General features: G+C 39.3%; 50 protein-coding genes and 3 pseudogenes (2 of these 53 cut by a window edge). 48 read left to right on the top strand and 5 right to left on the bottom strand.

Translation table 11 applies throughout. The annotated features are described in order from the left end of the window. The 29 genes and pseudogenes from EHW89_RS05685 to EHW89_RS05545 form a co-directional block, all read left to right on the top strand. Nucleotides 1–69 carry the 3' end of a phage terminase small subunit P27 family gene (locus tag EHW89_RS05685; RefSeq protein ID WP_126467210.1) on the top strand. It extends 405 nt beyond the left edge of the window, so 69 of the gene's 474 nt are visible here — the last part of the coding sequence; the start codon falls outside the window, past its left edge; it ends in the stop codon at nucleotides 67–69. Then, complete coding sequence (locus tag EHW89_RS05680; protein WP_126467208.1) at nucleotides 66–1658, top strand: terminase large subunit; 1593 nt, start codon at nucleotides 66–68, stop codon at nucleotides 1656–1658. Before EHW89_RS05685 ends, EHW89_RS05680 begins: the two co-directional genes overlap by 4 nt. A 99-nt stretch (nucleotides 1659–1757) precedes the next feature. Then, nucleotides 1758–1889, top strand: a pseudogene (locus tag EHW89_RS09415) (antitoxin); the annotation flags it as partial. A 95-nt stretch (nucleotides 1890–1984) separates the two neighbouring features. Continuing rightward, nucleotides 1985–3247, top strand: coding sequence for a phage portal protein (locus EHW89_RS05675; RefSeq protein WP_126467206.1), 1263 nt, complete (start codon nucleotides 1985–1987; stop codon nucleotides 3245–3247). Beyond that, on the top strand, nucleotides 3240–3923 hold the full coding sequence (locus EHW89_RS05670) for a head maturation protease, ClpP-related (RefSeq protein ID WP_126467204.1): 684 nt from the start codon (nucleotides 3240–3242) through the stop codon (nucleotides 3921–3923). Before EHW89_RS05675 ends, EHW89_RS05670 begins: the two co-directional genes overlap by 8 nt. Before the next feature lie 13 nt (nucleotides 3924–3936). Then, nucleotides 3937–5118, top strand: a complete 1182-nt coding sequence (locus tag EHW89_RS05665; RefSeq protein WP_126467202.1) for a phage major capsid protein — start codon at nucleotides 3937–3939, stop codon at nucleotides 5116–5118. 8 nt (nucleotides 5119–5126) lie between these two features. Continuing rightward, entirely contained in the window at nucleotides 5127–5408 is a 282-nt protein-coding gene (locus tag EHW89_RS05660; protein ID WP_193552977.1) for a head-tail connector protein, read from the top strand. Next, complete coding sequence (locus EHW89_RS05655; protein WP_126467198.1) at nucleotides 5408–5752, top strand: head-tail adaptor protein; 345 nt, start codon at nucleotides 5408–5410, stop codon at nucleotides 5750–5752. The genes EHW89_RS05660 and EHW89_RS05655 overlap by 1 nt, the downstream gene beginning before the upstream one ends. Next, nucleotides 5739–6107, top strand: coding sequence for an HK97 gp10 family phage protein (locus EHW89_RS05650; protein ID WP_126467196.1), 369 nt, complete (start codon nucleotides 5739–5741; stop codon nucleotides 6105–6107). The genes EHW89_RS05655 and EHW89_RS05650 overlap by 14 nt, the downstream gene beginning before the upstream one ends. Next, nucleotides 6104–6421: a hypothetical protein gene (locus EHW89_RS05645; protein WP_037596739.1), complete on the top strand. Its 318-nt coding sequence runs from the start codon at nucleotides 6104–6106 to the stop codon at nucleotides 6419–6421. Before EHW89_RS05650 ends, EHW89_RS05645 begins: the two co-directional genes overlap by 4 nt. Nucleotides 6422–6435: 14 nt before the next feature. After that, complete coding sequence (locus tag EHW89_RS05640; protein WP_037596740.1) at nucleotides 6436–7014, top strand: major tail protein; 579 nt, start codon at nucleotides 6436–6438, stop codon at nucleotides 7012–7014. A 2-nt stretch (nucleotides 7015–7016) separates the two neighbouring features. Continuing rightward, nucleotides 7017–7436 carry a hypothetical protein gene (locus tag EHW89_RS05635; protein WP_126467194.1) on the top strand — a complete coding sequence of 140 codons (420 nt, stop codon included), beginning with the start codon at nucleotides 7017–7019 and terminating at the stop codon, nucleotides 7434–7436. A 186-nt stretch (nucleotides 7437–7622) separates the two neighbouring features. After that, a complete protein-coding gene (locus tag EHW89_RS05630) occupies nucleotides 7623–10706 on the top strand; it encodes a phage tail tape measure protein (RefSeq protein WP_126467192.1) in 3084 nt (1027 codons plus the stop codon). Further along, on the top strand, nucleotides 10703–11431 hold the full coding sequence (locus EHW89_RS05625) for a phage tail protein (protein ID WP_126467190.1): 729 nt from the start codon (nucleotides 10703–10705) through the stop codon (nucleotides 11429–11431). Before EHW89_RS05630 ends, EHW89_RS05625 begins: the two co-directional genes overlap by 4 nt. Continuing rightward, on the top strand, nucleotides 11431–14724 hold the full coding sequence (locus EHW89_RS05620) for a phage tail spike protein (RefSeq protein WP_126467188.1): 3294 nt from the start codon (nucleotides 11431–11433) through the stop codon (nucleotides 14722–14724). Before EHW89_RS05625 ends, EHW89_RS05620 begins: the two co-directional genes overlap by 1 nt. A 12-nt stretch (nucleotides 14725–14736) precedes the next feature. Continuing rightward, nucleotides 14737–14958: a hypothetical protein gene (locus EHW89_RS05615; RefSeq protein ID WP_037596754.1), complete on the top strand. Its 222-nt coding sequence runs from the start codon at nucleotides 14737–14739 to the stop codon at nucleotides 14956–14958. Next, nucleotides 14948–15289, top strand: a complete 342-nt coding sequence (locus EHW89_RS05610; protein WP_126467186.1) for a hypothetical protein — start codon at nucleotides 14948–14950, stop codon at nucleotides 15287–15289. Before EHW89_RS05615 ends, EHW89_RS05610 begins: the two co-directional genes overlap by 11 nt. Further along, entirely contained in the window at nucleotides 15286–15687 is a 402-nt protein-coding gene (locus EHW89_RS05605; RefSeq protein WP_126467184.1) for a phage holin family protein, read from the top strand. The genes EHW89_RS05610 and EHW89_RS05605 overlap by 4 nt, the downstream gene beginning before the upstream one ends. A gap of 1 nt (nucleotide 15688) precedes the next feature. Continuing rightward, complete coding sequence (locus tag EHW89_RS05600) at nucleotides 15689–16636, top strand: LysM peptidoglycan-binding domain-containing protein (RefSeq protein ID WP_126467182.1); 948 nt, start codon at nucleotides 15689–15691, stop codon at nucleotides 16634–16636. 143 nt (nucleotides 16637–16779) lie between these two features. Beyond that, nucleotides 16780–18003, top strand: coding sequence for a recombinase family protein (locus EHW89_RS05595; protein WP_126467180.1), 1224 nt, complete (start codon nucleotides 16780–16782; stop codon nucleotides 18001–18003). Then, nucleotides 17915–19258 (top strand): recombinase family protein, encoded by a 1344-nt coding sequence (locus tag EHW89_RS05590; protein WP_450097530.1) that lies wholly within the window; start codon nucleotides 17915–17917, stop codon nucleotides 19256–19258. Before EHW89_RS05595 ends, EHW89_RS05590 begins: the two co-directional genes overlap by 89 nt. 102 nt (nucleotides 19259–19360) lie before the next feature. Further along, entirely contained in the window at nucleotides 19361–20365 is a 1005-nt protein-coding gene (gene dprA / locus EHW89_RS05585) for a DNA-processing protein DprA (RefSeq protein ID WP_126467178.1), read from the top strand. Then, the gene (locus EHW89_RS09510) at nucleotides 20358–21593 is read left to right on the top strand and encodes a ComF family protein (protein WP_226997559.1); all 1236 of its coding nucleotides are present in this window, start codon (nucleotides 20358–20360) and stop codon (nucleotides 21591–21593) included. The genes dprA and EHW89_RS09510 overlap by 8 nt, the downstream gene beginning before the upstream one ends. Before the next feature lie 474 nt (nucleotides 21594–22067). Next, nucleotides 22068–23711 (top strand): protein kinase family protein, encoded by a 1644-nt coding sequence (locus EHW89_RS05570; protein WP_126467176.1) that lies wholly within the window; start codon nucleotides 22068–22070, stop codon nucleotides 23709–23711. A 431-nt stretch (nucleotides 23712–24142) separates the two neighbouring features. Continuing rightward, the gene (locus tag EHW89_RS05565) at nucleotides 24143–25213 is read left to right on the top strand and encodes a hypothetical protein (RefSeq protein WP_126467174.1); all 1071 of its coding nucleotides are present in this window, start codon (nucleotides 24143–24145) and stop codon (nucleotides 25211–25213) included. 21 nt (nucleotides 25214–25234) lie between these two features. Beyond that, on the top strand, nucleotides 25235–26530 hold the full coding sequence (locus tag EHW89_RS05560; RefSeq protein ID WP_126467172.1) for a hypothetical protein: 1296 nt from the start codon (nucleotides 25235–25237) through the stop codon (nucleotides 26528–26530). Between the two features lie 450 nt (nucleotides 26531–26980). Further along, the gene (locus EHW89_RS05555; protein WP_126468073.1) at nucleotides 26981–27418 is read left to right on the top strand and encodes a GNAT family N-acetyltransferase; all 438 of its coding nucleotides are present in this window, start codon (nucleotides 26981–26983) and stop codon (nucleotides 27416–27418) included. Between the two features lie 525 nt (nucleotides 27419–27943). Then, a pseudogene (locus tag EHW89_RS05550) lies at nucleotides 27944–28226 on the top strand (thioesterase); the annotation flags it as partial. A gap of 309 nt (nucleotides 28227–28535) precedes the next feature. Beyond that, nucleotides 28536–30227 carry a phospho-sugar mutase gene (locus EHW89_RS05545; RefSeq protein ID WP_022526208.1) on the top strand — a complete coding sequence of 564 codons (1692 nt, stop codon included), beginning with the start codon at nucleotides 28536–28538 and terminating at the stop codon, nucleotides 30225–30227. A 181-nt stretch (nucleotides 30228–30408) separates the two neighbouring features. On the opposite strand, the gene EHW89_RS05540 is transcribed toward EHW89_RS05545, so the two are convergent. Then, nucleotides 30409–31377, bottom strand: coding sequence for an NAD(P)/FAD-dependent oxidoreductase (locus EHW89_RS05540; protein WP_126467170.1), 969 nt, complete (start codon nucleotides 31375–31377; stop codon nucleotides 30409–30411). 126 nt (nucleotides 31378–31503) lie between these two features. On the opposite strand from EHW89_RS05540, the gene EHW89_RS05535 reads away from it, so the two are divergent. The 16 genes and pseudogenes from EHW89_RS05535 (at nucleotide 31504) to EHW89_RS05460 (ending at nucleotide 50701) form a co-directional block, all read left to right on the top strand. Further along, nucleotides 31504–34047, top strand: a complete 2544-nt coding sequence (locus tag EHW89_RS05535; RefSeq protein ID WP_126467168.1) for a M1 family metallopeptidase — start codon at nucleotides 31504–31506, stop codon at nucleotides 34045–34047. A gap of 159 nt (nucleotides 34048–34206) precedes the next feature. After that, nucleotides 34207–34950: a DeoR/GlpR family DNA-binding transcription regulator gene (locus EHW89_RS05530; RefSeq protein WP_049517618.1), complete on the top strand. Its 744-nt coding sequence runs from the start codon at nucleotides 34207–34209 to the stop codon at nucleotides 34948–34950. Continuing rightward, nucleotides 34947–35858: a 1-phosphofructokinase gene (gene pfkB / locus EHW89_RS05525; RefSeq protein ID WP_003043007.1), complete on the top strand. Its 912-nt coding sequence runs from the start codon at nucleotides 34947–34949 to the stop codon at nucleotides 35856–35858. Before EHW89_RS05530 ends, pfkB begins: the two co-directional genes overlap by 4 nt. After that, nucleotides 35855–37804, top strand: a complete 1950-nt coding sequence (locus EHW89_RS05520) for a PTS fructose transporter subunit IIABC (protein ID WP_126467166.1) — start codon at nucleotides 35855–35857, stop codon at nucleotides 37802–37804. Before pfkB ends, EHW89_RS05520 begins: the two co-directional genes overlap by 4 nt. 160 nt (nucleotides 37805–37964) lie before the next feature. Next, on the top strand, nucleotides 37965–38339 hold the full coding sequence (locus EHW89_RS05515) for a DUF1149 family protein (protein ID WP_003037894.1): 375 nt from the start codon (nucleotides 37965–37967) through the stop codon (nucleotides 38337–38339). A 3-nt stretch (nucleotides 38340–38342) separates the two neighbouring features. Continuing rightward, nucleotides 38343–39191: a DegV family protein gene (locus tag EHW89_RS05510; RefSeq protein WP_049507965.1), complete on the top strand. Its 849-nt coding sequence runs from the start codon at nucleotides 38343–38345 to the stop codon at nucleotides 39189–39191. A 10-nt stretch (nucleotides 39192–39201) separates the two neighbouring features. Further along, on the top strand, nucleotides 39202–39969 hold the full coding sequence (gene dapB / locus EHW89_RS05505) for a 4-hydroxy-tetrahydrodipicolinate reductase (RefSeq protein WP_022526201.1): 768 nt from the start codon (nucleotides 39202–39204) through the stop codon (nucleotides 39967–39969). Beyond that, complete coding sequence (locus tag EHW89_RS05500) at nucleotides 39966–41165, top strand: CCA tRNA nucleotidyltransferase (RefSeq protein WP_126467164.1); 1200 nt, start codon at nucleotides 39966–39968, stop codon at nucleotides 41163–41165. Before dapB ends, EHW89_RS05500 begins: the two co-directional genes overlap by 4 nt. Next, nucleotides 41162–43027 (top strand): ABC-F family ATP-binding cassette domain-containing protein, encoded by a 1866-nt coding sequence (locus EHW89_RS05495; protein ID WP_126467162.1) that lies wholly within the window; start codon nucleotides 41162–41164, stop codon nucleotides 43025–43027. The genes EHW89_RS05500 and EHW89_RS05495 overlap by 4 nt, the downstream gene beginning before the upstream one ends. Nucleotides 43028–43333: 306 nt before the next feature. After that, on the top strand, nucleotides 43334–44380 hold the full coding sequence (gene pheS / locus EHW89_RS05490) for a phenylalanine--tRNA ligase subunit alpha (RefSeq protein ID WP_049517549.1): 1047 nt from the start codon (nucleotides 43334–43336) through the stop codon (nucleotides 44378–44380). Nucleotides 44381–44385: 5 nt separating this feature from the next. After that, on the top strand, nucleotides 44386–44913 hold the full coding sequence (locus EHW89_RS05485; protein WP_126467160.1) for a GNAT family N-acetyltransferase: 528 nt from the start codon (nucleotides 44386–44388) through the stop codon (nucleotides 44911–44913). Between the two features lie 123 nt (nucleotides 44914–45036). After that, nucleotides 45037–47442: a phenylalanine--tRNA ligase subunit beta gene (pheT, locus tag EHW89_RS05480; protein WP_126467158.1), complete on the top strand. Its 2406-nt coding sequence runs from the start codon at nucleotides 45037–45039 to the stop codon at nucleotides 47440–47442. Between the two features lie 90 nt (nucleotides 47443–47532). Next, nucleotides 47533–48315, top strand: coding sequence for a nucleotidyltransferase domain-containing protein (locus EHW89_RS05475; protein WP_126467156.1), 783 nt, complete (start codon nucleotides 47533–47535; stop codon nucleotides 48313–48315). Between the two features lie 143 nt (nucleotides 48316–48458). Further along, a pseudogene (locus EHW89_RS05470) lies at nucleotides 48459–49021 on the top strand (TMEM175 family protein). 539 nt (nucleotides 49022–49560) lie between these two features. Then, nucleotides 49561–49980 (top strand): hypothetical protein, encoded by a 420-nt coding sequence (locus EHW89_RS09665; RefSeq protein WP_003024064.1) that lies wholly within the window; start codon nucleotides 49561–49563, stop codon nucleotides 49978–49980. Nucleotides 49981–50011: 31 nt separating this feature from the next. Beyond that, a complete protein-coding gene (locus EHW89_RS05460; protein WP_003037959.1) occupies nucleotides 50012–50701 on the top strand; it encodes a YjjG family noncanonical pyrimidine nucleotidase in 690 nt (229 codons plus the stop codon). Nucleotides 50702–50813: 112 nt separating this feature from the next. Here EHW89_RS05460 and EHW89_RS05455 read toward each other — a convergent pair whose 3' ends face one another. From EHW89_RS05455 to gorA, 4 genes are all read right to left on the bottom strand, one after another. Then, nucleotides 50814–51131, bottom strand: a complete 318-nt coding sequence (locus tag EHW89_RS05455; protein WP_226997558.1) for an MFS transporter — start codon at nucleotides 51129–51131, stop codon at nucleotides 50814–50816. A gap of 101 nt (nucleotides 51132–51232) precedes the next feature. Further along, entirely contained in the window at nucleotides 51233–51706 is a 474-nt protein-coding gene (locus EHW89_RS05450; protein WP_126467154.1) for a GNAT family N-acetyltransferase, read from the bottom strand. A gap of 153 nt (nucleotides 51707–51859) precedes the next feature. Further along, nucleotides 51860–52396: a biotin transporter BioY gene (locus tag EHW89_RS05445; RefSeq protein ID WP_126467153.1), complete on the bottom strand. Its 537-nt coding sequence runs from the start codon at nucleotides 52394–52396 to the stop codon at nucleotides 51860–51862. A 703-nt stretch (nucleotides 52397–53099) separates the two neighbouring features. Continuing rightward, the gene (gene gorA, locus EHW89_RS05440) at nucleotides 53100–54449 is read right to left on the bottom strand and encodes a glutathione-disulfide reductase (protein ID WP_003037880.1); all 1350 of its coding nucleotides are present in this window, start codon (nucleotides 54447–54449) and stop codon (nucleotides 53100–53102) included. Nucleotides 54450–54709: 260 nt separating this feature from the next. Here gorA and EHW89_RS05435 point away from each other — a divergent pair, with 260 nt between their 5' ends. The 3 genes in view from EHW89_RS05435 to EHW89_RS05425 are tightly spaced (each overlapping or abutting the next) and all read left to right on the top strand, a layout consistent with a single transcriptional unit that may run on beyond the window. After that, nucleotides 54710–55864, top strand: coding sequence for an efflux RND transporter periplasmic adaptor subunit (locus EHW89_RS05435; protein WP_126467151.1), 1155 nt, complete (start codon nucleotides 54710–54712; stop codon nucleotides 55862–55864). Beyond that, nucleotides 55848–56540 carry an ABC transporter ATP-binding protein gene (locus EHW89_RS05430; protein ID WP_126467149.1) on the top strand — a complete coding sequence of 231 codons (693 nt, stop codon included), beginning with the start codon at nucleotides 55848–55850 and terminating at the stop codon, nucleotides 56538–56540. Before EHW89_RS05435 ends, EHW89_RS05430 begins: the two co-directional genes overlap by 17 nt. Further along, nucleotides 56540–57671 carry the 5' portion of an ABC transporter permease gene (locus tag EHW89_RS05425; protein WP_126468071.1) on the top strand. 146 nt of this gene lie beyond the right edge of the window, so only the first 1132 of its 1278 coding nucleotides appear in the window; it begins with the start codon at nucleotides 56540–56542; its stop codon lies off the right edge, out of view. The genes EHW89_RS05430 and EHW89_RS05425 overlap by 1 nt, the downstream gene beginning before the upstream one ends.

Below are 57671 nucleotides of genomic sequence, written 5' to 3'. Positions count from 1 at the left end.
CTGGCTTCGATGGATTCCGAAGTGGGTTCAGGAGATGAAATGGAAGATTTACTAGGAGGGCGTTTATGACGTATCACTATATTCCTTCTCCCTTCATGCTTCCAACTTCTCGTTATGATGAGAAAAAGGCAGACCGGGCAGTAACCTTCATTCAGAATCTCTGCCACACCAAAGGACGATGGGCGGGACAGAAATTCTTACTGTTACCATGGCAGGAACAAATTGTACGTGACCTTTTTGGCATCGTAAAGGAAGATGGGAATCGACAGTTTCTGACGGCCTATGTAGAGATTCCCAAAAAGAATGGGAAGTCTGAACTAGCTGCTGCGATAGCTCTTTATCTTTTATACGCAGACGGAGAAGCCAGTGCCGAAGTGTATGGGGCGGCCTGTGATCGAAATCAAGCTTCCATCGTTTTTGATGTGGCCAAACAAATGGTTTTGATGAGTAGGGCTTTGGAGAAACGCTCCAAAGTCATGGGGGCCACTAAACGCATCATCAATTATTCTAATGCTGGCTTCTATCAAGTGCTATCGGCAGAAACTGGCACTAAGCATGGACTCAATGTATCAGGTCTGGTCTTTGATGAAATCCATGCCCAGCCCAATCGTCATCTGTATGATGTCTTAACCAAAGGAAGTGGAGATGCCAGAGAGCAGCCGCTCTTTTTTATTATTACGACAGCAGGAAATGACAAGAACTCCATTTGTTATGAACTGCATACCAAGGCCTTAGAAATTCTAAAAGGACGGAAGAAAGACAGTAGCTTTTACCCAGTTGTCTATGGCCTATCAGAAGAAGAGGATTGGAATGATGAAGAAAACTGGCTAAAAGCCAATCCTTCACTCGGCCATACAATTGGAATTGACCGGGTTCGGGAAGCTTATCTGAATGCCTTAGATAACCCTGCAGAAGAAAATGTATTCAAGCAGCTACGACTCAATATCTGGACCAATTCAGCGGTGACTTGGATTCCGGAACATGTCTATTACAAAGGGAGTCAGCCGATTGATGTAGAAAGTTTAAAAGGCAGAGATTGCTATGCAGGCTTAGATTTATCTTCCACCTCAGATATAACGGCTCTTGTACTGATATTTCCACCTAGATATGAAGCTGAAAACTATCAGGTTCTTCCTTTCTTTTGGTTACCTGAAGATACGCTGGTTCTTAGGTCCAGACGAGACCATGTGCTGTATGATGTCTGGGAGAAGCAGGGGTTTCTTCTTACCACAGAAGGGAATGTCGTTCATTATGGATTTATTGAACGGTTCATTGAAGAACTCTCCACTATCTACCACATCAGAGAAATTGCTTATGACCGCTGGAATGCGACACAGATGGTTCAGAGCCTGGAGGGCATGGGTTTAACAATGGTTCCATTTGGTCAGGGCTATAAGGACATGAGCCCACCTTCTAAAGAGTTCTACAAACTCATGATGGAAGGGAAAATCCAGCATGGAGGTCATCCGGTTCTGAAATGGATGGCCCAAAATGTCGTTATGAGGCAAGACCCTGCTGGAAATATCAAACCGGATAAGGAAAAGTCTGTAGAGAAGATTGACGGAATTGTAGCAGCCATTATGGCCCTAGACAGATGCATTCGACATCAAAAGGATAACGGCAGTATTTATGATGAGAGAGGAATCCTATCCTTTTAGTTGAAGAGTCTTTATCTTTTATGGTACTCTATATACAAGTTAAATTTATGTGAGGTTGAAAAGATGGCTGAATCACAAGTAAATAATCTCCAAGGAAATTCAGATTTATGCCAACAGTATCAAATTGCTTTTGAAGATTTGAAGAAAGAAATTTTAGTTGGGCACCAGGAAATTATTCAAGGCAAAGTTACATCTCTAAAAGAGGCAAGAAAAGAATTTGACCTTAGCTAATTTAAAGTCTCATATATTTTTGATTTTATTAGAATAGTTACTATGAAGCATCTCAAGCGAGGTGCTTTTTTTCATGCCTAGAAAAGGAGATGACTATGGGAATATTGGAACGATTAGGACTAAAACGACAGAGGGGAGAGCCCAAAAATAAGTATGAAGGAAATGACTTTTCGCTACTCTTTGGTAGAACCACGAGTGGGAAAACGGTCAATGAACGGACCGCATTACAAACGACAGCAGTCTATGCCTGCGTAAGGATTCTGTCAGAGACCATTGCTTCTTTGCCTCTTCATGTGTATCGATACACCGATGGAGGAAAAGCAAAGGACACGGAACATGTTCTTTATACGCTTTTGCATGATGAGCCAAATCCTGATATGACTTCTTTTGTCTTTCGAGAAACATTGATGAGCCATCTTTTGATTTGGGGAAATGCTTACGCTCAGATTCTTCGTGATCGTTCAGGTCAGGTGATTGGGCTGTATCCTTTGCTACCGGATCAGATGAGCGTTCATCGAAGTGAGAAGGGTAAGCTCTTTTATGTTTACAATCGCTATGAGGAAGATAATCCTAATTTTCAGGAGAAGGGAAGCATTGTTTTATCGCAAGAAGAAGTGCTTCATATTCCAGGCTTAGGGTTTGGTGGTCTGATTGGTTATTCTCCGATTGCTCTGGCGAAGAATGCGGTGGGGATGACGCTTGCTTGTGAAGAATATGGCGCTAGTTTCTTTGGCAACGGTGCTAACCCTGGTGGAGTTCTCGAACACCCAGGTATCTTAAAAGACCCTGCTAAGGTCCGAGATTCCTGGAATGCGGTCTATCAGGGGACACGAAATGCTCATAAGGTAGCTGTCCTGGAAGAAGGGATGAGCTATAAGCAAATTGGGATACCACCTGAAGAAGCCCAGTTCTTGGAAACCCGTAAATTTCAAATCAATGAGATTGCGCGTCTCTTTCGGATACCACCGCACATGGTAGGAGATTTAGAGAAGTCCAGTTTTTCGAATATTGAGCAACAATCCCTTGAGTTTGTTAAGTATACCTTGGATCCCTGGGTGGTTCGGTTTGAACAGGCTCTTAAGAAAAGTTTGCTGCTGCCGGAAGAGAAGAAGACCCATTTCATTAAATTTAATGTGGACGGCTTGCTTCGTGGAGATTACCAAAGTCGGATGAATGGCTATGCGATTGGTCGACAAAACGGTTGGCTATCAACCAATGACATCAGGAAGCTAGAAGAACTTAACCCTATACCGGCAGAAGAAGGTGGTGACCTTTATCTCATTAATGGAAATATGACCAAGTTAAAGGATGCAGGAGGATTTATGAAAACAAATCAAGAAGGAGAGAGTCATGAATAAATTTTGGAATTTCAGCGAGGATGCAATGGGGCGCGTACTGCATCTAAATGGCACAATCGCCAGTGAATCCTGGGTGGATGATGATGTGACTCCGCAAATCTTTAAGAATGAACTTATGAGTGGCAGTGGTCCATTAACCTTATGGATTAATTCACCAGGTGGGGATGTCTTTGCAGCAGCTCAAATTTACAACATGTTAATGGATTATAAAGACGATGTGACCGTCAATATTGATGGCATTGCAGCTTCGGCAGCCAGTGTCATTGCTATGGCGGGAACCACCGTCAATATGAGTCCAGTAGCTATGATGATGATTCATAATCCGATGACGGTCGCAATTGGCGATTCTAAAGAAATGGAGAAGGCCATTGCTATGTTATCGGAAGTCAAAGAGTCCATACTCAATGCCTATGAAATTAAGACTAGTTTATCTCGGGTACAGCTATCCCACTTGATGGATGCTGAGTCTTGGTTTAATGCTAAGAAGGCTCTTGAACTTGGGTTTGCGGATTCTATTTTGTATGAACCTGCTCCACATGAAGAGGGAACGGTTCAAAGTATGATGTTTAGTCAAGCAGCGGTGACCAACCAGTTGCTTTTAAAATTGGCTGATAAAAAAACTCAGCTCAAAATACCAGTTTCTCAGTTAGAGAAACGATTGTCACTCTTGAAATAAGAAAGGAATAACCATGAGTAAAATTTTACAATTGCGGGAAAAACGAGCACAAGTATGGGAGAAAGCAAAAAACTTCCTAGATACCTGTCGGGATGATAAGGGTCTGGTTTCTGCAGAAGATACGGCTCGTTATGAAGAAATGGAAGATGAAGTCGTTCGTCTTGGTAAAGAGATTGAACGCTTGGAACGGCAGGAAGCACTAGACAAGGAATTGGCCAGTCCGGTTAGTCAAGCGATTGTTGCCAATCCAACCGTGGGCGGAGGAAATCCAAAAGGCGGACGTTCCTCTAAAGCCTATAACACAGCTTTTTGGAACAATATCCGCAAGAAAAACTTCTATGATATCGAAAATACCCTCAGTATTGGAGACGACTCACGTGGCGGTTACTTGGTTCCAGATGAATATGAGAAACGCCTAATTCAGGCTCTTCAAGAAGAAAACTTCATGCGGAGTCTTGCAACGGTCATTCAGACTTCAAGCGGGGAGCGGAAGATTCCAGTTGTGTCAGGGAACGGTGAAGCCACTTGGATGGATGAGAACTCCAAGTTCAAGGAATCAGAAGATACCTTTAGTCAAGTAACGCTTGGTTCCCATAAGGTTGGAACAGCCATTAAGATTTCTGATGAGCTGCTCTATGATTCCGTCTTTGATTTGGAAAGCTATATGGCTAATGAATTTGCTCGTCGTATTGGTGTGAAGGAAGAAGAAGCTTTTCTGATTGGTGATGGAACAGGTAAGCCAACTGGAATTTTTCAAACGGTCACTGAAGGGGCGACTAGTGGTGGTGCGACGATTACCTTTGACGATGTCATGGATTTGTATCACTCGCTTAAATCACTTTATCGGAAAAATGCAGTATGGATTTTGAACGATTCGACTGTCAAAGCCTTACGGAAACTCAAGGACAATAATGGTAACTATATCTGGCAGCCATCTGTTCAAGCTGGTGTACCAGATATGATTCTGAATCGTCCTTATTTCACCTCTAGCTTTGTACCAACGATTGATACAGGTAAGAAAATTTTGGCTTTCGGTGACTTTTCTTACTACTGGATTGCGGACCGTCAAGGACGTTCCTTTAAGCGTCTGAATGAGCTTTATGCAGAAAGTGGTCAAGTTGGCTTCCTTGCTAGTCAGCGTGTGGATGGTAAGTTAATTCTGAATGAAGCGGTTAAAGTTTTGACCATGAAATGAGGCTTCTCATGAAGATTAGTTTGGAGGAAGCAAAGAACTATCTAAGGGTTGAACACTCAGAGGATGACCACTTGATTCAAGTCATGATTTCTGCAAGTGAAGAGCTGTGTTCCAGTATCCTACGCAAGAATCTGGAAGAAGTGACGGAGGAGAAAGAAGTTGACTTCTTTCAGACGATTGTTTTGTTTGGGACAGCATACCTTTATGAGCATCGGGAAGAAGGAGGGCAGGAAAGCCTGGTAGAACTCCTCAAGGCTCTTCTTTCTGCTCACAGAAGGGATGTGTTCTGATGAAAATAGCCCCATTAAGCAAACGAGTTTTCTTTGAAAAACGAGTCATTGTGCAAGATGCTATTGGCAATGAAAGCAGTCAGTGGCAGCCATTGTTTTCCAAGTGGTGTTCCTGTAAGGTGCTTCTTGAAACAGAAGGGATTGGCTCAGTAATGGTCAAGAATATTCATCAGTTACGCTTTACGCTGCGTTACGACCCTGCTATTCAAGAATTGGATAGCAAGATTACTCGTCTTCGTTATGAGGAGAAGTTTTATAATATCAAGGCCATTGATTCGTTGACTTATCCTCAAAAGATGATTCTAATAGATGCGACAGAGGAGGTGCAATATGGCAACACTTAACCCGTCTGACCTAGCTCGGGCTGTTCAAAAGGAGTTAGAGGATTATGTGGAAAGGTCTACTGAAACAGTGAAAGCAGTGGTGGAAGACAGCACGAAGGAAGCCGTCAATGAGTTAAAGCAAGGTTCTCCTAAAAAGCGGGGGAAATATGCTCGAGGCTGGACCTCTACTGCGACGAAAGAAACCAATTTAGCACTGATAAAAACGATTCATAATCGAACACCAGGACTGACACACCTCCTTGAAAATGGTCATGCCAAACGAGGTGGTGGCAGGGTTGAAGGAATTCGGCATATTGCTCCTGTTGAAGAAAAGATGATTCGCCAATTTGAAGAGCGCTTGAAGGAGAAGTTATGAAAAAAGATGAGTGGTTTCCATTTTTAAGCAGTCTAGGTTTGTCCTGTGCTTACCACCATTTTGAGGAGGGGCATAGTCCAGCTCCTCCCTTTTTGGTGTACTGGTTTCCTGCTTCTCAGAATTATGGAGCAGATAATCTGGCTTATCACAAAGGAAGTCAAGTCAGACTGGAGCTTTATACCGAGAAAAAAGACCTTGGTTTAGAAGAGAAAATAGAAGCGGCACTCGACAGTCATTCTCTCTTTTTTGACAAGGAAGAAACCTATCTGGATACAGAAAAGCTGTATCAGGTTATTTATCATTTAAGTCAATAGAAAGGAAAAATCCGATGGAGAAAAATAAAGTCACCTTTGGTTTGCAGGATGTCCATTGGGCAGAAGTGACCAAAGAAGGAGATGATGGGTCGCTGACCTACGGAACAGTGGAGCGACTTAGGGGTGCCGCAGAGCTGACCTTGGAGCCACAAGGGGATTCTGGTTCATATAAAGCAGACAACATCAATTTTTATACGACAGAATCAAATGATGGCTATGAAGGAACTCTGAAACTGGCTCTTTTGACACAGGAATTTTTGACCCGAGTGTTGGGAGAAACTATCGATGCCCAGAGTAAAGTCATCTCAGAAATTGCAAGCAGCGAAAAGAAAAACTTTGCTTTAATGTTTCGCTTTGAAGGGGATAAGAAAGAAACGCTCCATGTGCTCTATTATTGTTATGCAAGCAGGCCAACCGTTGCTTCTAAAACAAAGAGTGGTTCAGACATCAACGAAGTAGAATTGAAATTCAAAGCCAGTCCTAGGCCGCTGGATAAAATCGTCCGTCGCAGGACCACAGAGGATACCCCAGAAGATGTCAAAAAGACTTGGTTTACAAAAGTCTATGAGCCAACTGTAAAACCGGGAGGTTAATCATGCGAAAAATGATTCAGTTATCAGGTAAGAAAATTGAACTAGCTACTAATGCTTACACACCGATTGCCTATAAAAAAGAATTTGGGAAAGATTATTTCCAGGACCTGTTTCAAATGTTGCAGGCGGAGTCGATTCTAAAAAAAGCTGAACAGCTAGAAGAAGGCGAAACTTTATCTGCATCGGATGTGGATATGAGCATGTTAGCGGATTTTGATATGACGTTTTTCCACCGGCTCTTTTGGGTTTTTGCCAAATCAGCTAACCCATCTATTGAACCTTTTGAAGAGTTCTTTATGGGCCTAGAAGAATTTCCGCTTCAAACAGTAGGACCGGTTCTGATGAAATTGTTAAATCAAGGGATGACAACAAGAAAAAAGTCAATGCGTCGGAAGAAGCGAGCAGCGAAATCTTCACGGTAGAATCCTATCTTCACTGTTGTAAAGAGACAGGGCTATCAATTTCTGATTTAAAGGAGATAACGATTGGCATGGCGCTGGATTATCAGACAGACTATGTGGAAGTGCGTACTAAAGAAGAAAGTCGAAGCAGGAAAGCCACTCAGACAGACTTTGATAACTTTTGATGTAGCGGTAAGGAGGTAGGGTATGGCTGGAACCATTAAAGGAATCACAATTGAAATTGGAGGCGATACCCAGCCCTTACAAAAAGCTCTAAAAGGGGTGAATCACGAAGCCTTAGAAGCAAGCCGAGAGCTGAAACAAATTGATAAGGCACTAAAATTTGACACAGGCAATGTCACTCTCTTAACTCAGAAACAAGAGGTTTTAGCTAAGCAAGTTCAAACAACCAAAGAGAAGCTAGAGACACTACGTCAAGCCCAATCTCAGGTAGAAGCTCGGTTTCAAAGCGGGAAAATCGGATCTGATCAGTATCGGGCTTTTCAAAGAGAGGTCGAAATCACTCAGAACACTCTCAAAAGCTATGAGAATAAGCTAGAGGGTGTCAACCGAGCTTTGGAACAAAATGGCTCCAGTGTCACCAGCAACAAAAGTAAACTAGCTGCTTTAGGAGCTGAACAAAATCAACTAGCTTCAGAGAGTGAGAAAGTTGATTCCTCCTTTAAGTTGCAAGAAAGTCAGCTAGGTCGTAATGCCAGTGAATCTGAAAAACTGGCCCTTGCTCAGAAAAAGGTTGCGGCTCAGTCAGAGATTGTCGAGAAACAGATTGCCAATTTAGAACGGCAGTTAGAGTTGACCAAGGCTGAATACGGTGAGAACTCAGTTGAAGCCAATAAGCTAGAGAAATCTCTCAATGAAACCAAGACGGCTTATCATCATTTGCAAAATGAGATGGGCAGCATGAGTGGGGCAAGTGATAATGCCAACCACAGCTTAGCGGAAACTAACAATCTACTAAGGTCTGAGATTCTAGTCAACTTCAGTGAAAAACTGAGCGAAATCAGTCAGAAGCTGATTGACTTCGGAAAAGCAACACTGGAAGCTTTTCGGGAAGTGGACGAAGGGATGGATATCATCGTCACCAAAACCGGTGCCAGTGGAAAAGCGCTGGATGAGATGACGGATATTGCAAAAGGTCTTGCGACTGAAATTCCAACGGACTTTCAAACAGTGGGCAGTGCTGTTGGGGAGCTTAATACCCAGTTTGGGTTGACTGGTTATGCCTTAAAGGACGCTTCTGCGACTTTGATTAAGTATGCGGAAATCAATGGTTCGGACGTGACGGAATCAGCCATTTCCGCAAAACAAGCCATTGAAGCATATGGACTTGAGACGAGTGATTTAAATCGGGTCTTAGATACCGTCACTTATACGGCACAGGCGACTGGTGTCAGCGTTCAGGATTTGATGACCAAAGCCATCCAAGGTGCTCCACAAATTAAGGCTTTAGGACTTTCATTTGATGAGGGTGTGGCTCTTATGGGGCAGTTTGAAAAAAGTGGGGTCGATTCTTCGGCTGCTCTTTCTTCCCTCTCCAAAGCAGCAGTCAACTATGCGGCTAAGGGCAAGACACTGAGTGAAGGCTTAAGAGAAACGGTCGAACAAATCCGAAACAGCACTAGTGAAACGGAAGCCTTAACGCTTGCATCCAGTATCTTTGGTACTAAAGCTGCTCCACGGATGGTCGATGCCATTAAGCGTGGAGCTCTATCTTTTGACGATTTAGCCGGAACCGCAGAAAAAGCGAAAGGGGTGGTCGCTTCTACCTATGAAGCAACACTTGACCCTATCGATCAGTTCACCTTAGCTCAAAATGCGGCTAAAGAGGCTATGGCCGAAGTTGGAGGAGTGATTGCAGAAACCCTAGCTCCGTTTCTTCAACAACTTGTTCCGCTTTTAAAAAGTGTTGCGGAATGGTTCGTGAATCTTCCGGAACCTGTGCGGGAGTTCATTCTGGTTGTGGGTGGACTGGTGACTGTTGCGGGTATTCTCTTACCCATTATTGTGGCCTTACAAGCTGCAGCTTTAGCTCTTGGGACGACGATTGGAGGAATTTTAGCTGCGGCTGCTCCGATTGTAGGGATTGTTCTTGCGGTGATAGCAGCTGTTGCTTTATTGGTCATTGGCATTAAGGAACTGTGGGAACATAATGAAGCTTTCAGAGCAGCTGTTACAGATGCTTGGAATGCTATCTATTCGGCTATTTCTTCCATCGTTCAGCAAGTTATAGACTTTGTGATGGAAATTTGGGGAACCTTGGTTTCTTGGTGGCAGGAAAATCAGCAGTTGATTCAAGATTCTGCAACAACAGTCTGGAATGCCATTTCGACGGTAATCACCACCATTATGGATTTAATTGGGCCGTATCTAACAGCCGTTTGGGATATTATCAAGACGATAATAGAAACAGTCCTAAATGTTATTCTTAGCATTATCACATTGGTCATGCAGATAATTACTGGGGATTGGTCTGGTGCCTGGGAAACCATTAAGCAAATTGTATCTACCGTATGGGAAGGGATTCAGTCCATCATTGGCACCATTCTTAATGCCATCTGGCAATTTATAGTGAATAGCTGGAACGGCATCAAAGATAGTGTTTCAAATATTCTATCAGCCCTTTCTTCTTTATTTTCATCCATTTGGAATGCCATTCAATCCACGGTTACAGGGATTGTTCAGGGGATTGCAAGCACACTATCCAATATCTGGAATGGTATCTTGCAGACCATATCAAATGTCCTAAACAACATCTTCTCAACTGTTCGAAATATTTGGGATGGAATCAAAAATGCCATTTCTGGAGCAATTGATGGGGCTAAAAATGCCGTCTCCTCTGCCATCAATGCCATAAAGAATCTCTTTAATTTCCATATCTCTTGGCCGCATATTCCGTTACCACACTTTAGTGTCAGTGGATCCGCTAATCCGCTTGATTGGTTAAAGGGGGATATTCCACGGATTGGGATTGAATGGTATGCCAAAGGTGGGATTTTAACCAAGCCAACCATATTTGGCGTAAATGGTATGAACCTATTAGCGGGAGGAGAGTCAGGAAGAGAAGCGGTTCTTCCTTTGAACAGAGAAACATTGAGTCAGATTGGTCGAGGAATTGCTTCTACCTTGGATGCTCTACCTCAGATTATCATTACAATTTCAGATGTTGTGATTAGAGAAGAAGCGGATTTAGAACGCTTATCAGAACATGTGGCAGGAAGATTGGCAGATGAACTTGCTAGGCAAAAACAACTGAAAGGATTGGGAACATGATTCGATACAATGAATTAGTCATTGATGGGGTGCATACTTCCTCTTTCCCCTTTAAGGTGATTGTAGAAAATAGTCCACCGATTGTCATGAAAAGCAGTAAAACACAGCTCCTTGAGCATAGAGGAATCAGTGGTGCTGTCATGGAAACCAACAAGCATCGCAATGTGATGGAGTTGGCATTTAAGATTTATGTAGTCAAAGCAAGTGAAGAAGAACTCTTTCAGTTTTTGACAATCTTTTCTAAAGAACAGTTTTGGCTGGAGAGTGAGCAGTTGAAGACAGTCCGACTTTGGTGCTATAAAGTCCTTGTTTCAAAAATGATAAAGGACAAGCATGGAGTTTATGAAATGGAAGCTACATTCCAATGCCATCCCACAAAGTTCTTTAAAGATACAGATAGTCAGTCATTCACTCAAAATGGTACTTTGCGAACGAAGGGTTCGGCTTTGGCTTTTCCAAAATTGACAATAGTGGGAAACAACTCAACTGAAACCAGTTTTACGATAGGTAATCAAGTTATTCATTTGGAGAAGATAGAGGCTGGTGAAACACTGGTGATGGATAACAACCCTGAAAAACCAAGTTTTAGAACCTTATCGGGAAAGCGAATCAAGTGGTCTGGTGACTTTTTGACGATTGACCCTTCAAAAGATAAAACAGTGGGAATCGTATTGGGTACTGGGATTCAGTCCATTCGTTTTGAGATTGTCTGGGGGTGGGCTTAATGCTTTATTTATTAGATAAGGAAGTACAAACCGTTAAATGGAACGGTATCCCTCTTTATGAAGCGGTATCTGCTAGGGTAAAGGAAACGTTGAATGGAGATTTTACCTTAACCCTCAAGTATCCCATCACGGACAGCCATCTTTATCGGCTATTGAAAGTAGATAAACTCATTAAGGCTCCTGTCCCTGAATTAGGAGAACAGCTTTTTCGTATTAAGAAACCAGTTGAAATGGATGACCACATGGAGGTTCTGTGTTACCACATTACGGATGATGTCATGCAGCATTCCATTAAGCCAATTGGAAATTCTCAAGTAGGTTGTATGACGGCCTTGTCTAGCATGGTCCAGGCAGCTAAGACAAGTCTTGAGCCTTTTTCTTTCACAAGTGATATTACCAAACACAGGGATTTTAACACGGCTGAGACAACTACGCTTTATAACGTCCTGTTAGATGGTGCTCATTCTATTGTCGGAACTTGGGAAGGAGAGCTCATTCGAGATAATTTCTCATTCTCCATTCAAGAGCACAGAGGAGAGAATCGTGGAGTCATTGTTACGACTCATCAGAATCTGAAATCCTACAAACGGAATAGAAGCTCACAAAATGTTGTGACCCGTATCCATGTACATTCGACCTTTAAACCAGAAGGGGCTAAAGAAGAAAAGACGTTAACCGTGACGGTTGATAGTCCTTTACTTGATGCTTATCCCTATATCAACGAAAAAGAATTCACGAATAACAATCTTAAAACCCTTGAAGAATTGCGAAAATGGGGTGAGAGTAAATTTTATCATGATAAGATTGACCGAGAGCAGGATGCCATTGTGATAGAAGCCTATGAGTTAGATGGTCAAACGGTTCATTTGGGTGACTGGGTTACTCTAAAGAGCAGAAAGCATTATGTGGATTTGTTAAAGCAGGCTGTGGCTTATGAATATGATGCGCTGACTAAAGAATATATCGCATTAACCTTTGATGATACTGCAAAAGTAAGTAGCCGTGGTAGCTCTTCAAATATAACTGCTGCAGCACATTCCATTTTAAATCTTGCTCAAGGCAGTCAAGAGTTGATGATTGAACGAGCCTTAGAAAATGCCAATCGGGCCTTTGAAGCTGCTTTTGAGAAGCAAGAGAGTATGGTATTAGATGGCATTGAAAAGGCAAAAGCAAAGGCAGAGGAAATTGCAGCTCAGACTCGTGAACAGATTCAGAGTTCATTTACTGCTTTTACGAAAACGACAGAATCCACGCTTCAAGCGATTTCCCAAAAGTCAGAAGAAGCCTTAGGGAAGGCAGGAGCTACTCAGCAAGCTCTGAACAAAGTCCAAGAAGTGACGAATCGAACAATAGCAGAATTGAAAGTTTTTCAAACAGAAACTCTTCAGAGAATGGGCACTTTTGTCAGTAAGACAGAAGTCAGGCAAACACTATCTGGCCTTGAAACAACTCTCCAACAGGTTCAGGGGTATGTTTCAAGAGATGGAGAGCGGAGAGAACGGTTTGAGCAGTATGTACGGACAGAAACAGCTAACCAAGCTAGCGCTGTTCGAGAGCAGGTGGCTAAGGACTATGTCGCAAAATCTATTTATTCCGAAGATGTGAGAGGCTTGAATCGTCGCTTTGAAAGTCTGCAGGTGGGGGGACGAAACTACATCCGTCATTATGATTTTGATGGTCGGTTACCCCTCTCGTCTAATGTATCAGAATGGAAGTTTGAAAGGGTACCGGATACGAATGCCAAAAGTGGCTACTATCTCAAAGCTACTTGTACCAAAGCAGGAAATGGTGGCTTTCATAAGCCCATTTTTGATTTAAGGGGATCTGAATGGCAAGGGAAGAAAATGGTCTATGCAGCTGATATGAAAGCGAGTCGGTCGGTGGTTGTTCTGTTTGGTTTTGAGACAGGTGGTGTTTCGACCGTGACACTTCAAACTGAATGGCATCGGTTTGTTCACCCTTTTACCGTGAAGTTTGAGAGATATTGGTCCTGGGTGTGCTATTCAAATGGCTGGCTTGTTGGTGATGTTCTTTATATTCGGGATCCACAATTGGAAGATGGGACAATTGCGACGACACCGAGTCCAGCTCCAGAGGATGATAGACAGTACACAGAAACAAAGATTGCTTCTTATTCTCAAACAGTGGAGGGACGTTTTTCAGAAATCATGCAGGCAGTCAATGGCAAAACCAGCAGCAGTGACTTTCAAAAGGTTCAGGAAACAGTTAATCTGTACTCACGGCTCATTGGCTCAAAGGAAGACAGCGTCAAACATAACTTGGCCCAGATTGTCCTGACAGATTCTTCCTATGTGACCAAGGTGACGGATTTGACCCAGAAAGTTTCTACTGTTCAAACTCAGCTCGCAAACAGTTGGTCGGTTCAGTATTTGACTTCAAGTGGGGCAGTACTAAACAGTTTGAATCTATTAGCGAATGGAGTAAATCATATCCATGGTAGACTCACTCATATCACAGGACAAACTTTAATTGACCATGCTGTGATTAAGTCTGCCATGGTGGATAAGTTAAAGACAGCCAACTTTGAATCGGGATCAGTCACCACCGCAATCTTAAGTGCAGAAGCAGTGACAGCTGAGAAATTGAAAGTAGATGATGCCTTGTTTAACAAGTTATCTGCGACCGAAGCTTACTTGAGGAAGCTTTTCTCAAAGCAGGCCTTCATCAGTCAGGTGCAGTCGGTAACTTTATCTGCGAACAAGATATCAGGTGGTATCCTAACAGCCATTAACCGAGCTATGGAAATTAGTCTCAATGCGGGTCAAATTTTGTATTATACAGACCAAGCTGCATTGAAACGAGTTCTAGCTGGTTATCCAACCCAGTTCATTAAGTTTGCGACAGGAAATGTCGATGGTAAGGGAAGAACAGGTGTAACCGTTATTGGCTCGAACCGGTGGGGAAGTGAAAGCTCGAATGATGGTGGTTTTGTTGGAATCCGTGCTTGGAATGGAACTAATGTAGATTCACTTGATGTGGTTGGAGATGAATTGTCTTTTGCCAGTTCGGCCTATGATAACAAAGATGGATGGGTTATGACAACAACAGGAAAACTTCAACTGCGACCGAGCAGAAAACAGGATAGGAGAGATTCCACGATTAATGTGGGTGATGTTTGGCTCTATTTAGATACAAGCGGTAACTATGTCTCACTTCACGAGGTATTACAACGTATGTCTAATAGCATTGGAGCACTCTATGAGTATCGAGCGAATCAAGGAGAAGGGCATCCAGCTTGGTGGGATACCAGAAGCTTAGTGGGACGTTTATAAGAAAGGGAACAAATGAAACCAGAAGAAATCAATCAGGCTCTTCGTTTAACCATTGAAGAGCTTACCAGAAAACTGGCAGATGAGGTAACGTCAAAGAACCTCTTAGCCATTCAATTGACTCAGAAAGAGGAGGCCTATCAAGCCCTCCAAAAGGAAAAGGAAGAATTGGAAACAGCACTTGATGAAGTGACAGCTCCAGAAGAAACAGATGGAGGTAAAAAGGATGGAGAATAAGGAATTATTGCCTGACCTCAGCCAAATTACAGAACCCTTTGATTTGGCTGCAGCGCTCACCTATATGCGGGAGAATGGAGAATTCATTCGCTGCAAGAGTGAGGGCGAGGATTTTTATATGTATCGGGAAGTTCAAAAGCGTCCGGTTATTAAAGGAGGCCGTCGGCAATTCATAGAAGTTGAAACGGTAGGTGCATTGACCCAGTGGGGAGCGACAGTCCCTACCATGAATCTGTCTGAGTTATTCCACAAGAATTTCTATATCATGCAATTTGATGAGAAAGGAAATCCAGACTGGAGTGAACCGCATAGAAAGGAGAATGCATCATGAAGCAGTTAGTTTTTTCGAATAAAGTCCTGTTTACTACGGTAGGCGGACTGATTGGAAGTGTCTTTGGCGATTGGGATGGTTTTATTTTTGCATTGATTGTCTTTATCACAATTGATTATATCAGTGGGCTGATGGCAGCCGTTGTTGAAAAGAAACTCTCCAGTGAAGTGGGCTTTCGAGGACTCTTTAAAAAGGTTGTCATTTTGATGCTGGTTACCATGGGGCAGATTATTGATACCCATATCTTAAAACAGGGTGGTATTATCCGCACAGCAGTTATTTTCTATTACCTGTCTAATGAAGGCCTCAGCATCATTGAAAATGCGGCTCGGATTGGTCTGCCGGTTCCTGATAAACTCAAGCAGACCTTGAAACAATTAAAATCGGAGGAAAAATAAGATGGCATTATTTGGAGTAGATATCAGTGAACACAATGGTTTTATTGACTTTGATCAGTTGAAGAGCAATGTTGACTTTGTCATTATTCGTTCGTCCTGGGGCAGTTTTGCGGAAGATTTACGAGCACGACGAAACGCTTCTGAGTGTGAACGGCTTGGCATTCCGTACGGATTTTACCATTATAGCTATGCTCGAAATTTGGGAGAAGCACAAGCTGAGGTCAATGCCTTTTTGAACTTTGCAGGACAGTTCCATCCTTCTATGCCGCTCTACATTGATATGGAGGATGCGGACGGCTGGAAAGCCAACAATGGCGGTGTCTCTTGGGAGACTTCTACAGAAATTTGTCGGCTGTTTTGCGACCATGTCGAAGCAGCAGGCTACTGGGCGGGTGTCTATGCTAGCTTGTATTGGTTCCAAAATATGGGGGACTTGAGTCGTTATACCAACTGGGTGGCCCAGTGGCAGGTGGATGCTTGTGCGGTACCGACAGACATTTGGCAGTTTACCAGTGATGGTCTAGTCGGAGGTATTAGTGGCCGAGTAGATTCCAATTATATGTATCGGGATTTACGCTCAGTTTATACTGACCAAATCCCTGAACCTCGCCCTGCGGTTCCAGCACCGGCAGCACCAGCGTCGATTGGGACTTACACAGTTCAAGAAGGGGATACCTTATCTGCTATTGCAGCTCTTTATGGAACAAGTTATCAGGAATTAGCGGCTATCAATGGGATTGCCAATCCTGACTTGATTTATCCGGGGCAAGTTTTGCAGGTTACGGGAAGTGCTCAAGTATCCAGTACTACAACCTATACCGTTGAAAACGGAGATACGCTTTCCGCTATTGCAGCTATGTACGGCACGAATTACCAGCACTTAGCGGCTATCAATGGAATTGAAAATCCAGATTTGATTTACCCTGGCCAAGTACTGCGGATTGAATAAGCAAACAGAGTCTGTTTGGAACCCTTCATGCAGGCTCTTTACATAGACAGCATTTGGACTTAAAAATGCTTGAATGAGTGGGCTGAATACTTGATAAATCTAGCCTTTAGAGTGATATATAGTAAGGAAGAAAGGAGAGTGGGATGAAGGCAGAAAAGAAACGAGTTTGTGCTTATACGCGGGTTTCAACCATGACAGAAAAGCAACAAGATTCCCTCACCAATCAGCAATCCTACTATAATCATTTTTATCAAAATAAAAAAGATGTCGATTTCATCGGAGTGTATTATGATCAGGGGATTTCAGGCAAACTGGCCAAGCGTCCAGGTTTTCAGCAGATGCTGGAGGATTGCAGGGCCGGGAAAATTGATGTCATTCATACAAAGTCCATTTCTCGCTTTGCCAGAAACACTGAGTTATTGCTTACAGTAAGCCGGGAACTGAAAACTATTCAAGTGGACATCTTCTTTGAAGAACAAAATCTCCATACCTTGTCAAATGAGGGTGAAGTCATGCTTACGGTTCTTGCCAGCTACGCAGAAGAAGAACTGCGCAACATGAGTGAAAACCAACGGTGGGCTTTTCAGAATAAGTTCCAGCGAGGAGAGCTGGTGATTAACACTAAGCGCTTCTTAGGCTATGACAAGGATGAGAACGGTGAGTTAATCATCAATCCTGAGGAAGCTAAAATCGTCAAACGGATTTATAACCTTTATTTATCTGGTATGGGAGTTCATGTCATCGCAAAGCTATTTAATGAAGAGAAAGTTTCTACGGTAGACGGTGGGAAATGGTATTCAAGTACTATTACCAATATTCTAAAAAACGAGAAGTATAAGGGGGATGCAATCCTGCAAAAATACTATTTTGCGGAAATCAAGGCCAAGCAACGTCTAAACCAAGGTCAGGTGCAACAGTACCTGATTACGGATAACCATGAAGCCATTGTGTCCAGAGAAGATTGGGAAGCCGTTCAAAAGCGTCTGAAACAGAATAGAAAGGCAAACCTAAGCATCGATTACAATCGACGATATCCTTTGAGTGGCTTATTGAAATGCGAGCATTGTGGCTCTACTTTAAAACGGCAGAAGTACTACAAAGGAAAGGTTGTATGGGTCTGTAGCAAGTATATCCGAGAGGGGAAAGAAGCCTGTATCGGCATGCGGGTGCCTGATAGTGTTGTTCAAGATTGGCGAGTGACAAAACCGACCATTGTAAAGGAGGAAATCATCAATGGCAAAAAACATTACTGTTATTCCAGCAAAGAAAACGATTCAAGTGGAAACAGAGAAGCATGTCCAGAAAATCCGAATGGCGGCTTATTGTCGGGTGTCTACCGACCAAGACGAACAGCTATCAAGTTATGAGAATCAGGTTCGGTATTATCGAGAATATATTAATCAGAATCCTTTGTATGAGCTGGTAGGCATCTATGCGGACGAGGGGATTACAGGAACCAACACTAAGAAACGTACCGAGTTCAATCGCCTGATTTCAGATTGCCGGCAAGGGAAGATCGATCGCATCATTGTCAAGTCCATTAGCCGCTTTTCTAGGAACACGCTCGACTGCTTGAAATATGTGCGGGAGTTAAGGGAACTGGGGATTGGGGTCACTTTTGAAAAAGAGAATATTGACAGTCTTGATGCAAAGGGGGAGGTGCTCTTGACGATTCTGTCCTCTCTGGCTCAAGATGAATCACGATCCATTTCAGAAAATGCGACCTGGGGAATCCGCAAGAAGTTTGAGCGAGGGGAGGTTCGTATGAACACCACTAAGTTTATGGGATATGATAAGGATGAGAATGGTAAATTAATCATCAATCCTGAGCAAGCAGAAACAGTTAAATTTATTTACCAGAAATTTCTAGAGGGATTTAGCCCTGAGTCAATAGCTAAGTATTTAAATGAAAATGACATACCCGGTTGGACTGGAAAAGCCAATTGGTATCCAAGTGCCATTCAAAAGATGCTTCAGAATGAAAAGTACAAGGGAGATGCCTTATTACAGAAGACCTTTACTGTAAATTTTTTGACCAAAAAGCGTAGTGCTAATGATGGTCAAGTCAACCAATACTATGTAGAAGATAGCCATGAAGCTATTATTGATAAGGAGACATGGGAACTAGTGCAGCTGGAATTAGCAAGGAGGAAAGCAGTTCGTGAAGAGCATCAACTGAATTTTTATATCATGCAAAATGCGGATAACCCCTTCACTTCCAAGGTGTTCTGTGCAGAATGCGGTTCAGCTTTTGGACGTAAGAATTGGACGACAAGTCGTGGCAAACGTAAAGTTTGGCAGTGTAATAACCGCTATAAGGTAAAGGGGCTGATTGGTTGTCAGAATAACCATATCGATGAGGGAACACTAGAGAAAGCCGTAGTAATGGCAGTAGAACTACTGGGTGAGAATGTGGATTTGTTGCATGGAAAGTGGAATAAAATTTTGGAAGAAAACCGGTTATTAGAAAAGCATTACAGTGTGTTGCTGGCTGAATTGATAAATAAGGATTGTTGGGAATATGATTCTTTCGAGATGTGTCAGGTACTGGATAGTATTTTGATTTCGGAGGATGGACAGATAACCGTAAGGTTTCTAGAAGGAACAGAGGTAGATTTATAGGTTATTATTGCCATAGTAACCAAGAATGGGTACTATAGAGACAGTTTTTCAAGTATGTGTTATAATGTAAACGTATAGATTATTTTTTGGAAAGGAGGAAACATGTTTAAAATTGATAATAAAATTAAGCAGGAAGCCTTAAACTTTTCAACTTTGCAAAACTGTTTAAAAATGACTGAAAGTAAGTTTGAACCGATATTTGATTCTTTTGTAAAAGAATATATTGGAAAAGAATCAGTTTCCATTATTGATGAGTTAGAGTTATATTGTTCTTATTTCAAAATTAATCGGGAACGCTTAAATCATGAATATATAGTTGCTTATAATCAGTTTACTAAACTAAAAGAGACCGATGAGATAATAAAACGTGGGACCAGTGATTACCCAGAAATGTTGGAATCAACGGAAAAATCACCTAAATTTTTATATATTAGAGGTCGCAAGAGTCTCTTATATGAATTGAGAAAGGTATCGCTTGTAGGTTCGAGAAATGCGACTGAAAAGGCTAAGTATGATACAGCTAGATTAGCTCAAAAACTTGGGAAAAATGGAATCACAGTAATTTCTGGTCTAGCAAAAGGGATTGATGTATCTGCACATAAAGCCGTTCTTGATTTGAGTTTAAATACTATTGCAGTCATAGGTACACATTTAAACCAATACTATCCAGCTGAAAATAAAGAAGTGCAGTTAGAAATAGAGAAGAAAGGATTAGTAGTTTCCCAGTTCTCCCCAGCATCTAAAACTCAGCGGTGGTTTTTCCCAATGAGAAATCGTGTCATGAGTGCTCTTTCATTAGCTACCATTGTTATGGAGGCTGGAGAAACATCTGGTTCTCTCATTCAAGCAGATTATGCCCTTAAGCAAGGAAGGCTGGTTCTTTTACCAGAGAGCGCATTAGAGAATGAAAATATAGCTTGGCCTAGAAAGTTTGTTAACAAGGGAGCTAAGGTGATGCATAACCCAAGTGATGCTCTAAGAATTTTAGCTGAAAGTAGTCTTTTTCAAGGAGAGTTAGAGCTAGAGCAGGAGTTTGAAGAGGACTTGCCATTGTTGGACTTTTCGTTAGACATTATCTCTGGGGAAGGGAGAGATAGACTTGCTTAGAAATGTTAGTGAGATAAAAGGGATTGTTTTTCATATTTCTGATTCCCCATTTCCTTCATCTGATGATTGGGAATTCATTCAGAATATATATGACGCAGGGTATAATTGTTTATTTTTAACAGACTTAGATGAACTCCCTGGCTTTATTAATGCAGGTGATATTATAAAAGTTGAGCCTCTACAAATGCTTTTATGGCCATCAACATCCTTATTTAATGATATTAAAGAGTATTATAGTGTAAACACATCTGAGATTGTTTTAGTTTCCAAGGATTCTCGCTTTACAAAGCGATCAATGCAATTGCTATGCGGTGTCATTTTAATTGCTGAAAAATGGACCAAGTATGAACAACTGAGCAATGCTCCTGATGCCATTTTCTACAGCTATAATCAATTCTTTGAAGAAGTTGTATTGGCTAATAAAGTGGGAAGGAACTATTTTGGAGAAAATGAGATTCCATTACTAGCAGGTAATTTTAAAAGTAGGTATATCCACACCATTTACTCTATTCCTGAAAATAAAAAGATTCATCTATTTTCTTTAGGAAGATACTATAGTTCCAAGCATTATATGCATGAATTACACCCTTATTCTAAGGCAATCATATCTAATAAAAAATCTGAGAGTAAGCTATCTGGACAATTTAATAATAAGCTTGCAGACCTTATTATCAAAACAATAGAGTCTTTTCCCAATAGTTTTAAGCTGGATGCGCTTTGCTATGTTCCACCTCGCCCAGACGAAGAAGAAAGTCGATTTGAAGCAGTGTTTTCGGAGATATTCTCGGACGATTATGTAAAAAAGAGCCACATTGAAGATATCTCTCACTTCTTGATATCTATCAGGAATTTCCAAAAACAAAAATTCTTAAATCAGGAAGAGCGTTTAAGGAATGTAGAGGGTGCTTTTACAGTAACTGAAAGCCTTGAGGGGAAGAATGTTATGATTATTGATGATGTTATTACTACTGGTGCAACATTGAAATCATGCGCAGATGCTCTTTTTCTGGCTGGAGCAGAGAGTGTATCTTTTTTCGTTTTTGCTATAAATCAGCTCGAGCAACCTGGCTTGTTTTCTGAATATAGGCCAATTTGCCCCCATTGTTCTGAAAATTTGTACTTATATATCAATTCAACTAAGAAAAGACCTTTTTATAGTTGTCCAGTTTGTAGGCGAACTTTTGATTTTGATTTAATTATAGAAGATTTAAATCGAAGAATTAAGTAGTCAGGTAGTTTATCATGATTTCAATTTATATAATAGTTGTTTCACTCTTTTTGCGGACATTGAACTACTTTTTTCCTAGTAGAAATGCTGGAGTTGGGTTACGATTTCCAGGAGTGTTTCGTGCGTTAAAGCATTGACAGAGATTTCAATCTCGGTTTTATTTAACTATAATAACTACAATGCGCTTATTTTCATCTATTCTCTTGTCACGAATATGAATGATAATAAAATTGTAGCTTATTCTATCGCTAGCATCATAGTTTCCGACTTGCTAATATTTTTTATTCCTTTAAAAAATTGTTTTCTAATTTACTATGCGACATGAGTTATGTTTGGAACTAAAACGAGAGAATTTGCTTTTATAAGGCTATGGTTACAGTATTTAACATGTTGTAACTATAGCCTTTTTTCTATTTATGCGGTACAATATATCTGTAATGCAGTACAGAAATTTAATTTTTAGGGGTATAATGCATGAAGAATGATGAGCTAAATATTGAAAGTTTTGAGATTATTGAAGAACAACTTTACTTTGAAGGAAAAAGTGTATTAGAGGGTGGACAGTACCCCTTCAATAAGTTTGTATTCATTGATAAAATCGGGGAAGGAGCTAATGGTGTAACTTTTAAAGTTTTTCATAAAATTCTACAGATGGATCAAGTAGTCAAGATATCGAGATCTAATTACCAGAAAAATTTACTTGAAGCTATTAAAAATTCATCAACTTCGATAAGTGATGTGATTGCAGCTGTGTCTGATGCAGGTATTCTTGGGTATCCAGCAAATACGAGTTACTCAGTTATGCCCCTCATAAATAACTCAATATCATTTAGTGATTGGATTAGTTGTCGAGATAAATTATTGCAGTTTTGTAATGAGTACTTTGAAGAAAGTTCGTTTAAATCAAACTCTCAGTATTCAGGACAAATTATACAATCCAGTTTAAATTTGAGTATTAGTTTATTAAGTACATATTCAAAATTTATTAAAAACAATATCATCCATGGTGATTTAAATCCGAATAATATACTTATTAAAGATAGTGTCTTTAATGCGGAGGTATTGAAAAGTTTAGAAGAATATTTTAAGTATCAAAATGGTGATAGAAAATCATCTTTCCGTTTCGATTGTGCAGTCAATAGAATTTTAGCCACCCTTCAACAATTACGAAGAAAGGTTTCGGTTGGAACAATTACTTCTAGCTTTTTTGAAGTGAAATTCATCGATTTAGGAACAAGTCAATTGGAAACTACTAATAGAGACTTTGGTGAACAAAGGGATGTATATTTTATTCTAGATAGCGCAAGAAGACTTTTGAAACCATTTTTTAATGGTACATCACTTAATAATTTTTTAAACTTAGAAAAGGTCAATGGCGATTTGCTTCTATCGTTTAACGATCCATCTTTTGATGATAGGTGTTCCAGAGGATTGGAGAAAAAATTTGGAGTTTCAAATTTAGTAAAGAATGGCAGATTGACTCCTGAAGCAATACATTTGTTAGAGGAATCTGGGCCCATGTCTGCTTCATATAAAAGTGGACTTCCAATTGGAAAATATTATTTTATATTTTATAATGGTAACTTGCTAAGTGAATATTTAATCAACGAATGGTTGCTCCCTTATCCTATTTTTTCTAATAATGAAGAGTATGAATTTAATGAAGATACTTACTTAATCGATGAAAGCGTGATGTTTTTCTTAAAATACAACTATCAAGGCAATGTTTCTTCATCAATGGTCTCTGGTGATGTTTTAAGGTTAGTTGCATTTCTTAATATTATTTTTGGATATTCATACCAAAATAGTGAAATTACAACGAAAGATTATGAAGTGATTGGGAAATTAAATGGGTTAATTAATCCGCCTACCCCAATATATAACGTTGAGGTTGATATTCGTAATTTAGATACTGGGATTTTGGATGCCAAATTTATTGAAGCATGGGAAAATCTAATTGTTTCAGAGGATAAATTTCTATCTTTGGGGGTTTTAATACAGTGGGAAAATCTATGGAATCAACTTTCTTTTACTTTTAGTAATACGATTGGCGCATCTGATAAAGTATTTAAATCTATGATTGTACAAGGATCAGTGTTTTCATTTAACGTTAAATAGTTTAATCCTAAATATTTTAAATAAAGATTTCGTTTCACAGTATAAGTAGTGACCGTCAAGACATGTTGAGTGTGTAGGATTGCTTGTTCGAGCGTAATCCTCTGAGAATTAGAATAGCAGTTTATATTCTTATGGAAAATCTAGAAATTTTTATAATAAAATATTACGGACTGCCAGAAGTTGATAACTTTTTAGAATATTACTACAGTTAACAACTAAAATTGTTAGTTTGAAGAATAAAATGGGATTTTAATGGGTTAATTATATTCTAGATATTGGACGGAATCATTATCGAAAAAGAAAATGTTGCTGTTAAAGTTTTAGATGGAACAGAGATAGAATTGTAAGAGACTGTGACTGTTAGGTTGCAGTCTTTTTGTGGCTTTAGTGGTATAATAAACAATATGAATAAGCTGTTTTGGGAGGACGAAATGACTGATAGTAATAAAGTGAAGAAAGTTGAAATAGACTCTATAAAAATTGCCTTAGACAGCGCAACAAACCTCTCTGATAAGATAAAATTGGGACAAAATACTGCAGCTATTTCTGTTTTGGCTGATACCTTCAGTAACTTTCAAGCAGCAGTAAATACTTCCAATATTTCAGGAATCATTGCGGCTTCAAATGCATTAAGTGCATCTAAATTAGTGAATATTGCTAATTTGACGACTCCTTTAGCAAGTCTGACTTCATCAATTCAAGTGGACAAAAGTGCTATCAATGCCATGTCAGAAGTGATTGCTTCGTACAATCAGATGTTGTCAAGCACACACTTGCAAGCAATTCAAAATATTGCAGAGTCTGCTAAAAATTTAATTGCTAGCTATCAAATTGATTATTCAAAGATTTTTAGTGGCATCAATGAACTTTTAAAGACACTGCCTTCGATCTACACACAAGAAGAAATTGAGCAGATTATATCTCGCGTTCAATCGCTAGCAGAAAATGGATGGGTTATTTATTTTCGTGATAGAAATGTTTATCAGCGTGTACTTGCTGAGGAATGGAATACCTTGGAGGACGAATGGATTGAGTTGCTTAGGGATAAACTAAAAAATGAGAATTTTATTATTGCCTTACAAAATTCGCCGTGTTACTCGGCTCCCCTAGTAAAATCAATGGTTGATTGCTACTTTAACCGAAACTTTTATGCAGCATACACTCTGGGAACTTTGGCAATTGATGGTGCGCTAAATAGAATTTCAGAGATGACTTCATTAGAGAAAAGAATACCAGTAGGTCACCGAGCGATTAAAGAAATTGATAATATATTTATTGATAAGTCGTTTAGCGATGTAGGACTGATGCACTGGTTGTATAATTTCTTCAAAGATACAAATAGGTTTACACTTGAAGAACCCAATCGACATATGATTGGACATGGTCGGTGGGAGAAAGAAGTCGAAGAACAAGAGTTTTTGAAGCTTTTTAATACACTGTTGTACATTTGTGATGAGTATGATTATTGGGAAGAAATTATAGAGACTGACAGATTAAAATAAATTTATGAGAGAGTTGAAGATATGAAGTTTAATAAAATATATAAAATTATCTTGTTGCTTATAGCGATAGTATTATTAATATTTTTTAGGCAAGTTATAGTGAATTTAGTTGTTTCTACTAATTTAGAAATCTCGCAAGGGAATCTATTTGTATTAACTATTATATTTTGGTTAGAAATACTCTCTATATTAGTGATATATGATTTAGTAATTATTGAGTTATATAGTAGAGTAAGTTATTGTTTGAGTAAACTAGGGCAATGGGCGATAAGAACGAAAAAGGTGAGTATTGCACTTTACACAATTAGATTAAATTATTATTTGTTAAGACTAAGTCGATTATTACGTGTAGGTTGGGTAACTTATGGTAGCGGTGAAAAAAATTCTGTCTGGATAGGGATATCTAAACTCTCCTTGACTCAGCTATCACTTAATATATTTAGACTTATAATAAGTACACCTATGTTCTTGGCATTTTTGTCTGCTTGTTTCTCTTTGAGGATATTGAAAGGAGATGTTGCCTATTATTTGCATAAGCTTCAAGAATTTCTAAGAGGTATTTTAAAAATAAAAGTAAATATTGGTGATATCTTTTCAAGGTTACCAGCCCTTGTAGCTTTGATGACGATATTACCAATCGTCTTTTTCTTCTATTTCTATAGTCAAAAACGTGATGTTCGAAAAATAATTGATAAGGAAAATAGTCAATATTTTGAAGAAGTTGTCTTATTGTACGAAAAATTATTAATTTGGATTGATAATCATATTTATGAATTATCTGAGAATTTTAATTATGTAATTAAATGTCAAGATTCAATTGTTGAGATATTTTTAAAAAAGGAGGTTCCTAACTATATATCATTAGCAGGGAAGCAGTATTATATACCCGGAGAGATTGAGACATTTAGATTTGTTGAGATAACTGATTTGACTGAGTTTCGAGAAATTATGAGTAAATTATCTAGTGATAGATTAAGGAAATATACACGAATATTCTCAGTTAAACGATTTGATATCTGGTATCTTTATTTTTTTGATTTTCCTTTATTGAATGAAGAAGAGAAAATCGAAAAATCCTTCTATACTAAAAAAGGGATGAGTTCTAAATTGAATAATTGTCATACTTTTCCATATGACTTTACTCAACAGCAAATTGAGAAGAGGAGGAAAGAGGAACATTCTTTTTTATCTTGGTCTATTTATGACGAATTGGAGTTGCTATACAGGTTTAAGAGAGTAAGCGATTCGTTAAGAAAATATCTTTATTCTTCAAGAACAGAGCGACTGCTATTAAAAGCATTAAATAAAGATAAATAATTTCATTCCATAGTATTATTCTAAAATTAACCAATCACATTTCGTTTGATAATATAGGTAGGCACTAACAGCACATGTCGAGTGTATCGCTCTGCTTGTGAGAGCGTGAGAACCTTTTAGTGAAAAGCCTCATGAAGTCACTTCTGGCAGTGACTTTAGTTAAATTGGCGAGAATGATTTTGAGATTTCGAGTGAAGCTGTTGAATCTGCTTCCACATACGAGGGTGGACAACTTGTAAAATCTTGTCAATCGTTATAAAATTTGAATAAGCTAACTCATCGATTTTTAATCAATCATCTAAAGCAAGTGAAATTTTAGAACAAATAGGATAGATAAGGTAAAAAATCAATTCTTAATTTACTAGAATACAAATATTATTTTCTTTGAATATGAAATGATATAATACTAAAAATTAGAGAGACAAATGAAAAGTTAAGTGAGGTGTGATGATGATAAGAGAAGCTGTTAAAGAAGATTTACATGAATTATTGAGTTTATATCTGTTTTTGCACGAGGATAGGATTCCGAGAAATTCAAGTCATTTAGAGAATACATGGAAAACAATGATAGAAGATGCCAACCATCATATCATTGTCAATGAGATAAATGGCAAAATTGTTTCATCCTGTATTTGTATCATCATTCCAAATCTAACCAGAAATATCCGTCCCTATGCCTTTATTGAAAATGTAGTTACAAACGAAGAATGCCGTGGAAAAGGCTTCGCATCCGAATGCCTTCATTATGCCAAGGAGATAGCGCTTCAAAATAATTGCTATAAGATGATGCTATTAACAGGTACAAAAAGCGAAACGACATTAAGCTTCTATCAAAATGCTGGCTATAATAGCGAGGACAAAACGGCATTTATACAATGGCTTGACTAGCAGAATTACCAGTTAGCGAACAGAATATCACTAAATAAAAAGCTTCAACAGAGCAATTTTAGGAACAGCCAATCAAAGAGATTGCTGTTTTTTTATAGCTCAAAACTAAAAAGAAAGGAGAAGAAGCTCTAAAGTCTCATACAGCTCAGTCTAACTCTATAGTATTAGTATTATTATTCTTAACATTTTCAAGATGAACTTTCCTTCCGCCACCTTTCTATAAATTCAACTTAGACGAACGATTAAAATATCTTGAATGCAGGACAAACGCATGAAAGATTTTTAGCAGGAAAATAAAGCTTTCTGCATTTTTAAGTTCGGTTTTTCCAAAAATAAATATTAATTTTTTAGAGCGTTACTATAGAGAAAACTCTAAAATGGCTTGTTCTCATATGAACGATCATTCGGAAATAACTGTTTCATGCGTCTGTCGTGTCTTGAATGTGCTTCGTATTTACTCTTCACTAAAAGACTGATATAATAATTATGAAAGCGCTTAGATATTCGGTTTGAAAAGGAGAATAAATGACTTTAGAAACAAAAAATATTGCCATCCAAGATACTTATGGCGATCGATTCCAATATTGTTGGGGATGTGGTCCTAAGAATGAGTCAGGTTTGCATTTAAAAACTTATCCTAGCTTAAATGGAACGAGCTGCATTAGTAAGGTAACACCAGCTAACCAAGTATACTGGCGGTGTTCCAGCTAATCTATTTGGCAGTATGATTGCCATGATTTTTGACTGTCATGGAGTTGCTTCAGCAGCTTGGTTTGTTCATCAAAATAAGGGTTTCTATTTACCAGAGTATGGTTATTCAGTCTAGAGATTTTGATTTTGAATATTATTATAAAGGCAAAATGGAATTATGGATTTTTATAAGAAAAGTTAGATGTTTATAGGTTAAAAAATAAACTTTAAAGGATGTAAAATTTCAAGCACTTTCTTCAGAGAAGGTGTCTTTTTAGCATATTTTCAGAATAAATGATTTTAAGTAGCAAAGAAAATTAAAAAACTGCAAGCGTTTTAAAGAAAAATTGGAAAAAGGATTGATAAAAACGAAAAGGTAGTATAGAATGGAATTATTGAGAAATAATATATTAAAAGGAGTCGTTATATGAACTACAAAGAAGTTTATAAACAATGGCTAAACAATGATTTCTTCGATGAAGAAACAAAAGCTGATTTGCTGTCTATTCAGGATGATGAAGCTGAGATCGAAGATCGATTCTACAAAGGTCTTGAATTTGGGACCGCTGGTCTTCGTGGGAAATTGGGTGCTGGTACCAACCGTATGAATAAATACATGGTAGGAAAAGCAGCCCAGGCATTGGCTGAAACCTTGAAAGACCATGGTGAAGAAGCGATTAAAAGAGGTGTTGCAATCAGCTATGATGTCAGATATAAATCAAAAGAATTTGCTGAGTTGACCTGCTCTATCATGGCTGCTCACGGAATCAAAACCTATATTTACAATGGGATTCATCCTACGCCAATGTGCTCGTATGCAATTAGAAAATTGCACTGTAAAGCAGGAGTCATGGTGACAGCTAGCCATAATCCACAAGAATACAATGGCTATAAAGCGTATTGGGAAGAAGGTTCACAGATTTTAGATGATATTGCAGGACAAATTGCAGGTCATATGGATGAAATTGTGAATTTTGAAGACATTAAGTCCATTCCTTTTGAAGAAGCCTTGGAAAGCGGTCTTGCAAATTATATTGATGCATCTGTTGAAGAAGATTACTACCAAGAAGTTCTCAATCTAACAATCAATGAAGATGTTGATAAATCTATCAAAGTTGGCTATACGCCTTTGAATGGTACAGGAAACATTCCTGTCAGAGAAATTCTGAAAAGAAGAGGATTTGAAAATATCTATGTCGTAAAGGAACAAGAATTTCCTGATCCAGATTTTACAACTGTTGGTTATCCCAATCCAGAATTTCCAAAAGCATTTGCCTATTCTGAAAAACTTGGAAAAGAAAATGATTGTGATATTTTGATTGCTAATGACCCAGACTGCGATCGTGTTGCGCTGGAAGTAAGAAATGCAAACGGTGATTATGTCTTTTTAAACGGAAATAAGATCGGTGCTTTGCTTTCTTATTATATTTTCTCACAACGTTCTGCTCTCAATAATTTACCTGAAAATCCTGTCATGGTGAAATCTATTGTTACAGGTGATTTATCTAGAGCGATTGCGAAGAAATATGGTATTGAAACAGTAGAAACCCTGACTGGATTTAAAAATATTTGTGGCAAAGCCAACGAATATGATCGTACTAAAGAAAAAACGTATGTGTTCGGTTACGAAGAAAGTATCGGTTTCTGTTATGGAACTTTTGTCAGAGACAAAGATGCTGTCAGTGCTTCTATGATGATCGTGGAGATGGCTGCTTACTTTAAGAAACAGGGTAAGACTTTGTTAGATGTTTTAAATGATATCTATGCAGAATTTGGTTTCTATAATGAAAGACAAGTTTCGCTTGAGTTAGAAGGTGTAGAAGGTCAGGAGCGAATTGGTCGCATGATGGAAGAATTTAGAGAACATCCTTTGACAACAATTGGAGCAATGGAACTTGAAAAAGTGATTGACTTTAAAGATGGCTACCTTGATTTTCCAAAACAAAACTGTTTGAAATATTACTTTAAAGATGGTTCATGGTATGCACTCAGACCGTCAGGGACCGAACCTAAAATCAAACTATACATCTATTCAATTGGTAAAGATGAAAAGGAAAGTGTTGAAAAACTTGACCTCATCGAAAAGGCTTGCCGAGAAAAAATGGATAGTGTGAAATAAGCACATATAAAAGAGTTTGGGACAAAAAGATTTCAATTTTTAAAAATCTTAATTATTAAGCCCTTCAAATCTATAATTAAATGCGAAAAGCGAACAAAGCAGAATTCTGATTACCAGAAAACTAGTTTTGTTCGCTTTTTATATTTGAGGTCGGACTTTTGCCCCAGCTTCTTTTTGCTTTTTAAAGACTAGTCGAATGTTTTGGCTGTATTTTTTGGTCGGGATAGATATAGTTCATAGCATTGTTGATAGCTGTAGGAGCTTCGCCTAGTCCTGTGGCTATCAAATCAATCTTTCCGTCATAGCTACAGCAATCGCCAGCAGCATAGATACCTGCGACAGAAGTTTCTTGTTTGCTATTGACGATAATCTTGTGGCGATTGAGTTCTATTCCCCATTTTTTCAAATTCCCGACAGATGATTTAAAGCCATAATTGACAAAAAGCTGATCAAGCGGCAAGAGCTCCATTTCATCGCTTTTCACTTTAGTGATTTTAAGATGAGTGAGTTTGTTTCCTTCACCTATAAGTTGACTTGGGATAAATGGTGTTTTAATCGTGACAGTAGAAGCTTTTAGTTCATTGACACTGTGTTCTAAAGCACGGAAAGTGTCTCGACGATGGATGATATGTGTCGGAGCGATTTTATCAAAAGCAAGTGCCCAATCCACTGCAGAATCACCACCTCCTAGAACAACAATATTTTGTCCAGCGTATTGATTGATATTTGACACGTGATAGTGAATGTTTTCAAATTGGTCTACATTGTCCAAATCAAGTGAGCGTGGTTTAAAAGCACCACCTCCCATAGCAATCAAAATGGCTCTTGAAATGTGCTTCCCATTGCTAGTTGTTAAGGTAAATAATTCATCATTTTTTTCAATATCTAATACAGTCTCATTGAGATGTATGCTTGTTTCAAATGTTTTTACTTGATCAATCAAACGCTTAATCAATTCTTCACCTGTTAGATTGGTAAAACCAGGAACATCCAGAATTTTCTTTTCAGGATAGAGAATAGCTGGCTGTCCACCGAGCTGAGGTAGCGAATCAATCAAATTCACTTTTGCTTGACGCATGTGAGCATAAAAAGCAGCAAAAAGACCCACAGGCCCCCCGCCAACAATCGTAATATCAAAAATTTCAGACATGATTTCTCCTTAAAATAGTAACGTATTTCTATTTTATCACAAAATGAGGAAAACGATAGAGAAATTGTGTTAGGACACGTGAATTATGTTACAATAGTTACAGATTATATTATTAAGGAGACATACATGCAAGCAGTTGCACATTTTATTGAAACATTTGTTCCAGAACATTATGATATTTTTTTAGATTTGAATCGGGAGCAAAAAACGTTCACAGGTAAGGTCAGCATTAGCGGAGAAGCAAAAGGTGAAAAAATTTCTCTTCATCAGAAGGATTTGACAATCCAGTCCGTTGAGGTAGCTGGCGAAGCTCGTCCTTTCTCTGTAGATAATGAAAATGAAGCAGTTTACGTTGAGCTTGGTCAAGCAGGGGTTGTTGAAGTAACGCTGACTTATACAGGTAAAATTACAGATAATATGACGGGGATTTATCCTTCTTACTATACTGTTGATGGAGTCAAAAAAGAAGTTCTTTCTACTCAATTTGAAAGTCATTTTGCACGTGAAGCCTTTCCAAGTGTAGATGAGCCAGAAGCAAAAGCTACATTTGACCTTTCTTTGAAATTTGACCAAGAAGCAGGAGAAATCGCACTTTCAAACATGCCAGAAGTTGATGTAGAAAATCGAAAAGCAACTGGCATCTGGAAGTTTGCAACGACTCCTCGCATGTCGTCTTATCTTTTGGCGTTCGCGGCTGGTGATTTACAGGGTGTTACAGCAAAAACGAAGAATGGTACCTTGGTCGGCGTGTACTCTACCAAAGCTCACCCTGCTTCAAATTTGGAATTTGCTTTAGATATTGCAGTTCGCTCTATTGATTTTTATGAAGAATACTACGGAGTAAAATATCCGATTCCTCAATCTCTGCATGTAGCTTTGCCAGACTTTTCTGCAGGAGCTATGGAAAATTGGGGCTTGGTCACTTATCGTGAAGTTTATCTTTTAGTAGATGAAAATTCAACTGTTACAAGCCGTCAGCAAGTAGCTCTTGTGATTGCTCACGAATTGGCGCACCAATGGTTTGGTAACTTGGTTACAATGAAGTGGTGGGATGACCTTTGGCTCAATGAAAGTTTTGCCAATATGATGGAATATGTCTGTGTGAATGCCATTGAGCCAACATGGAACATTTTTGAGGATTTCCAAACAGGTGGTGTCCCTCTGGCTCTAAAACGGGATGCGACTGACGGTGTTCAATCTGTCCATGTGGAAGTAAAACACCCAGATGAAATCAATACCTTGTTTGACCCAGCAATTGTCTATGCCAAAGGAAGTCGTCTTATGCACATGCTTCGTCGTTGGCTAGGAGATGAAGCCTTTGCAAAAGGTTTGAATGCTTATTTTGCTAAACACCAATACAGTAATACGATTGGTCGTGACTTGTGGAATGCTCTCGGTGCAGCTTCAGGACGTGATGTGGCAGCCTTTATGGATTCGTGGTTAGAACAACCAGGTTATCCAGTTTTAACAGCGGTTGTGGAAAATGATACTCTCAAAATTTCTCAAAAACAATTCTTTATTGGAGAAAAAGAAGAAAAAGGCCGTCTATGGGTTGTACCATTGAATAGTAATTGGACTGGTATTCCAGATACTTTAGAAACCGAAACGCTTGAAATTCCAAATTATGCAGCTCTGGCAGCGCAAAATGAAGGAGCACTTCGTTTCAATACAGAAAATACGGCGCATTACATTACTGATTATCAAGGGGAATTGTTGGATAATATTTTAGCAACTATTACGGACTTGGATAATACAAGTAAGTTGCAAGTAGTACAAGAACGTCGTCTGTTGGCGGAAGCTGGTTTTGTTTCATTTGCAGATTTGATTCCAGTGGTTGAAAAGTTAACCAATGAAACATCTTATCTTGTAGTATCTGCTGTGAAGGCTGTTCTAAATGGTTTGAAGACTTTTGTGGACGAAGGGACAGAAACAGAGGCAGCCTTTAAAAAATTACTCGTTAAGCTGAATGAAGATAACTTTGACCGACTTGGCTTTGAAGCGAAAGACGGTGAAACAGATGAAGATGAATTGGTACGTCAAATCGTTGTGGCAAATATGATTGCAGCTGATGATGAACAAGCGAGCCAAAAAGCGAGCCAAATCTTTGAAACCTACCAAGAAAACATGGAAAAACTTCCTGCAGCCACTCGCTTGCAAATTTTGATTAACCAAATCAAACACCATGAGACAAAGGAATTGACCGATCAATATCTAGCAACCTACATTGCAACGGTTGATGGCAACTTCCAACGTCAATTGGCTTCGGCTCTATCTTATACGAAGAATGAAGCAACTCTAGCGCATCTTTTAGAAGAATGGAAAAATAAAGATGTTGTGAAACCACAGGATTTAGCAATGAGTTGGTATTTTACTTTCTTACAACATGATTTCACACAAGGAACTGTCTGGACCTGGGCGCGTGACAATTGGGATTGGATTAAGGCAGCTCTTGGTGGAGATATGAGTTTTGACAAATTTGTCATTTATCCAGCAAGTACCTTTAAGACGTATGAACGTTTAGCAGAATACAAAGCCTTCTTTGAACCACAATTATCTGATTTGGCAATTAGCCGTAACATCAGCATGGGAATCAAAGAAATTTCCGCTCGTATTGATTTGATTGACAAAGAAAAAGCAGCTGTTGAAGCAGCAATCAAAGCTACAGTATAACAGTATAGAAAAGAAAAGGTTGAATGCGAATTTCAGCCTTTTCTTATTGCATTTTGCTGTTTTATTAAAAGAATGATAGTTTTTGAAAGAAAATGCTTGACTTTGAAATGAATTGGTGTATAATAAATCTGTAAACGATTGCAGGAAGAGGTGAGGTCTATCTTAAAATCAGAACGCAAACAGGTAATTTTAGAGGAAATCAATCATCATCAAGTTGTTTCTCTGGATAGCTTAGTTCGTTTGTTAAATACGTCTGAATCAACAGTGCGTAGGGATTTAGATGAATTGGAAGATGAAAGAAAGCTGCGCCGGATTCACGGTGGAGCAGAAAGCATTCATTTCCTTCAAGAGGAAGAAAGCAATCAAGAAAAATCTATCAAAAACGTTCAAGATAAATTGCGAATTGCTCAAAAAGCGGCGGAATTGATACAAGAACAGGATGTTATTTTTATTGATGCTGGAACGACAAATGAATTGTTAATCAATGAGCTTTCAAGCAAACATATGACGGTTGTAACCAACTCCATTCACCATGCTACAAAGTTAGTTGAGAAAAACATTCCAACGGTTATTATCGGAGGAGTTGTCAAAAGCTCAACAGATGCTAGTATCGGTGGTGTTGCTTTGAACCAAATCGGTCAGTTGAATTTCAATAAAGCTTTTATTGGTATGAATGGAATTGATGAAAATTTCTATACAACGCCTGATATGGACGAAGGAGCAGTCAAGCGAGCGATTCTTGAAAACGCCAAGCAGACTTATGTCTTAGCTGACGCCTCAAAAATCGGTCAGACCTCTTTCGTGAAAGTCGCACCTATCAAACGCGCAAGCATTATTACGAGTGCATGCGCCAATGAGCAATTGGAGAAGATAAAAGAAAAAACGGAGGTTATTGAAGTATGATTTATACTGTTACGCTTAATCCTTCTATTGACTATATTGTCCGTTTGGATAAGGTCAATGTTGGAAGCGTGAATCGTATGGAGAGCGATGATAAATTTGCTGGTGGTAAAGGTATCAATGTCAGTCGTGTGCTCAAACGTTTGGGAATTGATAACACAGCGACTGGCTTTATAGGTGGTTTTACTGGAAAATTTATTACTGATACCTTGGAAAATGAAGCGATTGCGACCAAGTTTGTCCAAGTGTCAGAGGATACGCGTATCAACGTCAAGATTAAAGCAGATGCTGAGACAGAAATCAATGGAACGGGTCCGACCGTCTCACCAGAGCAATTGGCAGCATTAAAAGATATTCTTTCAGGGCTGTCAGAGAAAGATACAGTTGTCTTTGCAGGGTCAAGCAATAAAAATTTAGGAAATGTCGTCTACAAAGAGTTAATTAGCCTGACGAGACAAACTGGCGCACAGGTCGTTTGCGATTTCGAAGGACAAACACTTATTGATTCACTGGAATTTCAGCCATTATTGGTTAAGCCGAATAACCATGAACTTGGTGATATTTTCGGAGTGAAGCTGGAAAAGCTGGATGAGATTGAGAAATATGCTCGTGAAATTCTAGCCAAGGGAGCCCAACATGTCATTATTTCTATGGCAGGTGATGGAGCGCTTTTGGTAACAAAGGACGGAGCATATTTTGCAAAGCCAATCAAGGGAATCGTAAAAAATTCTGTCGGAGCTGGTGACTCAATGGTTGCAGGCTTTACTGGCGAATTTGTTCGTTCAGGAAATGCTGTTGAAGCCTTCAAATGGGGAGTGGCTTGCGGAACGGCAACGACTTTCTCTGATGATTTGGCAACAGCCGCTTTTATTAACGAAACATATGAAAAAGTAGAGGTAGAAAAAATATGAAAATTCAGGATTTACTGAGAAAAGATGTGATGTTGCTTGATTTACAAGCAACTGAAAAAACAGCTGCTATTGATGAAATGATTCGCAGTTTAGTTGACCACGGTTATGTGACAGATTTTGAAACATTCAAAGAAGGAATCTTGGCTCGTGAAGCTTTAACCTCAACAGGCTTGGGCGACGGGATTGCCATGCCACACAGTAAAAATGCGGCAGTCAAAGAAGCAACCGTTCTTTTTGCAAAATCAAACAAAGGTGTGGATTATGAAAGTTTAGACGGGCAACCGACAGATTTGTTCTTCATGATTGCTGCACCAGAAGGAGCGAACGATACTCACTTGGCTGCACTTGCAGAATTGTCACAGTACCTGATGAAAGATGGATTTGCAGACAAACTTCGTCAAGTAACTTCACCAGATGAAGTGATTGCATTATTTGACCAAGCATCTGAAAAAGCAGCAGAACCTACAACGGTAGTACCGGCAACCAAAGATGGTGATTTCCTTGTTGCGGTAACAGCATGTACAACGGGAATTGCACATACTTATATGGCGCAAGAAGCTCTTCAAAAGGTAGCTGCTGAAATGGGTGTTGGCATCAAGGTTGAAACCAACGGTGCTAGTGGTATCGGAAACAAACTGACCGCAGAAGATATTCAAAAAGCAAAAACGGTTATTATTGCGGCTGATAAAGCTGTGGAAATGGATCGATTTGACGGCAAGCCATTGATTAACCGCCCAGTTGCTGACGGTATTCGTAAGACAGAAGAGTTGATTAACTTGGCATTGTCAGGAAAAGCAGAAGTATATCATGCAGCCAATAAAAAAGCTGCCTCCTCTTCAACAAATGCAGTAGGTGGATTCTACAAACACTTGATGAGTGGTGTTAGCCAAATGCTTCCATTCGTTATCGGCGGTGGTATCATGATTGCAGTGGCATTCTTGATTGACCAAGCAATGGGAGTACCAAAAGATCAATTGGCAAATCTCGGTACTTATCATGAGTTGGCAGCTATGTTTAAGAATATTGGTGGCTTGGCCTTTGGCTTTATGCTTCCTGTACTTGCTGGTTATATCGCTTATTCTATTGCTGAAAAACCAGGTTTAGCGCCAGGTTTTGTAGCAGGTAGTATGGCTTCCGCAGGTCTTGCTTTTGGTAAAATTCCATTTGCAGAAGGTGGGAAAGCGACTCTTGCACTTGCTGGTGTACCTTCTGGTTTCCTTGGAGCCCTAGTGGGTGGTTTCCTTGCAGGTTACGTTGTAAACTTCCTTAAAAAAGCCTTGAGTGGTCTTCCAAAGTCGCTTGAGGGTATCAAGTCCATTCTACTTTATCCACTGTTGGGAACCTTGCTAACTGGCTTCTTGATGTTGTTGGTGAATATTCCAATGGCAGCTATCAATACTGGCTTGAATAGTTTCCTAGAAGGCTTATCTGGTAGTTCAGCTGTCCTCCTTGGACTCGTTGTAGGTGGTATGATGGCTATTGATATGGGCGGTCCCTTCAACAAAGCGGCTTATATCTTTGGTACAGGAACTCTTGCAGCAACTGTTTCAACAGGTGGTTCAGTTGTAATGGCAGCGGTTATGGCTGGTGGTATGGTTCCACCTCTTGCAGTTTTTGTCGCAACCCTTCTATTCAAAGATAAATTCACAGAAGAAGAACGCAATTCAGGCTTGACAAACATTGTTATGGGACTATCCTTCATCACTGAAGGTGCTATTCCATTTGGTGCTGCTGACCCTGCCCGTGCCATTCCAAGCTTTATGGTTGGTTCAGCTTTAGCAGGCGCACTTGTCGGCATGGCTGGTATTAAACTCATGGCACCGCACGGAGGTATCTTCGTTATTGCACTTACTTCAAATGCCCTTCTCTATATCATCTTCATCTTGATTGGCGCAATTGTAAGTGGTGTGTTATTCGGAGCGCTTCGCAAACCATTGAATAAATAATGATGAGTTTCATCGTTCTAGGAGTTGGAGAAAAATTCTCTAGCTCCTTTTTTAATCTAAAAGAAACATTGAAAGGAGATGATTTTCATACTGATTAAAATAGTCAGGCGCTGGAAAATATGTTATAATTTTAATAACGCATATTTTGAGGAGAAATGAAATGGAATTACAACGCGAAAAAGAATTTGTCAGTCAATATCACTATGACGCACGTAATTTAGAGTGGGAAAAAGAAAACGGAACCCCAGAAACAAAAGTGGATGTCAATTTTCAATTGTTAAATCAAGATCAAGAAGGACAAGTAACTTCTATCGTTGTAATTGTGAGCTTTATGATTGTCTTTGATGCTTTTGTAATTAGTGGAACAATCTCACAAGTCAACCATATCATGGGACAAATTGTCAATGAGCCAAGTGAATTTGAGCAGGACGAAGTAGAACAACTTGCTCGTCCAAGTTTGTCCATATTAAATCGTTTGACCTATGAAGTAACAGAAATCGCCTTGGATTTACCAGGTATCAATTTGGAGTTTTAATGCATGAAATTAGCCGTAATTACTGATTCGTCAGCATATTTGGATAGCAAAGTCATCGAAAATGAGCATTTATTTATCTTAGATATTCCCGTTAGTATTGACGGGGTTGAGTACATCGAAGGAAAGAATCTTTCTGCTAGCGAATTTTATGAAAAGATGGCAGCCTCTAGTGAATTGCCAAAGACTAGCCAACCGAGTATCGCCAGCTTAGTGAACACTCTGTCTTTAGTAGAAGGGCAAGGTTATACTCATGTCATTGGTCTGTTTTTATCGAGTGGCATTTCTGGCTTTTATCAAAATATCCAGTATTTGAAAGATGAATTTCCAAGTTTAGGAATTGCTTTTCCAGATTCAAAAATCACAAGTGCGCCGCTTGGAATGATGGTGGAGCATATTTTGAACTGGGCTGAGCAAGGGTTAGCGTTTGAGCAAATTCTGAGCAATCTTGATGTTCAAATCAAGGGAATTGGCGCTTTTATCATGGTAGATGACTTAAATCATTTGGTGAAAGGCGGTCGTTTGTCGAATGGCGCTGCAATTCTGGGAAACTTGCTCAGTATCAAACCGATTCTTTACTTTAATGACGAGGGCGTCATTGAGGTTTATGAAAAGATTCGTACCGAGAAAAAAGCTACGAAACGCCTGATTGAGATTGTCAAAGAGCAAACTGCACAAGGAAATTACCAAGTGATGATTATTCATGGAAATGCACTGGAAAAAGCAGAACATTTACATCAATTATTGTTAGAAGATGGTGTTTCCGGAGAGGTTCCGATTGCGACATTTGGTAGTGTGATTGGAACTCACTTGGGTGCTGGAAGTATTGCCTTAGCCTATATTCCGATTATTTAAGGAGAATTCCATGAGTATAAAGGTCATTATTGCTGGTTTCAAAGGAAAAATGGGACAAGCTGCTTATAACATGGTGACAGAAGATCCTGCATTAGAGCTCGTTGGATTGCTTGACCCACTTACTCCAGAAAAAGAAGTAGCTGGTGTTCCCGTTTTTAATCAGAAAGAAGATTTGAGTGGCATAGAAGCGGATGTATGGGTTGATTTTACAATTCCTAAAGTGGCGTATGAAAATACTCGTTTTGCATTAGAGCATGGCTTTGCGCCTGTGGTTGGAACGACTGGATTTACATCGGATGAAATCAAAGAGTTAGTTGAGTTTTCTCGGCAAAAAGAGCTAGGAGGCTTGATTGCTCCTAATTTTGCTGTAGGAGCGGTTCTTTTGATGCAATTTGCAACGCAAGCAGCTAAATATTTTCCAGATGTGGAAATCATTGAATTACATCATGATCAGAAAAAGGATGCGCCGAGTGGCACAGCGATTAAAACAGCTGAATTGATCAGCAAGGTTCGCCCCAAGAAGCATCAAGGTGCAATGGACGAAAAAGAGTTATTACAAGGAGCGCGTGGTGCAGAAATAGACGGCATGCGTATTCATTCGGTTCGTTTACCAGGCTTGGTGGCGCATCAAGAAGTCATCTTTGGCGGTCAAGGTGAAGGACTGACACTTCGTCATGATTCGTACGATCGTAAGTCTTTCATGACGGGGGTGAATTTAGGTATTAAGGAAGTGGTCAAGAAAAAAGAGCTTGTCTACGGATTGGAATATTTATTATGAGATTAGAAAATCTGCCTTCTGAATTTCAGGAGGCTTTACCAGTATTAAAGAAGATTAAGAATGCCGGTTTTGAGGCGTATTTTGTTGGCGGTTCAGTTCGCGATGCTTTATTGAATCGACCGATTCATGATGTGGATATTGCAAGTTCCAGTTATCCAGAAGAAACCAAACGTATTTTTGAGCGAACGATTGATGTCGGAATTGAGCATGGGACAGTTTTAGTCTTAGAGGACAATCATGAATATGAAGTGACGACTTTTCGGACAGAGGATATCTATGTAGACTATCGCAGACCTAGCCATGTCACGTTTGTTCGTTCTCTAAAAGAAGATTTAAAACGGCGCGATTTCACGATCAATGCTTTGGCTTTGGATGAAGCAAGGAATGTGATTGATTTATTTGAAGGGTTAGCTGATTTAGAAAATCAGATTTTACGTGCTGTAGGAATACCTTCGGAACGTTTCAACGAAGACGCTTTACGCATTATGCGAGGATTTCGTTTTCAGGCAGCTTTAGGGTTTGATTTGGACACAGATACATTTCAGGCTATGAAACTGTGTGCACCACTATTAGAAAAAATTTCTGTAGAGCGGACTTTCATTGAATTTGACAAACTACTGACAGCGTCTTATTGGCGTAAAGGATTGAAAAGTCTGCTTGCCAGTGGTGCAACAGACTATTTGCCTGACATGCGCAGCAGCCAATCTCAGTTGGAAAAGATGTTTGATGTTAAAGCAGATTTTCAATTTACGAGTTCAGAGCAAGCTTGGGCTACTCTTTTAATGACTCTTCAAGTAAAAAATGTTAAAAAATTCCTCAAGCATTGGAAAACTTCAAATGAATTTCAAAAGCGCGTAGAGCAAATTGTCACGATTTATAATATTCGCCAAAGGCATTTTCTGGATAAGGAAGAATGCTATCGTTTTGAACTGGACCTAATGATACAAGCAGAAGAAATTCGTCAAGCACAGGGATTAGCTGTTGATTTTGAAAAGATTCATTCTACTTATGATTCACTAACGATTCATGATAAACATGAAATTGTCGTCAATGGTGGTCTGTTAATCAAAGAATTTGGCTTTAAGCCGAGTCCTGCTTTAGGACAGCTCTTGACTGAGATTGAGACAGCTATTGTGAATGGTACCTTGGACAACCGTCTGGAGGCTATTTTAGCTTTTGTAGAGGAGAGAAGATGAGTGACTTTATTGTTGAAAAGTTGACTAAAACGGTGGGAGATAAGACTGTTTTTAAAAATATTTCCTTTATTATTCATGGTTTGGATCGGATTGGCTTGATTGGGGTTAATGGAACTGGAAAAACGACCCTTTTGAACGTTCTGTCTGGAAAATCTGGATTTGATGGGGACGTTAATCCTTTTTCAGCTAAATCGGGCTATAAGATTGGCTACTTAACCCAAGAACCGCACTTTGATGACGACAAAACGGTACTAGATACGGTTTTATCAAGCAATCTGCGAGAAATGCAGCTCATTCGTGAGTATGAGTTATTGCTGTCTAACTATGATGAAAGCAATCAATCTCGTTTAGAGAAGATTATGGCTGAAATGGATGCTCTTCAAGCATGGGAAATTGAAAGTCAAGTTAAGACCGTTTTGTCTAAGCTGGGTTTGACCGACTTATCTGCTAAGGTCGGCGACCTGTCAGGTGGTTTGCGACGCCGCGTGCAATTGGCACAAGTCTTGTTAGGAGACGATGACTTATTGCTCCTTGATGAGCCGACCAACCATTTGGATATTGATAGCATCGAATGGCTGACGAATTTTTTGAAGAATTCCAAAAAAACGGTTCTCTTCATTACCCATGATCGTTATTTTTTGGATTATGTTTCAACTCGAATTTTTGAGTTAGACAGTGGTAGTTTAGTTGAATATCAAGGGAATTATCAGGATTATGTCCGTTTGAAGGCAGAACAAGACGAGCGAGATGCTGCCCTTCTCCATAAAAAGCAGCAACTTTATAAGCAGGAATTGTCTTGGATGCGCCGCCAGCCACAGGCCAGAGCAACCAAGCAGCAAGCACGTATCAATCGTTTTCAGGATTTGAAAAAGGATTTGTCTGATCAAGCGACTCAGAAAGACTTAGAAATGAATTTCGAGACCAGTCGTATTGGGAAGAAAGTGATTGAACTTAAAGATGTGGGCTTTGCTTATGGTGACAAGAAGATTCTTTCTCATTTCAATTTGTTAGTTCAAAATAAAGATCGGATTGGGATTGTGGGGGATAATGGTGTTGGAAAATCCACCTTGCTCAATCTAATTGCTGGGAAATTAGCACCTCAATCTGGTCAACTGACCATTGGTGAGACGGTTCGTGTGGCTTATTTCTCACAGCAAATTGAAGGTTTGGACGAGTCCAAACGCGTTATCAATTTCTTGCAGGAAGTCGCAGAAGAAGTTAAGACATCTGTGGGGACGACATCAATTGCCGAACTCTTGGAACAATTTCTCTTTCCTCGCTCCACTCATGGTACTTTGATTGAAAAATTATCCGGAGGAGAGAAAAAGCGGCTCTATCTTCTCAAGTTATTGTTGGAAAAGCCGAATGTTTTGCTGTTGGATGAGCCAACTAATGACTTAGATATCGTGACATTAACGGTGCTGGAAAACTTTTTGCAAAGCTTTGCCGGCCCAGTTATGACTGTTAGTCACGATCGGTATTTCCTTGATAAAGTAGCAGATAAGATTTTAGCTTTTGAAGAGGGAACTATCAGAGAATATTTCGGTAATTATACTGATTATCTGGATGAAAAGGCGTTTGAGCTAGAGAGCTCTGCCATTTCCCAACAGCTTGAAAAGGAAAAAGTAGCTAAAGTGCGAGAGGAAAAGAAGCGCTTAAGCTACTTTGAAAAACAGGAGTGGGAGTCTATTGAGGGAGATATAGAGAAGCTTGAGGAGGACATTGCAGCTATTGAGCGGGAAATGCAGGAATATGCTTCGGACTTCGGTCGGCTCGCTGAACTCCAAAAAGAGTTGGATGGCAAAAACGATTTACTTTTGGAGAAATATGAGCGCTATGAATACTTGAGCGAGTTAGTATAGACTTGACTACTGCATGTAATGTGTGTCGAGTGTGATTGCATTTTTAAACAAGGTCTATTTACAAGTCCTATAAAATTTGGTATAATATCAACTAATTAAATAAGAATCCGCAAGACTAGTAGCTTAGGGGAAGTTTGACAGGGAGAAGAACCAGAGACTGAGAGTTCTTTAGATGAAAACTAGGTAAATTCACTTGCAAAGGGATTTAGAATTAAGGTCTGGAAAACCAGATGAAAACGGATGGTACCGCGTGTCAACGCTCCGCTTATGGAGTCTGACAAGCGGTTTTTTATATTTGGAGGAATTATGTCAACCATTGAAGAACAATTAAATAAGCTTAGAGAAGAAACTCTGGCGTCGCTGAAAAAAATTTCAACTGAAAATGAAAAAGAAATGCAGAATCTGCGTGTTTCTGTCCTTGGAAAGAAAGGCTCTTTAACAGAAATTTTAAAAGGTATGAAAGATGTCTCTGCTGATATGCGACCGATTATCGGGAAACATGTCAATGAAGCACGAGATGTGTTGACTGCTGCTTTTGAAGAATCTGCAAAATTATTGGAAGAACAAAAAGTTCTCAATCAGTTGGCTAAGGAGTCAATAGATGTAACGCTTCCGGGTCGGAAAATTCTTGCTGGGAATCGTCATGTTCTTAGCCAAACAAGTGAAGAAATTGAAGATATTTTTATTGGTATGGGCTATCAAGTCGTAGATGGTTTTGAAGTTGAAACAGACTATTACAACTTTGAGCGGATGAATTTACCAAAAGATCACCCAGCACGTGACATGCAGGATACTTTTTACATTACAGAAGAAATTTTGCTGCGCACTCACACCAGCCCAGTTCAAGCTCGTGCTATGGACGCTCATGATTTTTCTAAAGGTCCTCTGAAAATGATCTCGCCAGGGCGTGTGTTCCGACGGGATACGGACGATGCGACGCATTCTCATCAATTTCATCAAATTGAAGGTTTGGTTGTCGGGAAAAATATTTCTATGGCAGACCTTCAAGGAACATTGCAGCTCATTGTGCAAAAAATGTTTGGAGAAGACCGCAGTATTCGTCTGCGTCCGTCTTATTTCCCATTTACAGAGCCGTCTGTTGAGGTGGATGTTTCTTGCTTTAAATGCGGTGGGCAAGGATGCAATGTCTGCAAAAAGACTGGCTGGATTGAAATTATGGGAGCTGGAATGGTACACCCACGCGTCCTTGAAATGAGTGGCATTGATGCTGATGTTTATTCTGGTTTTGCTTTTGGGCTGGGTCAAGAACGGGTGGCTATGCTGCGCTACGGTATCAATGACATTCGTGGCTTCTATCAAGGTGATGTTCGTTTTTCAGAACAATTTAAATAAATGCTATGTTAGTAAAAGTAAAAGAAGAACAGGCTGAAGTTCTACGAGAACTGGAAGTGCAAACCTATCAAGAAACTTTCGGCCCTTATATCAAAGCGGAAGATATGCAAGATTATTTTACCCATGAACTCTCACTTGAGCAGATTCAGAAGGATTTGGCGCAAGTAGAGTCGGAGACTTATTTTGCACTAGATGAGAAAGAAAAGATTGTTGGTTTTCTCAAATTTAACTGGGGGCAAGCACAGACTGAGCCCGTAGAGGCAGAACACTCAATGGAGAATGCTTTTGAGGTTCATCGGATTTATGTTTTGAAATCTCATCAAGGACATGGTTTTGGCAAGGAAATGTTTGATTTTGCCATGCAAGAAGCTACTAAACGAAAGTTTTCGTGGGTTTGGTTAGGTGTTTGGGAAAAGAATTTTAAGGCACAAAACTTTTACTTTAAATATAGTTTTAAGCGTTTTAGTGAGCATGAATATGCGACTGGTGAAACGGTTGATATTGACTGGCTCATTCGGAAAGAATTAAATTAAGCGAAAAAGCATTTGGCTTGGGCACTTGTCCCAGCCTCAAAAAGAAAGGAAATAATATGAGGCAAAATTTTTGAGCAGAAACAGTAGTTCTCAAAGATTTCTATGCACTCATATAGATGAATTATGCTAGTAAGTTATAAATGGTTAAAAGAACTAGTTGACGTAACTGTTCTGAGTGAAGAATTAGCTGAAAAAATGTCAACGACAGGGATTGAAGTAGAAGGGGTCAGTTCTCCTGCTGAGGGATTGTCAAAAATTGTAGTTGGTGAAGTGATTAGCTGTGAAGATGTAGCTGAGACGCACTTACATGTCTGTCAAGTGAATGTTGGCGAAGAAGCGCTTCGACAAATCGTTTGCGGCGCTCCAAATGTACGAACGGGAATCAAGGTTATGGTAGCTCTTCCAGGAGCTCGTATTGCGGATAATTACAAGATTAAAAAAGGAAAAATTCGTGGGTTAGAATCCCTTGGAATGATTTGTTCCCTTGGAGAATTAGGCATTTCGGACTCGGTTGTTCCAAAAGAATTTTCTGACGGTATTCAAATTTTGCCAGAAGAAGCTGTACCGGGGGATTCCGTTTTTCCTTATCTTGACTTGGATGATGAAATTATTGAGCTTTCTATCACGCCGAACCGTGCAGATGCGCTTTCAATGCGTGGAGTAGCGTATGAGGTAGCAGCTATCTACGACAAGTCGGTTCATTTTAAAGATTTTCCGTTGTTGGAAACACAAGAGCAAGCTGGAGAACAACTTTCTGTTGCGATTGAAACGGACAAGGCTCCTTTTTATGCAGCACGTATTTTGGAAAATGTAACCATTGCTCCAAGTCCGCAATGGCTTCAAAATCTGCTTATGAATGCAGGGATTCGTCCTATCAACAATGTAGTAGATGTGACAAATTATATTCTACTTTACTTTGGACAACCAATGCACGCCTTTGATTTAAATACTTTTGAGTGCAATCAAATTGTGGTGCGCGAAGCGCGTGCGGGTGAAAAATTAGTAACTCTTGATGATGAAGAGCGCGAATTAGAAACGAGCGATCTTGTGATTGCGGTAGCAGATAAGCCAGTCGCTCTTGCTGGTGTCATGGGTGGAGCTACAACGGAAATTTCTTCTCAATCAAGCCGTGTAGTGCTTGAAGCAGCAGTTTTTGACGGAACTTCCATTCGTAAGACGAGCGGACGTCTCAATCTTCGTTCAGAATCTTCTTCTCGTTTTGAAAAAGGAATTAACCTAGCAACAGTAATAGAAGCTCTAGATGCTGCGGCTAGCATGATTGCAGAGCTTGCAGGTGCAACGGTACAGGCTGGTATCGTCTCAGCAGGTCAATTAGATACATCAGATGTTGAAGTGCCTTCAACATTATCAGATGTCAATCGTGTACTTGGGACGGAATTAACTTATACAGATATTGAAGATGTTTTTCGCCGTCTTGGTTTTGGTCTTACTGGCAATGCAGAGAAATTCACAGTCAGCGTACCACGCCGTCGTTGGGACATTCACATTGAAGCAGACCTTTATGAGGAAATTGCGCGTATCTATGGTTATGATAAATTACCAGCAACTCTTCCAAAAGGTGACGGAACAGCTGGTCAATTGACAGAAACACAAAAACTTCGTCGCAAAGTTCGTACAGTTGCAGAAGGTGCTGGTCTGACAGAAGTTATCACCTATGCTTTGACTACTCCTGAAAAAGCTGTGCAATTTAGCACTAATCCAAGTAACTTGACAGAGCTGATGTGGCCGATGACAGTAGATCGCAGCGTTCTTCGTCAAAATATGGTAGCTGGCATTTTAGATACTGTTGCCTATAATGTAGCACGTAAAAATAAGGACTTGGCTCTGTATGAAATCGGAAAAGTCTTCGAGCAAACGGGGAATCCACAGGAAGAATTGCCAACTGAAATCAACAGCTTTGCCTTTGCTTTGACAGGTTTGGTTACTGAAAAGGATTTTCAAACTCCAGCTGTACCAGTTGATTTCTTTTATGCAAAAGGAATTTTGGAAGCACTTTTTGACCGTCTGGGTCTAAAAGTAGAGTACACAGCGACACAAGCATTAGCTGGTATGCACCCAGGTCGTACAGCGACTATTTCACTAGACGGACAAGTCGTTGGTTTTGTCGGTCAAGTTCATCCAGTAACTGCTAAGGATTATAATATCCCAGAAACGTATGTAGCAGAAATCAACTTGACAGCGATTGAACAAGTAATTCAACCAGCAAAACCATTTGTAGAAATTACCAAATTCCCAGCTGTAACACGTGATATAGCACTGCTTCTGAAAGCAGAAATCAGTCACAAAGAAGTCGTTGAAGCTATTGAGGCTGCTGGTGTGAAACGCTTGACAGATATCAAATTATTTGACGTCTTCTCAGGTGAAAAACTGGGACTCGGTATGAAGTCAATGGCTTACACCTTAACTTTCCAAAATCCAGAGGATACTCTGGAAGATGAGGAAGTAGCTCGTTATATGGAAAAAATCCAAAAGTCTCTTGAAGTAACGATTGGTGCAGAAGTGCGGTAAGACATGAAAAGCTCCTAAATTGAAGTTTAGGAGTTTTTTCTTGTAGTAATATAATGTATAATAAGGAAAAGTTTTATATCGGAGGAGAAAATGACAGTTTTTACACAACTTTGGAAAGCATTTTCCAATTTACCAGAAGTGACAGCGATTGCCTTAGGCGGATCTCGTAGCGGAGAAACTTATGATGAGACTTCGGACTATGATTTATATATTTACTGCACGAGCATTCCAGATGAAGACAGTCGGAAGTTGATTTTGACCCAATATTGTTCTTATATGGAAATAAGCAATCAATTTTGGGAATTGGAAGACGACTGTACCTTAAATAATGGCATTGATATTGATATTCTTTATCGGGACATTCGTGATTTTGCGCAAGATATTGAAAATGTTGTCGAAAAATATCAAGCAGGAAATGGCTACACCACTTGCTTTTGGCACAATTTAAAAACCTGCAAGATTCTTTATGATGCTAATGGAGAGTTCGGAAAATTGAAAAAACGGTTTGACGTTCCTTTTCCTCCAAAATTAAAAGACAACACCATTTCACGAAATTTCAGTCTGTTAACCGGGCATTTGCCATCCTATGATACGCAGATTTTAAAAGCGGCAAAACGAAAAGACTTTGTCAGTGTCAATCATCGTGTAGCAGCCTTTTTAGAATCCTATTTTGACATCATTTTTGCAGTTAATGAATTGCCCCATCCCGGCGAGAAGAGAATGATATCATATGCAGCAGCGCATGCGAACCTTCTTCCTAATCAATTTGAGCAATCTTTAAATACTTTACTAATGAGCATTACTGCTAGCCCTGAAATTCTTGAAAAACAATTAAAAGATATGATTGCAAATTTAGCAGAAATTTTATCATAAAATTCTCTGCAAATTGAATTGTTGAGGACTAAAAAACGGCTTAAGCCGTTTTTTAATGCTTTTGATTTACAACTGTAAAAGTGGTATAATGTCACATATTTTAAAGAACTATTTAAAAGGAGAGAAAAATGAATCGTCAAGTAATGGATAAAGAGCGTTTAGGGCTTTTATTGATGCGGTGATTGCTATTATTATGACCATTTTGGTATTGAAACTGGAAAAGCCGAGAACCTTTGATTTACAAGGCCTATGGGAGCTCAGAACTAATTTTTTTGCCTATGGATTGTCCTTTTTCTGGCTCGGTGCCATGTGGGTAAATTTTCACTCTTCATCGCAGGTAGTGGAGAAGATTAGTCAAAAAACAGTCTGGGCTGCTATAGTCATGCTTTTCTTTTCATCATTTTTCCCTTATATGACAAAATTAGTTGCTTCAAATTTTAACAATGCTACTATGCGAGTATTTTATGGAGTCATTGTTCTGTTGATTTCATTCTCAGTCCTTTGGTATTATCACACATTGGTCGAAGTCAATCAAACAGCAGAAATTGAACAATTGAATATCAGTCGTTTGCATTGGATGAAGTGGGACATTGCAATTAAAATTTTAGGAATCATTCTTTCGCTCACGATTTTTCCAGCTGCAGAAATTGTTTCAGTGCTTATCACTCTTTGTGCACTTGTCATTCCAAATCAATTTAGATTATAAATGAAGAGAGTGTTGTTCCAGCTTTTTTCTAATAAGCCCAAAATTTGAAGATGAAGTAGCTGATTATGAAAAACACTGTTTGTTAATACTGTATGATATAATAAGTCTAGCAAATTATAACTAGGAATAGTGTGGAAGTTCAAGATAACAATGGAATAAAAAGAAACAATTATTGAGCTCTTGAAAAGTAGGTCAATGAAACAACGTGAACTTGCTGAATCTATCTACGGAGAGGAAAATCACACATTGAATATCTTAGATGAATTAAAAAAAACTAGAGACAGAAGAAATTATTATTCGTCATGACGATAGACATACCTATGATTCTTTAGCAGACTCTGCTCTTTCTGTTTTACAGACTTCTCGAAGTACCATGCTTGTGCCTAGACCAACTGTCATGGAAGTTGAAAAGTATTTGCAAGAGTGGGCTAACCTTGAAAGCTATAAATTACAAGAAACTGCATTAGATCGCTTGTTTTTTGAACTATCACCGAAAAATACAGATATTTCAGATATTCTGTTAAAGGTTGCAACACTAAATGACTTTTATAGTACTAATATTTTTTTCAATATTTCCTGTAGCAAAACATATTTTATCACTTGACATTGATGAGAGGTTAAAGAGTGGTGATATTTTTCTAGTAAATGAAATTCAAAATATAACCATAAAAGAAGGTGTGCAGCGAAAATTCTATTCTTTTGCAACTAAGCATTGCTCGCATCACAATCCTTTAGCGTATCCCATATACGATAGTTATGTTGAAAAGGTGTTGAAGTACTTTAGAAAAACAGATCATTTTGCAAAGTTTAAGAATGCTGATTTAAAGGATTACCAGCAATTCAAGAACCTAATTCTGACCTTTAGAAGTTATTACGGACTAGAGCAATTCAATCTTAAACAAATAGACCAATATTTATGGCAGCTGGGAAAAGAATATTTTCCAAATAATTATAAATAGTTTGTATCCCCTAGAAAGGAAAACGACAAAATTGCATTACAAATTTCTACTATTCGATCTTGACCATACCTTGTTAGATTTTGATTTGGCGGAGGATTTGGCTTTGACTGCTTTTCTAAAAGAGCAGGGTGTGGCTGATATTCAGGCTTATAAAGACTACTATATTCCTATGAATAAAGCTCTTTGGCGGGACTTGGAACAGGAAAAACTGACCAAATCTGAACTGATTAATACGCGCTTTTCTCGTCTCTTTAACCACTTTGGTATGGATAAGGACGGTGCCGAGTTGGCTCTCCATTACCAGCAGCATATTGCCCAGCATGGTCAGACCTATACTGGAGCTAGTGAGCTCTTGGATGTTTTGACAGAGGCGGATTATGAACTTTACGCTGCTACCAATGGTATCGGCTTCATTCAGACTGGTCGACTGGCTCACTCGGATATCTCCCCCTATTTTAATCAGATTTTCATCTCTGAGCAACTCCACACGCAAAAACCCGATGCTCTATTTTTTGAAAAAATAGCAGAGCTAATACCAAATTTTGACAAAAATCGAACTCTAATGATTGGAGATTCTTTGACAGCAGACATAGCGGGCGGGAACAATGCAGGCATTGATACGGCTTGGTATAACCCTAAAAGTTTGAGTAATCATACGCAAGCGAAACCGACTTATAATTTTCAGTCCTATCAAGATTTGTTGGATTTGCTGATAAAATAAGAAGACAGAGATCATACCACCTTTGTCTTCTTATTTTATAGTTTATTTTCGTGCTATCCAAGCCATTAGAGTAGAAGCTAGAATGGCTAGAAAAATAATGACTACCATGGCTTTAGGAGTGGCCATCTGAAAAAAGAGCGAGGAGCAAGGAAGAAAGGATCCCACTTCCGTATTGGAGAGAGCCAAGGAGAGCGGCTGCTGAACCTGTCATCGAATCCTCTGCGCTATTGAGAGCTGCGGCATTTGAACATGCTGCAACGATACTATTGGTACTAAAAATGAGAAGTATAGGAAAGACGACTGCCCAAAGACTACGAAAATTTCCAATATTAAACAGCAGTAGTAAAAGAGCAAAAGCAAGAGCACAGCTAGTGGCAATGCGCAAGAGATTTCGTAGAGAAAAACGATCAACTAACCGACGATTAAGCATACTGATGATTGAAACCCCGATAATATTGATACCGAAGAAAAACCCGTAATGTTCTGCTTTGTCGCCGTTTTCTTCTCTTCTCTCTTATTCATGAACTTTTCCTATTTTTTAAAAACTTTTTCCATGATGGTTTCTTGTGGTTTAAAACCTTGATGTTCATAAAACCGTAAGGCACCAGCGTTATCATTCCATACATTAAGGGTTAAGTTGTAACAGTCCATTTCTTGGGTAAATTCTTCTGCAAAACGGCAAAGCTGCTCACCAATTTTTTGACCACGAGCACTTTCATCAACGCAAAGGTCTTCAATGAAAAGTGTTTTGATAGGTGTCAATACGAGACTGTGTGGTTCTTTAATGATGCAAAAGAGGTGACCCAAGATTTTACCTTCTTCATTTTCATAGACAAAGATTGGTGTATGTTCTTGAGACATCAGTGTTTTCAATTGTTCATCGTTGAATTTGCGACCACTCTCTTGGAAAATGTCTGGTCGGACGTTGTGATGAATAAGCAAGACTTGCTCTAAGAGATTATTGAGTGCTGGAATATCGCTTGGGACTGCTTTTCTAATAGGCATGGTGAGCTCCTTTTGGTGACCGTCGGTTATTTTTTTAAAATATAATAGGACTGTTGGTCATTTTTGTCAAGAAGAAAATGAAAAAATCTTTTTGAGCAATGTAAAAAGAACCCACAACACGTGAGTTCTAATAATGGGAGTGAGACAACTTTATCAATTTTTAAAGTAGAAATGATCTTTTAAGCTTTTAAAAATAGGTCTACTGATAAAGCTAATTGCAATCAGTTTTATGAGATCTGGTAAAATGAAGGGGATGACTCCGACTGTAATAGCTTTATCAAGTTGAAAACCTGCTAGAAACATTAAACCAAGTACACCACCGACAAAAACCAAAGCATCTCCGAGTAGATTTGATACGAATATCGTTAAAAAGCTGCTATTTTTGGAAGTTAGACTAGCTGTTACTAGGGCGTAGAACAAATAAAACCAGAGATAACCTGCATTTGGACCGACAAGTGCTTGAAATCCACCGCTTCCTCCTGCAAAGACAGGAAGACCGATAGCGCCTAAGAGAAGATAAAGAGCGACTGCTAATAGAGCTTCTTTTCGATGAAAAATAGTAGCCACTAAGCCAATTGCCATATTTTGCAAAGCAAAAGGTACTGGACCGATAGGAATAGTAATCTGAGCAAAAACGGCTATCAAAGCTGCGCCAATTGCTGGTAAAACGAGTGTAAATAATTTTTTCATAATTGTAACCCTTTGTTTTATAATATGGTAACTATTATAAAACAAATAAGAAAAATGTCAAGGGTTAAATAAAAAGGCGAAAGCATAGACTGAATTTACCTTTTTATCAAAATATTTACTTTTTCCGCGATATTGCTTTCCTTTTATTTTTACTGCGAAGGAATAATATCAAAAATGCAATTAGTCCAAAGACATTTAAAAAGATAAGTAAGACAGTTGTCAGAATTGTTTTGGTCTTTTGCATAAAAGCACCTCCTCGTAAAATCGCTTTAATATTATCATAACAAAATGTACATCTTTATCAACTAAAAAATCACAGGAAAAAGGAGAGACTGGGCAAAAATTGTCCCAGTTTCTATTAGATTTAGTAATAAACGAATAACGTAGCTTCAACAATTCAGTGAATTGTTAAAGGCGGGAAATCAGCCTTGCACAGCAAGCCACTATGATTGGGCTCTTCATTCACTGTTCAAGCTCGGAAGAGCACCTAATCACCCTTGCGGGGGTTGGACTACGAACTAAAAATCGAAAACTTTTAGTTCTGTCCCACTCCCTAGCAGATAATATGAAAGAATAAGTTATGGAATGAGAAGAAGTTATCGTGTAAACTAAAATAGTCAGAGACGTTGGCAGCCATTCTGACTATTGAGATAAAATTGGAAAAACTCTGGGAGGAAGATATTTATGAGAAGCGTCTCTACGATTAACGCATGGTGACAAACTCTTCTGAACCAGTTGGGTGAATGGCGACAGTCGCATCAAAATCTGCTTTGGTAGCTCCCATTTTGATAGCAACTGCAAAGCCTTGAATCATCTCATCAACTCCATAGCCAATTCCGTGGAGACCAATGATTTTCTCATCTATCCCCATTGTAATGAGCTTGAACTTGGCTTGTTGTCGGTGTTGGGTGACAGCTGAATACATGGAAGCAAAGTTAGAAGTGTAAATATGGATACTTTCTGCTCCGTATTGTTGAATCGCCTGCTCTTCGGTCAAGCCAACTGTACCAATCGCTGGGTGAGAGAAGACAACAGTTGGAATGTTAGAATAATCCATTTTAGCTTCAGTTTTTCCATTAAATAAGCGTTCGGCTAAGGTACGACCTGCTTTGATAGCAACAGGGGTTAATTCTTTTTCGCCTGTAACATCTCCTAGAGCATAAATACCCGATGTTGCTGTATTTTGAAATTCGTCAACTGCTATAAAGCCACGAGAATTTAGGGTAACACCAGCTGCCTCTAAATTCAACCCTTTGGTGTTTGCAGTCCGCCCAGTTGCCCAGATGACGTGTTGAGCGGTGTGGCTCGTTCCGTCCTCGAAGGTAATGCGAATCGCTCCGTTTTCAAGTTTTTCAAGCCTTTCTGGTATTTTGTGCGTATGTAGAGTAGGACCTGATTTCTTCATTTCTTCCACAAGACCATCGATGATATAAGAATCAAAATTGCGGAGAGGACGATCTCGACGAACGAAAAGGTCTGTTTTTACACCCAGAGCATGAAGAAGTCCAGCTAGTTCAACTGCGATATAGCCGGCACCAAGAATGGCAACGGATTGAGGGAGTTTTTCCCATGCAAAAACATCGTCAGAGGTTTCACCGAATTCTGCTCCGGATACTGCTGGAATATGAGGGTGAGCACCAGTTGCGATGACAATATGCTTGGCTTGGATAAGCTCGCCGTTGACTTCAACTGTATGGCGGTCTATGAATTTGGCGCGACCTTCAATCAACTCAACGCCATTTCGATTGAAACTATTATTGTAAGAATTGCGGGCACGATCAATATAGGCTTCGCGATTCTTCCGAAGCGTCTTAAAGTCAAACTGCTGATTATCCGAAGTAAAACCATAGTCTGGTCCATAATCGCGAATGGCTTCGGCAATCTGGGCGCCATACCACATGATTTTTTTAGGAACACAGCCGACGTTGACACAGGTGCCCCCTAATTTCTTTTCTTCAATAACGGCAGCTTTTGCACCGTGTTCTCCAGCACGGTTCATGGTTGCAATTCCTCCACTACCGCCACCAATGGCAATGATATCAAATGTTCTCATACGAGTCTCCTTTTTATCTGTAGTATGAAATCATTGTAACGTTTTTAGAAAATGATTGCAAAAATCTGCTACAAAAATTGATAAAAGGCTTGATTATTTAATTGTATCATTGTATTATATATTTAATACAACATAAAATAACTAGAAAGAAGGTAGACGGATGTTAAAAGAGTAAAGGATTTCTTATAGATGTTATCTTATTTTTAATCGTATGTGTTATAATATAAAGAATAGACCGTTTTCATCAGGAGGAGAAAGAGATGAAAAAATTGAAAAAGTGGCAGTTGTACAGCTTGATTGGTATAACTGTGGTTGTCGTTTTAGGAGCGATAGGTACGATGTTATTGTTTAATGGTAATAGTACTGCTGATAAAGATAAAGAAGAAACGATTCAAGTGCAGAAAGCAAAAGAAGGGTCAGTTGCTTCATCTGTTTTGCTGTCAGGAAATGTTGCGGCTAACAATGAGCAATATGTCTATTATGACGGGACAAAGGGCGATTTGGATAATGTTCTTGTAAATGTTGGAGATCAAGTTACAGCCGGACAAGCTTTAGTTCAATACAAGAGTGTTGAAGCACAAGCTACATATGATGCTGCTGTTCGTGCTTTAAACAAGATTGATCGCCAAATTTATGATTTGAAAACGTATGGAACAACTGTTGATGTGACGGGTGATGAAGCGGCAGATAATAAAACAACTGCGTCTGCACAACGTTCGGTGGATTCTCAATTAAAGGATTTGCAGGACAATCGCGCAGATGCTGTGGACAATATCAATAAAGCACAGGCATTACTAGATGCAACGACTGTCATCAGTACAAATAATGGAACTGTAGTAGAAGTCAATCGTGATGTTTCTAAATCTACGACAGGTACTAATCAAACACTCGTTCATATTGTCAATAACGGAAACCTGCAAGTGAAGGGAGAGCTATCAGAGTATAATCTGGCAAATCTTTCAGTTGGACAAGAAGTGACGATTACGTCCAAGGTCTATCCAGATAAGAAATGGACTGGGAAAATCAGCTATATCTCAAATTATCCAAAAGACAATCAAAATACAGCAGCAGCTGGTGCAGGTACTGCAAATTCAGGAGCAAAATACCCCTATACAGTAGATATTACAAGCGAAATTGGTGATTTGAAGCAAGGATTTTCCGTCAATGTTGAAGTAAAAAACAATACAAGAGGGATTCTAGTGCCGGTCAGCAGCGTTGTTTCTGAAAACAATAAAAACTATGTTTGGACACTAGAAAAAGGAACTGCAAAAAAAGTGCAAGTGACACTAGGAAATGCAGATGCTAAAAATCAAGAAATCTCATCTGGTTTGACAAAAGATAGTAAAGTTATCACCAATCCAACAGATAGCTTGAAAGACGGTCAAGAGGTGAAATCGTATGAAGAAACTCATTGATTTAAAAAATGTTAGCAAAAGTTATCGCAATGGAGATCAGGAGCTTCAAGTTTTGAAAGATGTTCATTTAGAAGTTGAAGAAGGTGAATTTGTTGCGATTATGGGGCCTTCTGGCTCAGGAAAGTCAACCTTGATGAATATCATTGGTATGTTGGATCGCCCAACGAGTGGTGAATATTACTTGGAAGGTGAAGAAGTTGCCAAGCTCAGTGAGAAAAAGCTAGCCAAAGTGCGTAATCAGCAGATTGGCTTCGTTTTCCAACAATTCTTCCTCTTGTCAAAATTAAATGCTCTTCAAAATGTAGAACTTCCTTTGATTTATGCAGGGGTTTCTCAATCCAAACGGAAAGCTTTAGCAGAGCAATATCTTAAAAAAGTTGAGTTAGAAACGCGGATACACCATTTACCATCAGAACTTTCTGGTGGGCAAAAGCAACGGGTGGCTATTGCGCGTGCCTTGGTCAATCATCCCTCCATTATCTTAGCAGATGAGCCGACGGGAGCCTTGGATACCAAGACGGGTGAGCAAATTATGGAATTGCTGACGGAGCTAAATCGTGAAGGAAAAACCATTATCATGGTCACTCATGAGCCTGAGATTGCAGCCTTTGCAAAACGACAAATCGTTATTCGAGACGGTGTCATCTCATCAGACAGTAAGAAAGGAGAAGCATGATGCAGAATTGGAAATTTGCAATCAACTCCATTATGGGGCATAAAATGCGCTCTTTCTTAACGATGTTGGGCATTATCATTGGTGTTATGTCTGTTGTGGTTATTGTGGCTCTAGGAAGTGGTATGTCCAATGCCTTCACAGATGTTTTGGGTGGTGCACAGCAAGATGTTTCCTTATTTTACTCACACAAGAGAAGTAAAAACGGTGATGGTGTTATGACGTATCAAGAGATGCGTGACGATGCTGAAAGTGGAAATGGTGATGAGACAGTTTCGACAGAAGAAGAGCCTCGAATCCAAGAAGTTTGGGTCAAGCAAGCGGTTAATGATATTAGCGGAATTGACAATTATTATGTTACAAATAACACAACCGCTACGGTAAATTATGGTAAGAAAAAGGCGGATAATATTCCTATAACAGGTATCAATTCCACTTACTTTACAGTAAAGAAATACCAAATCGTTGCAGGACGGACATTGAAATCAAATGATTATCAAACATTTGCAAGAGTTGTATTACTGGATACGAAACTAGCTGATATTCTTTTTGGAGGTGCAGATAAGGCGCTCAATCAGATTGTCCAGCTAGGATCTAATAATTACCGTGTGATTGGGGTTTATAAAGATCCGAATGAAACGCGAAATCGCTTAGCCAATATGAACAACGGAAATTTACTAATGGCTAACACTCAGTTGGCAGCTGAATACAATGTTGCTGAGATTATGAATGTCGTGGTACATGTTAAAAAATTAGATGATGTGCTGAAAGACGGAAGCGCAGCTGCGCGCTTGATGACAAAATTGTCTGGTGTGAGAGAAGGCGAGTACCAGATGTTTGATCAAGCCAGTCAATTAGCTGCTATTCAAAGTCAGGTTGCCATTGTACAAGTGGTTTTTGGAGCGATTGCTGGGATAGCACTTCTCGTTGGTGGTATCGGTGTTATGAATATTATGCTTGTATCGGTAACAGAACGAACCCGTGAAATCGGTCTTCGGAAAGCCCTTGGAGCCACACGTGGTAATATCTTGATGCAATTTGTCATTGAGTCAATGGTGTTGACAGCGATTGGCGGTTTGATTGGGCTTGCTTTAGCAGCTCTTATCGTGGCATCTATCGGTCATAGTTTGGATG

Source organism: Streptococcus periodonticum (assembly GCF_003963555.1).
Classification (GTDB): Bacteria; Bacillota; Bacilli; order Lactobacillales; family Streptococcaceae; genus Streptococcus; species Streptococcus anginosus.
Note: the sequence above shows the minus strand (reverse complement) of the source record. Positions and strands in the feature narration are given on the sequence as shown.

Excerpts from the sequence above, each read along its gene's own strand:
- EHW89_RS05680 (WP_126467208.1), top strand. The coding sequence starts at position 66 with ATGACGTATCACTATATTCCTTCTCCCTTCATGCTTCCAACTTCTCGT.
- EHW89_RS05675 (WP_126467206.1), top strand. The coding sequence starts at position 1,985 with ATGGGAATATTGGAACGATTAGGACTAAAACGACAGAGGGGAGAGCCC.
- EHW89_RS05670 (WP_126467204.1), top strand. The coding sequence starts at position 3,240 with ATGAATAAATTTTGGAATTTCAGCGAGGATGCAATGGGGCGCGTACTG.
- EHW89_RS05665 (WP_126467202.1), top strand. The coding sequence starts at position 3,937 with ATGAGTAAAATTTTACAATTGCGGGAAAAACGAGCACAAGTATGGGAG.
- EHW89_RS05660 (WP_193552977.1), top strand. The coding sequence starts at position 5,127 with ATGAAGATTAGTTTGGAGGAAGCAAAGAACTATCTAAGGGTTGAACAC.
- EHW89_RS05655 (WP_126467198.1), top strand. The coding sequence starts at position 5,408 with ATGAAAATAGCCCCATTAAGCAAACGAGTTTTCTTTGAAAAACGAGTC.
- EHW89_RS05650 (WP_126467196.1), top strand. The coding sequence starts at position 5,739 with ATGGCAACACTTAACCCGTCTGACCTAGCTCGGGCTGTTCAAAAGGAG.
- EHW89_RS05645 (WP_037596739.1), top strand. The coding sequence starts at position 6,104 with ATGAAAAAAGATGAGTGGTTTCCATTTTTAAGCAGTCTAGGTTTGTCC.
- EHW89_RS05640 (WP_037596740.1), top strand. The coding sequence starts at position 6,436 with ATGGAGAAAAATAAAGTCACCTTTGGTTTGCAGGATGTCCATTGGGCA.
- EHW89_RS05635 (WP_126467194.1), top strand. The coding sequence starts at position 7,017 with ATGCGAAAAATGATTCAGTTATCAGGTAAGAAAATTGAACTAGCTACT.
- EHW89_RS05630 (WP_126467192.1), top strand. The coding sequence starts at position 7,623 with ATGGCTGGAACCATTAAAGGAATCACAATTGAAATTGGAGGCGATACC.
- EHW89_RS05625 (WP_126467190.1), top strand. The coding sequence starts at position 10,703 with ATGATTCGATACAATGAATTAGTCATTGATGGGGTGCATACTTCCTCT.
- EHW89_RS05620 (WP_126467188.1), top strand. The coding sequence starts at position 11,431 with ATGCTTTATTTATTAGATAAGGAAGTACAAACCGTTAAATGGAACGGT.
- EHW89_RS05615 (WP_037596754.1), top strand. The coding sequence starts at position 14,737 with ATGAAACCAGAAGAAATCAATCAGGCTCTTCGTTTAACCATTGAAGAG.
- EHW89_RS05610 (WP_126467186.1), top strand. The coding sequence starts at position 14,948 with ATGGAGAATAAGGAATTATTGCCTGACCTCAGCCAAATTACAGAACCC.
- EHW89_RS05605 (WP_126467184.1), top strand. The coding sequence starts at position 15,286 with ATGAAGCAGTTAGTTTTTTCGAATAAAGTCCTGTTTACTACGGTAGGC.
- EHW89_RS05600 (WP_126467182.1), top strand. The coding sequence starts at position 15,689 with ATGGCATTATTTGGAGTAGATATCAGTGAACACAATGGTTTTATTGAC.
- EHW89_RS05595 (WP_126467180.1), top strand. The coding sequence starts at position 16,780 with ATGAAGGCAGAAAAGAAACGAGTTTGTGCTTATACGCGGGTTTCAACC.
- dprA (WP_126467178.1), top strand. The coding sequence starts at position 19,361 with ATGTTTAAAATTGATAATAAAATTAAGCAGGAAGCCTTAAACTTTTCA.
- EHW89_RS05570 (WP_126467176.1), top strand. The coding sequence starts at position 22,068 with ATGAAGAATGATGAGCTAAATATTGAAAGTTTTGAGATTATTGAAGAA.
- EHW89_RS05565 (WP_126467174.1), top strand. The coding sequence starts at position 24,143 with ATGACTGATAGTAATAAAGTGAAGAAAGTTGAAATAGACTCTATAAAA.
- EHW89_RS05560 (WP_126467172.1), top strand. The coding sequence starts at position 25,235 with ATGAAGTTTAATAAAATATATAAAATTATCTTGTTGCTTATAGCGATA.
- EHW89_RS05555 (WP_126468073.1), top strand. The coding sequence starts at position 26,981 with ATGATAAGAGAAGCTGTTAAAGAAGATTTACATGAATTATTGAGTTTA.
- EHW89_RS05545 (WP_022526208.1), top strand. The coding sequence starts at position 28,536 with ATGAACTACAAAGAAGTTTATAAACAATGGCTAAACAATGATTTCTTC.
- EHW89_RS05540 (WP_126467170.1), bottom strand. The coding sequence starts at position 31,377 with ATGTCTGAAATTTTTGATATTACGATTGTTGGCGGGGGGCCTGTGGGT.
- EHW89_RS05535 (WP_126467168.1), top strand. The coding sequence starts at position 31,504 with ATGCAAGCAGTTGCACATTTTATTGAAACATTTGTTCCAGAACATTAT.
- pfkB (WP_003043007.1), top strand. The coding sequence starts at position 34,947 with ATGATTTATACTGTTACGCTTAATCCTTCTATTGACTATATTGTCCGT.
- EHW89_RS05520 (WP_126467166.1), top strand. The coding sequence starts at position 35,855 with ATGAAAATTCAGGATTTACTGAGAAAAGATGTGATGTTGCTTGATTTA.
- EHW89_RS05515 (WP_003037894.1), top strand. The coding sequence starts at position 37,965 with ATGGAATTACAACGCGAAAAAGAATTTGTCAGTCAATATCACTATGAC.
- EHW89_RS05510 (WP_049507965.1), top strand. The coding sequence starts at position 38,343 with ATGAAATTAGCCGTAATTACTGATTCGTCAGCATATTTGGATAGCAAA.
- dapB (WP_022526201.1), top strand. The coding sequence starts at position 39,202 with ATGAGTATAAAGGTCATTATTGCTGGTTTCAAAGGAAAAATGGGACAA.
- EHW89_RS05500 (WP_126467164.1), top strand. The coding sequence starts at position 39,966 with ATGAGATTAGAAAATCTGCCTTCTGAATTTCAGGAGGCTTTACCAGTA.
- EHW89_RS05495 (WP_126467162.1), top strand. The coding sequence starts at position 41,162 with ATGAGTGACTTTATTGTTGAAAAGTTGACTAAAACGGTGGGAGATAAG.
- pheS (WP_049517549.1), top strand. The coding sequence starts at position 43,334 with ATGTCAACCATTGAAGAACAATTAAATAAGCTTAGAGAAGAAACTCTG.
- EHW89_RS05485 (WP_126467160.1), top strand. The coding sequence starts at position 44,386 with ATGTTAGTAAAAGTAAAAGAAGAACAGGCTGAAGTTCTACGAGAACTG.
- pheT (WP_126467158.1), top strand. The coding sequence starts at position 45,037 with ATGCTAGTAAGTTATAAATGGTTAAAAGAACTAGTTGACGTAACTGTT.
- EHW89_RS05475 (WP_126467156.1), top strand. The coding sequence starts at position 47,533 with ATGACAGTTTTTACACAACTTTGGAAAGCATTTTCCAATTTACCAGAA.
- EHW89_RS09665 (WP_003024064.1), top strand. The coding sequence starts at position 49,561 with ATGACTTTTATAGTACTAATATTTTTTTCAATATTTCCTGTAGCAAAA.
- EHW89_RS05455 (WP_226997558.1), bottom strand. The coding sequence starts at position 51,131 with ATGCTTAATCGTCGGTTAGTTGATCGTTTTTCTCTACGAAATCTCTTG.
- EHW89_RS05450 (WP_126467154.1), bottom strand. The coding sequence starts at position 51,706 with ATGCCTATTAGAAAAGCAGTCCCAAGCGATATTCCAGCACTCAATAAT.
- EHW89_RS05445 (WP_126467153.1), bottom strand. The coding sequence starts at position 52,396 with ATGAAAAAATTATTTACACTCGTTTTACCAGCAATTGGCGCAGCTTTG.
- gorA (WP_003037880.1), bottom strand. The coding sequence starts at position 54,449 with ATGAGAACATTTGATATCATTGCCATTGGTGGCGGTAGTGGAGGAATT.
- EHW89_RS05435 (WP_126467151.1), top strand. The coding sequence starts at position 54,710 with ATGAAAAAATTGAAAAAGTGGCAGTTGTACAGCTTGATTGGTATAACT.
- EHW89_RS05430 (WP_126467149.1), top strand. The coding sequence starts at position 55,848 with ATGAAGAAACTCATTGATTTAAAAAATGTTAGCAAAAGTTATCGCAAT.